Here is a 57,671-nt window from a genome sequence, read left to right on the forward strand (position 1 = left end):
CCTCAAATTTTTATTTGCCTTCCTCAAATTTTTCTTTCCCTTCCTCAAATTTTTCTTTCCCTTCCCCTAATTTTTCTTTCCCTTCCCCTAATTTTTCTTTCCCTTCCCCTAATTTCACTTACTCTTCTCCTAAGTAAAACTGCACGCCGAGTTGACGAAGCCTAAGGAAGTGACGAAAAACATAGGAAAGGGTGAATTCTGTGTCTGTTTCCTCAACGACACCGGACTTCCGATGAGCCAAAAAGTACGATGAAAACGGCGTTTTTTGCATTTTCCGCCCCCGACGAGCCAAAAAGTACGATGAATACGGCGTTTTTTGCATTTTCCGCCCAATCCTACATTTATGTTTATCCTCTATCCAAACCTTACACAGCCCGCCGCACAACCCTACACTGCTTGCCGCACAACCCTACACAATGTAGGCTTTTGTGTAGGATTTAACGACCAAACCCTACACAACTAACCCCTCTGATATTCAAACATTAAGCGGGTTTTGTGTAGGGTTTGCCGGGAATGTATGTAGCCCTTGAAAAACGTATAGGTTTGAAAGCCGAATACGCGCGAACGCGCACGAATCCTGTTTCATTGGGCTGCCCTTATCGCATCATATATAGTCCCCTTATTTTTTCCCTCTCACAAAAACTCGGGGAGTTGGAAAAGGCGGGTACCGTTGGAACCCTTGACGAGGATGAGAGCATCGGAGGGGCAGTCGCTCTGAAGCGTTTGTTTCACAGCCTCCACGTCGGCAAACCAGCGAGCGTTTTTCGGAACGAACGGACGGAAGTTCTCGCCCACCAGCCACAGTTCCGTGTCGGGAATGGCGGAGGCTTGCTCCACCACACGCCGATGTTCTTCTGCCGAGACTTCTCCCAACTCACGCATCTCGCCGAGAATGGCAAGTTTGCGGGGCGACGCAATCAGCGCAAAATTGTCCAGAGCGGCTTTCATGCTGGTCGGATTGGCGTTGTAGGCATCCACGATGAGACGATTGCGGGCGGTCTTCACAAGTTCGCTGCGGCGGTTGGAGGGAGCGTAACGGGCAATGGCATCAGCAGCCTGTTTCGCACTGATTCCGTGGCGACTGCCGACCGCAATGGCTGCCAGCGCGTTGGGCAAATTGTAGGAACCAATGAGTTGTGTTTGCACTTCGTGCCATTCCTCTCCCCTCACTCGGAAGCGGAAACGAAGGAAGGGCGTACAATCGATGACCTCGCCTTCGACGTCAAAACCGTTTCCGACACTTCCGTAGGTCACGGTTGGAAGTGTTCCCACGTGCCGGGCGAGAATTTCGTTGTCTGCGTGGAGGAAGATGGACGTGTTGGGCTTGGACTGAAGATAACGATAGAGTTCGGTCTTGGTTTGCACCACACCTTCGAACGAGCCGAAGCCTTCGAGGTGAGCCCGTCCGACATTGGTGATGAGTCCTTCGTTGGCATCGACGATGCGGGAAAGGAAGTCAATCTCTCCGGGATGGTTTGCACCGGTTTCGATGACACCCATGTCGTGTTCGGAAGTGAGACGGAGGAGCGTGAGCGGCACGCCGATGTGGTTGTTGAGGTTCCCCTGCGTATAGACGATGTGGTGGTTTTCAGCCAGCACTGCCGCGGTGAGTTCCTTCGTGGTGGTCTTTCCGTTTGTGCCTGTGATTTGAAGTATGGGAATGCCAAGATGTTTACGATGAAAAGCGGCGAGTTGCTGAAGCGTGGTCAGCGCATTTTCGACGCGAATGAAACGCGGGTCGGCGGGCAGATTTTCATCATCGACGACGGCGTAGGCGCATCCGCCTTCGAGTGCCTTTGCGGCAAAAGCGTTTCCATCGAATCGCTCGCCACGCAAGGCGAAAAAGATGGAGCCGCTCGGCAAACAACGGCTGTCGGTCGTCACCTCGCCGCACTGAAGAAAGAGTTGATGGAGTTGGGAAATTTCCATTTTAAGTAATATGAAAATAATAAGTTGCGTCAGATTTGAATGACATTTTCGAGGTCAGATTTTCACCCGAAGAAGGAGCATAGCCGTAACTATGTGACTGATGAGGGAGGAAATATGGACCGAAAAGATTTTCAAAGATGATGCAGGTTATTTTTTGAGGATTACTAAAAGCGTATTAGACGCAGCAAAAGTAAGGCTTACGCCCCGAAAAGGGAAAAAATCGCGTTTATTTTTGCTGCGAGACAACGTTTCCCGCACTTTTGTGTGCCAAAAGGGCAATTTGTGTTTACATTTGCAGTGGTTAAAGTGCCTGCGCCGCCGCAGATCGGGCGGTAAGGTCCTCACACGATGCAATCCTCACGCCAATGCACACACTCAACATCAAAGGAAAGTTGTTTGACCTCTCGGAGCCACGAATCATGGGCATCCTCAACGTGACCCCTGATTCTTTTTTTGCCGGAAGCCGAACCGAACACGAAGAAGAAATCGAGAAACGCCTGCACCAAATAGTGGAAGAAGGTGCTGAGATGATTGACGTGGGTGCCTATTCTTCCCGACCCGGCGCGGATGACGTCACGCCCGAAGAAGAAATGGCGCGCCTGCGCCGCGGACTGAAAGTGGTGGAGAAAATCTGTCCCGAACTTCCCGTCTCCGTCGATACGTTCCGCGCGGACGTGGCACGCATGGCGGTCGAGGAAGGCGGAGCAGACATCGTGAACGACATTGCAGGTGGAGAAATGGACAAAGCCATGTTCCGAACCGTCGCCAAACTCCGCTGCCCCTACATTCTCATGCACATGCAGGGAACACCCGACACGATGCAACTGGCACCTCACTATGAAAACGTCAGCCGCGAGGTGACCGTCTGGCTCGCCGAAAGAATCGACCGACTGCATCAGATGGGGTGCTGCGACATCATTGCAGACCCGGGCTTCGGCTTCGGTAAGACGCTGGAACACAACTATGAACTCCTGAACCACCTCGAAGACCTCAAAGAACTGAACGTGCCGCTGCTGGTTGGCGTCTCCCGAAAATCCATGGTTTACAAACTCTTGGGAGGAAGCCCTGCCGAGGCTCTGAACGGCACCACCGTGCTCCACACCATCAGCCTCTTGAAAGGCGCCCACATCCTCCGCGTCCACGACGTCAAAGCCGCCGTCGAAGCCAAGCGAATCGTCATGGCGTGCCAAAAGAACTCCTAAAGCAAACACTATTCTAAGGACTCCTGTTTCCTTATACGGGGCATCCTAAATAAAATATTTTTCACCCGACTCTCGCCGTCCCACTCATGCTCTCCTTCGGAATTAAAGACTTTCTCGACATTCTCTGCGTGGCACTCCTTCTCTACTATATCTTCCGACTGATGAAGGAGTCCAGTTCCGCCAACATCTTCGGTGGCATCATCGTCTTTGTGGCGGTGTGGATCATCGTTTCACAAGTGTTTGAAATGCGACTGCTCGGCGGCATCCTCGATAAACTCGTGAACGTCGGTTCGCTCGCCATCATCATTCTCTTTCAAGAAGAAATCCGCCACTTCTTCTCCACCATCGGCTCCCGACCGCAGGGACACTTCTGGGCAAAACTCTTCAAACGAGGAAACAACGAAGACCGACCACACAGAGAAGAAATCATGCCGATTGTCATGGCGTGCATCAGCATGGGTAAACAGAAAGTCGGAGCACTCATCGTCATCGAACGACAAGTCGGACTGAGCGAATTCATCAACTCGGGAGACGTCATCGACGCCCGCATCACGCAACGACTCATTGAAAACATCTTCTTCAAAAACAGTCCGCTCCACGATGGTGCCATGATTATCTCCCACAACTGCATCCGAGCCGCAGGCTGCATCCTCCCCATCTCCCACGACACAGACATCCCCAAATCACTCGGACTCCGACACCGCGCAGCCCTCGGCATCTCACAAAAAACCGACAGCATTGCCATCATCGTCTCGGAAGAAACGGGTGCCATCTCCATCGCCGAAAACGGCGTCTTCCACCTGAGACTCAGCGGAGAAGAACTGGAAAGCATGCTGACAAAAAAATGGCTCTAAGACTGTTCTAAAATTATAGTTGAGCCGGATTTCTTAAAGATGTACTTTTGTCAGTGGTGAAAGGAGCATGGCGGGCTATGTGACTGACAAAACTTACAAAAGGGCGCGCTAAGAAACGAATGACTCATAAAGACGCTGCAACCAAAACGTAAGCACTTTCTTGAATGCTCCTTATTCTGTAATTTATAGAACACGTCTTGAACGCTCCTTATCCCGTCATTTATAGAACACCCCCTATAGAACACATCTCTGATGAATCTCACCGCCTCCTCCGACGCTCCAAACGCCTCCGCTGCCGTGTCCAACGCACCGAGCGCGCCACACCATCGCTGCCTCAACTGCGGCACGGAGTTTGAAGGCAATTTCTGCCCGCTCTGCGGACAAAGCGCAGAGGTGAAACGCTTCACCGTGAAGAACGTGCTGACCGCCACACTTGAAGTCTGGGGCATGGGGAACCGAAGCATGCCGCGAACCATCTTCCGACTCTTCTTTCATCCCGGGAAAATGATTGGAGACTACTTGGACGGAAAACGAATGCCCTATTTTCCACCGGTGAAAATGCTTTTCGTCCTCTGCATCTTCTTCGCGCTCGCCACTCTCGGAGAACACACGCTCTCCACGGTCGCAGACCTGCCGACAGTCATCTTCAAAGGGGAAGAAGTTGAAGAGTATGAAAACATCAAAGACAAAACGATTGTTGACATCGGATTGGGAAGCATCACTTTTGAAAACTCACTGAAAGCGTTCAAAAATGCGGCTGAATGGCTGGACTCCCACAAAGCGGTCTCGCTGCTGCTGCTCCATTTCTTCTTCACACTCTTCACGTGGCTCGTTTTCCGAAAAGCGCCGGCACGACCTCGAACCACACTGGCGGAAAACTTCTTCATCCAGGTCTTCATCAGCGGACAGATGGTGACACTCTCCCTGCTCCGAACCCTCATCTTTGGCGCAAATGGTGGAAGTGTTTTCTATCCGCTTCCGGGCTGGCTACTCTTCCTCCTCTTCACCTGGGACTTCAAAGAAATCTTTGGCTACGGGTGGCGAAAAACAATCTGGAAAACCTTCCTCGTACACTTTCTCCTTCTCCTCTTTTTCATACTCACCATCGTTCTCGTTCTGGCGGGCATTTCCTACAGCCTCTACGGAGTCGAGGGGTTCAAATACGTTGAATGAGCAATTTTTAGCGCGTAGCATACAAGGGAAAGCAAAAAAATAGTTATTTTTGCATTGTGTAAGTGGCAATTTACATCAAAACGAACGCAGAAGCCGATGCTTCGTTCGCCCAAGCCACCTTGCAAAACACAAGTATTCACCCCTTTCATCGGTCTCCACAAGGCCGAAGTAACCACATCGCCAATGGCATTCCACCGCAGACTCAAACAGATTCGCCTACACAGTGAAGGAAACAATATCCTCGTTCAGAGCGCCTTAGTTCTGATCCTGCTCAACGGTGTCCTCTTCTACTTCCTCAAGGACTCAAACCTCATCCCCTTCTATGGTGTCTTCGCCGTCTCTGCCATCCTCTATGGCATCGCCCTGAACTTCTTCCGTTGTCCCATTCGACAATTTGGAGGAGACCCGGAAGGAACCGTGGTCGCAGCGGCAGACGGAAGAATCGTGGTGATTGAAGAAGTGGAAGAAAACGAGTACTTCCACGACCGCCGACTGATGGTCTCCATCTTTATGTCCATCACCAACGTGCATGCCAACTGGTTTCCCGTTGAAGGAATCGTGAAAAAAGTCGTACACCACAAAGGAAACTTCCACAAAGCATGGCTCCCAAAAGCCAGCACGGAAAACGAACGCTCCACCGTGGTCATTGAAACACCGGACGGAATCGACATCCTCGTCAGACAAATCGCCGGGGCAGTCGCCAGACGAATCGTCACCTACGCCAGAGAAGACGAAGACTGCTACATTGACGAGCACATGGGTTTCATCAAATTTGGCTCACGAGTCGATGTCTATCTCCCCATCGGCACGGAAGTCCTCGTCAAAATGGGACAAAAAACCGTCGGAAATCAAACCGTCATCGCGAAACTGAAACGCTGAAAAAACACGTTTCATGAAAGTGCCTCGACCCGTCGAGGTACTTCTGTTTTTCCCCGCCAACGCCGCCAACGAATACGCTGTCACACTTCCTCCCCCGAGACTCTCACGGCGGACACCTCAACTGACTTTCCTTTTCTTCCAGAAAATGAAACACCTTCCCAACACCATCACGCTTTGCAATCTCATCTCCGGATGCGTTGCCACGTTCTTCGCCTTGAACGCACACTTTGAACTGGCACTCACCTTCATCATCATCGGAGCAGTCTTCGACTTCTTTGACGGCTTCGCCGCACGGCTGCTTCACGTCTCCTCTCCCTTGGGCAAAGAACTCGACTCACTGGCGGACGACATCACCTTCGGCTTCGCACCGGCTGCCATCGTTTTCTCCCTGCTGCGTCTCACCCTGCCCGCGCAACTTGAATCCTTGGGCGTGCCCGCCGAATGCGTGACCTATGTCTCCTTCGCTGCCTTCCTGATTGCAGCCTTCTCCGCGCTGCGACTCGCAAAGTTTAATCTCGACGAACGACAAACGACTTCCTTCATCGGACTACCCACCCCCGCCAACGCACTCTTCTGGGCAGCACTCGCTGTGGGACTGCAAGAAAAAGGACTGCTTGATGCCGCCCCCCTGCCCTATCTCCTCTTGCTCGGCATCCTCCTTTCTTCCTATCTTCTCGTGGCAGAAATACCCATGTTCGCTCTGAAATTCAAAACTTTCAAGTGGAAAAGCAACGAACTGCGCTATTCCTTCATCCTGCTCTCTCTCGCCTTACTCCTCATTCTGGGATTCGCAGGCTTTTCTGCCGTAATCGTGCTCTACGTCCTCACCTCCATCGCGTCAAACTTTCTCAACAAATGACGTAGAAGCGGTTTTTGGCACGATTGTTGCAAAGAACACCGTAGCGGACACTGGCTCCGCCACACTGAAAACGGAACTTATTCATCTCATTTGACCTTTTATGAACGGATTCCTTGGATGTCTCTTCATCCTCATATTCGCTGCTTTTTTCTTTGTTTTGGGCATCGTTCGCATGTTACACAGCCTGCTCACGGGAGGAAAAAGCAACACCTTCAACCCTTTCTATACGCATCGTTCCCGCCGACAAACTTTTGGAGGAACACACTTTGGGCAAAACGGAACGAATGAAACGTTCCGCGATGCCGGCTTTGAACAGGATGAAACGAGCAACACGCACCACGATTCCCACTCACAGAACAGAAAACGGCGCGGCGAAAAAATCTTTGAAAAAAACGAAGGAACCTACGTGGACTTTGAAGAGGTAAAATGAAGAAACAACTGAAACACCCGTGACACCTCCGTGACACCGTCACCGGACTGTCACCAGACCTTCTCACTACTCACTCCTCACTTCTCACTTCTCACTTCTCACTTCTCACCATTCCACCTCCACCGCGGCGGGGAAGAGTCGGAGCGGGTCGCCAAAAAGTGCTACTGCCCGTTCCATGACCCGTTTCTCCACCTTTGCCTTACCGCGAAAGAGGGTTTTCCCGTTCACCGATAAGCGTAAGGGGCGCGAAAGGTCAGCCAACTCCGGTGAAAGAAAAACACGAAGACGACCGTGGGGAGCAGGCGACAAGTGGCGATGAAAAACGAGCGGAATGCCCCAGCGGGAATCAGATTGCGCAGTTTCGTAGGTGACATTCCACACCTTCAACTCCAGTTCGTTCGTTTCAGCGTGGGCAGTGAACTCGTAGGCAGTTCGTCCCTCCGCAGTTTCCTCCAGCACTTCAAGGTTGAAAAAGGCGTTACGTTTCACTCCATCCATTTCAAAATTTTCCCAAAGAAAATGACGCGGCTGAGGCGTGCGACGATGACGGGAAAGCCAAGGGGTGGTCGGCGAGTAGTCAATGCCATGTCCGCAATGAGGAATGAGTTCCACACGGTGCACATACTCTCCCGGATATTTCCGAGCAAGACTGTCAAGCGTTTGCCCGGTGCGCTCGGTCAGCAGGTTGCGACAAAACGTCGCGTCGTTCGCACCCGTCAAAAAACTGAATGCTGTGTGCGAAAGATTCTCTGCCGGCGCATTGATCAACGGCTCTCCCCCCGCCATGGGACCCGCTGCTGCAAGATAGTCTGCAAAAAACGATGAAAGACGCTGACTGCCATAGCCTCCCTCCGATATTCCCAAGAGATAAAGGCGCGCGGCGTCCACATCGGGGCTGGCAAGCACGTGGCGCAGGAGTTGTTGTAAAGCCCATTGCTTTCCGCGCTGCCACCAGCGATACCATCCCGCCTCGTTGGGGATTCGCGGCACAAACCAAAGTGACGGAGCGTCGTCAAAGCGGTTTGCAAGGACAAGTCCGGTGTGCCACTCCGATTCGCTCGGTCCCGAGCCGTGAAGATAGAGATAGCAGGGAAATCCCGCAGCAGGGCGTTCGCCCTTTGTTCCGTGGAACATGCGCCACTCGGCGTGTGGTTCGAGGCTGTCAGGAACGTGCCACGTCAGTGTTGCCTCCAAAGGCTTGTCGGCGGCGGGACGAGGAAGCGGAAGAAACGGGGCGGGCGAAGCCGTGGCTGATTCAACCTGCCAACGTTGCGTCCACTCCTGCCAAACCTCCTTTTGCATCGCAAGGATGCGACGGGAAATTTTGTCGGAGGCAAAGAGCGGAAGCACCGGAAGAAAAGAAAGAAAGAGGAACGTGCGTAGTGTTTTCATGAACAAAAGAAAGCGCGAAGAGTTGAAAATCAAGGCAATCGGCTCAGGCTTTTTCAACCGGCTCTTTCACCACGGGAACGAGCCAGGCGGGTGCATGGAAAAACGGAGTGTCAAGAAAGGTGTGAGGTTGGAAGAAACGAACCGGACGAATCTTCAGCGGGACTTGACAGACGGGAGGCAGGCGGAAAGACTCGTCGCGCTTGAAGGCGAAGAGTTGAAAGGTGACATGCTCCCACGTCTCAAGACGCGCGGAGGGGAATTCTTCCAACAGGATTTTCGTGTGAGGTTCCAGTTCGCCCTCAAAGCGCAAGCGCACACCGCCTGCATCAGGAGAGAGCAACGCATAGCGCACAAAGAAATTGCAATCATTCACCAGCCACGCCTCAAACTCTGTTCTGCCCGGCTCATCGGGGTCGTGCGGCACAAATGCCAGAGAGACGTTCAGCGCGTCGGCACCGCGGCGCGAAAGGGGCTTCGGACGATAGGTCATGGGCAAATCAGCCAAATCCGGCTCTTCCGCATCGGTCGCACCGATGGCAGACTTCTTCGGTTTCGGAGCAGCGGCGTGACGCCCTTCATCCACCAAAACCACTTCTTTCACCAGAGTCGGAATCTCAAAGCCGTCTTCGTCCTTCACAAGACAAACCTGTGAACTTTGGAAGCCGCTGATGATGCCTCCGCCAATTTGGTTGAGGAAGCGCACCTTGTCGCCAATCTTCAGTGTAGTCATCTTTGTTCTCTCACTTTTTCATTTCGACAATTGAGGTGGCGGGCAACTCGCGATTCCGCTTTTCAGTCTCTTCCACGACCCGGCGGGCGAGGTCAAGGAAATGAACCGCCATGATGTGGTTCTCTGCCACCGCAGCCGGCTCTCCTTCGTCACCGCTTTCGCAAACGGACTGCACGAGCGGCAACTGTGCCAAAAGCGGTGTGTGCATTTCCTCTGCCAATTTTTTGACGCCCTCACGTCCGAAGATATAATACTTGTTCTCAGGAAGTTCTGCCGGAGTGAACCACGCCATGTTCTCGACGAGTCCGAGAATCGGAACATTGACTTTGTCATTTCGATACATATCAATTCCTTTCCTTGCGTCTGCCAGCGCTACGGCTTGAGGTGTGGAAACAATGACAGCCCCCGTGATGGCGAGGTTCTGCAACAGTGTCAGGTGAATGTCCGATGTGCCGGGAGGAGTATCCAGAACGAGGTAGTCAAGTTCTCCCCAGTCAGCGTCAGCAATGAGTTGCTTGAGCGCATTGGAAGCCATGCCGCCGCGCCAAAGTGTGGCGGTGTCGGGGTTCACAAAGAAGCCGATGGAGAGAATCTTCACACCATACTTAAAAGCCGGGATGAGAAGCTGCCTTCCTCCGCGCTGTTCGGCAAAAATGCGCTCTGCCTCAAGGTGAAACATCTTGGGAACCGAAGGACCGAAGATGTCGGCGTCCAAGAGCCCCACACGGAATCCAAGGCGGGCGAGCGAAACGGCGAGGTTGGCTGCCACTGTGCTTTTTCCAACTCCGCCCTTTCCTGAACTGACAGCAATGACGTTTTTCACCTGCGGCAACATTTTGCCGGGTTCGGGACGTGGTGCCTGGGCAGATTTCACGGCGATTTCTACTTTCACTTCGGGCGACACGAAGGTGTGAATCGCCGTCTCAGCCGCCTTGACGACCGACTTCATGAAAGGGTCGGGATTCTTTTCAAAAAGGAGAGAGAAACTGACGTGCATGCCGTCAATGCGAAGGTCATCTTCGACCATTCCGCCCTCCACAAGATTCTTGCCCGTGCCGGGATAGCGGACAGTGGCAAGAGCGTCGGTGATAAGTTTCGGATATATATTCATAATGATTTTCTACGATTTAATTATTCATTTGCTCTTCTCAAGCCCGGAGCGTTTTGAGCGGTTGTAACTTCGGTAGTCGTCAAGTTCAATTTCCACATCGGGCTCCACAAGTTCTCCTTCAGTGGGAAGGTTGAACTTGAGATATTTGATGGTCAAGCCGCGTGCAATCCACTGTTGCTCATAGTAGGTCTGAATGCCTAAGATGGTTTTCACTTCCTCGTCAGTCGTGGCGGCAAGCGTGTGATAGAGGTCATCGGTTTGGAAGACCAACGGCAAGCGGTTTTTCTCTATCATCAGCGAAGTGTAGGTGAAGAGGAAACGGCTGTCGGTTTTGAGATGAATGAGTCCGCCGGGACGAAGAAAGTTTCGGTAGCGGTTGAGGAAAAAGGTGGAAGTCAGACGTTTTGTCACCTTCTTCATTTGCGGGTCTGAGAAGGTGAGCCAGATTTCCGCCACCTCCCCCGGCGCAAAAAAGCGGGAAATAAATTCAATGTGGGTGCGCAGAAACGCCACGTTCTTCATTCCTGCCTGCAAAGACTCCGTTGCACCTGTCCACATCCGCGCTCCCTTGATGTCCACGCCAATGAAATTCTTGTCGGGAAAAAGGCGTGCGAGTCCGACGGTGTATTCGCCGCGACCGCATCCCAGTTCCAAAACGATGGGATTGTCGTTGTGAAAGAAATCTTTTCCCCAGCGTCCGCTCAGAGGGAAGGGTGTGGGATCAGTGGGGGAACCCGCGGGTTGGAAAACGTGCGGGTAGGTCTCCATGTCGGCGAACTTGGAAAGTTTATTCTTGCTCATCCTTCAAAATGGTCTGAATGTCTTGTTCAACTTGTTGAATGCGTTTTTGACAGAAGGAAATCAGTTTCTGCGCTTCCGCCAGCCGAGAAGAGATTTGGTCCAGTTCGAGCGTGTTTTGCTCAAAACTCTCGGTGATTTCCTCCAAACGCTGCATGGCTTGTTCGTAGGTCAGTTCTTGTTTGGACATATATAATATGGAGTAAACTTAAGAATACTTTGGTTCGTTCAGACTTCGGCTCGGTCAGTCTTCGGTTCATTGGGTTTCGATTGCGTTGTCGTCACCCTGCTCTCCGCCGTGCCTTGTGCAAAATGGGTGACGAGGATGTCGCCGGGCATCAGTTCGGATGCCTCACGCACGACCTTTCCTCGGCAAGTTGTGATGGAGAAGCCCAGTTTGAGCATCCTTTCCGGACTTGCCAGCGCCACTTGCCGCTCGGCGAGGCGAAGGCGTTCTTGCTCATGTTCCAAGCGGCGGCGAACAGCCGGGAGAAGGCGCTGCTCCAAACGCTGCAGACGCGACGCCTCTCTCTGACAACAGGAGCGGGCGGAGAAACGGAGTTCCGAAACACAGTCCCGCAGGGTTGAAACACGATGCTGAAGGTTCTCTCGCGCAACGGTGCGAGTGAGGTTCTTTGCACGCCACAAAGCGTTGTGGTGAGCCACCATGAGCGGCATGACGCTTTTGGAAAGACGCAGGCGCAAAGCCCCCAACTGACCTTTCGCCTGTTCCAACGGGAAACGAGCACGATTCAACAAGCGCTGACACAGGTCTTCCAACGCATCTGCCTCGCGGCGACGACTGTCAATGAGGAACACTGCCACAGCGGTCGGTGTCTTCAGACGCGTGTGTGCCACCAAATCAATGACCGTGTCGTCCCTTTCGTGACCGATGCCAGTCAAAACAGGAAGCGGAAACTGCGCCACGTTCGAGGCAAGTTCGTAACTATCAAAACCGGACAAATCACTGGTTGCGCCGCCGCCTCGGATGATGACCACCACGTCCCATGCGTCTGCCTCAGCGGCAATCGCATCGAGCGCACCGACAATGCTTTCCTCCACCCGCTCACCTTGCATAATGGCGGGAAAAAGTTTGGTTTGGAAACCGAAGGGAGAATGGGAAAGTTGGTTGAGGAAGTCTTCGTAGCCCGCAGCGGTCGGACTCGATATGATGGCGATGCGGCTGAGAAGACGGGGCAGGAACAGGCTTTTGTTCAGTTCCATCACACCATCCGCTTCCAAGGCAGCAATGATTTCGCGGCGGCGCCGCGCGACATCCCCCAGCGTGTAAGAGGGGTCAATGTCCACGATTTGCAACTGATAGCCAAAACTCACGTGGAACTCAACCTTGACCTGTGCCAACAGTTTCATTCCCGGTGCGAGGTCTGTGCCGGTCTGACTGATGAAACGGGAACGCAAGAGCGGATAGGTGAAAGGCATGATGAGCGCAGAGGCACGAGCGCACGGCGTCTGACTGCGTTCCTTCTTCTGCACCAAAGTCAAATAGCAAAAACCGTTTGTGTGGGCACGCACCTCGCTCACTTCCGCCAACACCCAGAGGGGAGTGCTGAAGGCGTCACGAAGGACGTTGCTCACCATTCGGTTCAAGTCTTCAAGCGTCAAAAACTCCAACGCCTCGGGACTTTCTGTGAGGTCCGGTGCAAAAGGGTCTGTCATGAGAATAAGGAATTCTATTTTTGAAGCATCTCAAGGGCACGCGGCAAAGAGGGAATGCCATAGCCAAAGATGTTGTCCGGATGTGCTGCGTTGTTACCGCTCATCTTGACGGCATTGACAATCTGCTCCGGCGTCGCTTTGGGGCACGCTTGCATCAAGCAAGCCACGCCGCCACAAAGAATGGGACAGGAGAAGGAGGTCCCATTGGCTGTGCGCAGCCTTCCACGCGCAGACAGCACGAACGACTTCTGCCCCATCGCCATGACGTCCGGTTTCACGCGTCCGTCTGCAGCGTGTCCCACGGAACTGAAGTTCGTGTTCACGCCCAGACTGTCCACGGCGCCGACGGCAAGAATGTGGTCTGCATCGGCAGGGAAACCAATCTTTTTCCAAGGTTCGTCGCCGCTGTTGCCGGCACTGTTGAGCAGCACGATGCCACGAGAAGCAGCAAGCGAAGCACTGCGGCTGTTGGGATGAGACTTTCCGTCAAGAGAAGCGTAGGGCGTGTTCATGAAATCATGCTGAAACTGCGTGTAGCCTAAAGAACTGGTCACAATGTCGCAACCCAGGCTGTCGGCATATTCCACTGCAGCACACCAGTTGTCCTCCTCCACTGCCTGTTCGCTCAATCCGTCTTCGCTGACAAAAAGATAGAACGATGCATCGGGTGCCGTTCCCGTCAGATGGGATGACTCACGCGCTGCAATGCAGGAAAGGACGTTCGTGCCGTGAGATTCTTCGGTCGCATATACACTCAAATCGGGATGCACAAAATTGCGCGTTCCCAAAATCTTGGCGCGCTGCAGACCGGGGATGACATCCACGTTGAGGAAACCGCCATCGATGACGGCAATCGTCACGCCCTTTCCTGTGAATCCGCGGGCGTGGAGCGTGTCTGCCCCAATCATGCTGCTTTGTCGTGCGCCAAAGTCGCGTGCCGGCATGGTCGCCAGCACGGAATCCAGAAGCGTGTCCTCGGCAGTAGGCTTCAGCAAGTCAAGCCGGTTGGGACCTACCACCGGAGCCAAGATGCTGTCCGGTGAAATCCAAACTAAGTTTGCGTCCTTCACGAACGGGAGATTCCGAATGCGGGACAAGAGCGACGTGTCAGAGACCTCCACGACGAGAGAGTTGTTCCATTTGCTGCGATTCACCTCCCGCACCCCTTCTCGGCAAATCTCGGAAACGTAGGTCTGCGTCAGAGGTAAGTCGTGGGAATCCACTTTCAACCCAAAACGCTTTCGACGGGCGAGAGAGGCAGGTGAGAGAAACTTTTCGGGATGTTTCACGCTGTAGCCGCAATTTTTCTTGTCCGTGAGAGAAATGCGAAAACGATAGGTCTTGGGAAGTTTGATGTAGGTCCGCTTTTCGTTTTCACCACCTCGGACGCTGCTCGCGGCGGAGGCAGCAGAGGCGGAGACTATGCTGAGAAGAAGAAAAGCGAGGAAAGAATAAAAACGTAGTGTCATATCTATAAGAGACCAAGGTACAGATTAGAAAAACGGGGCGGAAACATGGGGCGAGGAGGACTATTCAAAGATTTCAGAGCGTATATATAATAATGTGTATGTATTACGCCCTTTGACCAGCCTTTCCTCAGGTTCCCTACCCTCTTCAGAGATAGAGACCGATGCCGCGCGGGTCGTCAATGACGGCTCCGCCGAGAAGACGTTCGTTTTCATAGAACACGGCGCTCTGTCCCGGAGTGACTGCACTGACGGCAGTTTTCGGGCGAACGAGCCAACGACCGTCAGGAAGCGTTTCCACGCTGCAGGCTATGGGTTCGCTGTGGTAGCGGATGCGAACCGTGAGGTTGGGGTTGGAGAGAATGAGTGAGGGGTCCGCGCAGACGGAGTCTTTGACGAAGAAGGCGGGTGCCAAAAGGTCATCGGCATCTCCCAAAACCACCGTGTTTTTTTCTGCGTTCAGTCGCACGACGTAAGCAGGTTTTCCGAGTGCTATGCCGAGTCCTTTTCGCTGTCCGACGGTGAAGAACGGCACTCCGCGATGTGTCCCCAACTTCTTTCCCTCACGACTGACGAATTGTCCGCCGGCGCGTTGTGCGGCTTCGGGACAATGGTGCAGGAGAAAGTCGCGATAGTCTCCTTCGACGAAACAGGTTTCCATGGAATCCTTCCGCGAAGCCTCCGTCGTCATGTCACGTTCGCGAAGCCAGGCTCTGACCTCCGTTTTCTTCATCCCGCCAAGCGGGAAGAGGCAGCGCGAGAGCAGGGAGGAAGGAAGTCGCCAGAGAAAATAACTTTGATCCTTCGTCGGGTCAATGCCACGAAGCAGGAAAGTGCGCCCCGCTGCGTCGGTTTCTGTTCGGACATAGTGTCCCGTCGCCATCAGTTCACATCCCTCTCGGTTTGCCCACTCCTCCAATAGGCGAAATTTGAAGCGTCGGTTGCAGTGTACGCAGGGATTCGGCGTTCTGCCCGCCAGATATTCTTGCAGAAAATATGTCACCACATCGCGGCGGAACTCCTCTCTGACATCCACCGTGATGTGGCGGATTTGGAGTCGCTCAGCCAAGCGGCGTGCTGCGAGGAGAAAATCCGGTTCGCCCGGAAGAGAACCGGACTGCAACACGGTTTCGTCCAATCCCGCAAGAGTCGCCGCGGGGAACTGTCGGGGCAAATCAAAGACACGCATGGTCAAGCCCACGACCTCATGACCTTGTTCTTGTAGCATGCGACACACGGCGGAACTGTCCGTTCCACCCGACATGGCGACCATGACCTTTGATTTCTGCATGATTCCTTGGGGTTGAGGGAGTAAAGAAAGAAGAGAGGAACGCGTCGGCAGTGGCTTATTTCGTGAGTGCCGTTTCTATTTCGTTTTGCAAGCGTTCACTGCCGGGATAGCCTCCTTCGCTCAGGTTGTCCCAAGCGCGCTTTCCGTCTTTTCCGAGAATAAGGTAGGAAGGAATGCCGGGGATGTTCAACTCCTGGCCAAGTGCTTCCCACTGGGCATCAGTGAGACGATAGTGGTCTCCGGAAATTTCTTGAATCATCGGTGTCCAGTCCTCCATGGGAGAGGTTTCGCCGGTGACATAGACAAAGACGCAACCTTTTTCCTGAAGTTGAGGTTTGATTTCGTCAATGGTCTTCATCGCCATTCGGCAGGGACCGCACCATGTCGCCCAGAAATCAATCAGGACGACTTTGCCTGGATAGTTTTTTGCCAAGGCGGGGAGGATTTCCTTGCCGGTCAGGCTTGTCGGGAGTGACTTGACGACCGACGGAACGGTGGACGCTTGCTGTGCGGCAGCAGTGGTGGATTCCGAGACAGTCGCTTGGCGGTCACGGGAAGAAACTTTCTTTGTGCAGGCGGTGCTCGTGGTCAGCATTACTGCGGCGACGAGGAGAATGAACTTTTTCATGATGGGAAAGAATGAAAATGAAAGGGTTCGTGAATGACGTCTCTCAAAGAGGGAACGGGAGGAAACCGCGAGAGACGGGAGCAAAATTACAATTAAAGAAAGCATTGCCCAAGGAGAAAGCGATGTGTTTTTCAGAAATGCGTACATTTGCAGGCACAACGGCGAGGTTTCGCCGTCTTTTCGTCACTTCTTTCCCAACAACGGGAGAAAGCCGAAGCGCAAACAAAACATAAACTTAGCACCATCCAAACATGAAAACTTTCCTTCACGCCTCCGACCTCGGACAACTTGACTTGGCTTTGCAGGAAGCAGCGGAAATCAAAAAAGACCGCTATGCTTTTGAACATCTGGGAAAACACAAAACGGCTTTGCTCATCTTCTTCAACAATTCTCTCCGCACCCGTCTCTCCACGCAAAAAGCCGCGCGCAACTTGGGCTTGGACGTCGTGGTCTTGGACGTCAATCAGGGAGCCTGGAAGTTGGAGACCGAACGCGGAGTCATCATGGACGGTGACAAGAGTGAGCATCTTCTTGAAGCCATCCCGGTCATGGCGCAATATTGTGACCTCATCGGTGTTCGTTCCTTTGCAGGTCTGACCGACAGAGCGGCGGACTACAGCGAGAATGTGCTGACGCAGTTCATCCTCCACAGCGGTCGCCCCGTTTTCTCCATGGAAAGCGCGACCGCCCATCCTCTTCAGGCGTTCGCAGACCTCATCACGATTGAAGAGCACAAACGCCAAGCACGCCCGAAGGTCGTGCTGACGTGGGCACCCCACCCTCGCGCGCTGCCGCAAGCAGTCCCCAACAGTTTTGCCGAGTGGATGAGAGCGGCAGACGTGGATTTGGTCGTCACGCATCCCGAGGGCTACGAACTTGACCCGCTCTTCGTGGGCGACGCTCGCGTGGAATATGACCAAAGAAAAGCATTTGAGAATGCTGACTTCATCTATGCGAAAAACTGGAGCTGCCCCGGCGTGACACGACCGGAGGACTACGGAAAGGTCATTTCCAAAGACGCCGACTGGACGGTTGATTCTGAAAAAATGAGTTTGACAAACGATGCCGCTTTCATGCACTGCCTGCCCGTGCGCCGAAACGTCATCGTCACGGACGATGTGATTGAGTCACCGCGCTCTTTGGTCATTCCCGAGGCTGCCAACCGAGAAATCTCTGCCACGGTTGTGATGAAACGACTGCTGGAAAGTTTGTGAGCACGAAGCCTGTATCAGTAAGTACGCACACCATATATATAAAATAGGCGTCTGCTACTTGTGGAAAAAGACCGAGCCCTTTGTGGCGTTGGCGTAGGGAGTGGCGGTGAAGACCTTACTGCCACTCTCTTCGTTTCCGCCGCCCGTCTCGCCGGGAAAAAGTTTCACCGAAAGCACCGGCAGTCCTGCTTCATCGATTGAAACGATGCTCGTTTCTGACGCAGAGGTGAAACAGAATCCTTTTGCTTCCTCGGGCAGCACATAAACCAGCGGACCGCGCTGCAGAAAACTCCGCCCCGTTTCCTCCGGGCGGAACGAAGTGACTTGAAGCATGGGCAGGGAGATTTGAAAATATACCTCGTCCATGTTGAACCATGTTTTTTCAATGATGACGTATCCTTTCTCGTCCACCCGAAACATTTTCGGCAAGAGTTCATGTCCGTTCACAAAAATGGCGGGAAGCGTTGCGTGCTCGTTGCCCTCGTAGTGATAGACGGAATTTGCACCGCTGCAGCCTGTCCAATCAGGCAAACGAAGGTGAAGCGCGAGGAAACGACCTTCCGCGGGAAGTTGCGAAAAACGGAATTTGACGACGCCGGAAATCGGCATCTGCGTGATGAGGTCAAGCGTGAAAGCACTGCCCTCGCCAACAGGGATGCGAGAAGTCGCGTTGGTATAGTAGTTCACAAACAGGGAATCTCCGCAAACGCCATACATCGTCGCGGGCATGGCGAGCAGCGTCTCGGCTGCGGCGCGACGGTCGGAGGCATCCGCTGAGAGGAGTGTGTCAGTGGCTGCGTGCCACGCCGCATTGAAAATCGCACGTTCCATGAAGTCCACATACTCGCTCCGCCCCGTCATCAGCCACATCATGGCGCAGGCTCCGGTCTGCATCATTGCCGGAACGCCTTGCGAAGCGGAAAACAAATCATCGCCGCCGCCCACACAGTTGCCATGACTGATGAGCTTTGCTGCCCATTGGGCAATGTCCTCGCGCTGTTCCCAAAACTTGGCGTCCGCGCTCAAAAGGCTACCTTTTGCTTCGGGAAAGGCGCGCAGCGCCAACTGCCGAATGTCCGGTGCAGAATAGTTCCAAACGTGCACACTGTCTGCCGGCACAAAACGCCGAGCCTCGGGAAGCCAGGGCACGCCGGCACGCACCTCAACGCATGCGCCGAAAAGCAGAGAGCAAATGGTAAGTATTACTATAAAATATTTCATAAGATTCTAAGCAATCAAAGAAGATTTTCAGCAATCAGAGAAGATTCTAAAAACACAAACTAAAGATGAAGTTAGTCTATTTTCACGGCTTCGCCTCCAGCGGAGCGAGTGGCACAGCGCAGTTGCTGGCAAAACTTTTTCCTTCGGGCGAGGTCATTGCGCCCGACATTCCGTTGGACCCTGACGAAGCCTTGCCTTTTCTGACCGAATTGGTGAAGAAAGAACAACCGGACATCATCATCGGCACGAGCATGGGAGGAATGTATGCCCAGCAAATGAGAGGTGTGTTGCGCATCTGCGTAAATCCTGCCTTTCAAATGAGTTCGCTGAGCAAGGTGCTTCACACCGGCACGTTCAAATGGTTGAACGGGAGAAAGAATCATGAGAAAGAATTCAAGGTGACGCACGAAATTTTGCAACACTTCCGCGCCATGGAACGCCGTCAGTTCGATGGCATCACCGAAGCCGACAAAGAACTCTGCTTTGGACTCTTCGGCATGGACGACACGACCGTCAATCCCATGAATGCCTGCCAAACCTTTCTCAAGCACTATCCCCACGCGACACGTTTTGAGGGCGGGCATCAACTGAACGAGAAAGTCGTGCGCAAGGTCTTGCTCCCGTTGATGCAGCAGTTGCTCGGCGAGGTCTTTGAGGAAGCCCGCAAGGAACCGCTTCCGGACTACATGCGCTGGGGCTGACGCTCGTAGGTGCAGAAACTGAATCGCTGTTTGTTTTTTTCGTCCGGTTCAAAACTTGTTTCCGCAGTCTTTTTCCAATCGGCTGCCTCAAACGCCGGGAACCAAGTGTCGGCTTCGGGGGCGGCGGCATGGATGTGTGTGAGTTGGAGTTCCGTGGCGAGTGGCAGAGCGATGGCATAGAGACTCTCCCCGCCGATGACGAACACCTTTTCGTCCGTCTCGCAAGCCTTCAACGCCTCTTCGAAGGAGTGGAAGACTTCGATGTTCGGCGCGGCATAGTCCTCTTGTCGCGTGACGACCACGTTCCTGCGGTTCGGCAGTGCGCCTTTGGGAAGTGACTCAAAAGTTTTTCTTCCCATGAGAACCGTGTGTCCGGTCGTCAGTTCCTTGAAATGTTTCAAGTCGGCGGGAAGATAGAACAGAAGTTTGCCTTGAAAACCTATCGCGCGGTTCTCGTCAAGAGCACAAATCAGAGAGAGGGTCATAAAGAAAAAATGAGGGGGACGAAAGAACGTCCGAATGAATGAAGGGCTGTTCTATAAATTACGGAATAAGGAACGTTCAAAAGAAAGTACTTACGTCTTGGTCGCTTTTTAAGTAATCCTCAAAAAATAACCTGCATCATCTTTGAAAATCTTTTCGGTCCATATTTCCTCCCTCATCAGTCACATAGCTACGGCTATGCTCCTTCTTCGGGTGAAAATCTGACCTCGAAAATGTCATTCAAATCTGACGCAACTTATTATTTTCATATTACTAAAATCAACTCAACCTAATTTTTAGAACACCCTTGAAAAGGAAAGTGAGACGAAACGAGGACAAAGCAGACACAAATGGCGAGAAAGCGGACAAAAGTCACCGAACAAAGCCGCCTTCTCGTCGTGGCTTTTTTGAAACCTCGCGACAAAGTTAAGTTTTTATAGAGGAAAAGTTGTAACTTCGCAGCCGTAAACCTCTCATTCCTCCGCTTTTTTTATGCGCCGACTCCCCACATGTCCGGTGCAATGGAGGATTTCTTCGAATAAGGGGAGTTTTGAAAACGATTTTATCCCCACAAAAACACATGCGATGAAACAATACCAGAATCTTCTCCGCCGCATTTTGGAAGAGGGCGCCGTGAAGGCGGACCGCACCGGCACAGGCACGAAAAGCGTGTTCGGTCATCAAATGCGTTTCAATTTGGAAGAAGGTTTTCCTCTGCTCACGACGAAGAAACTGCATTTGAAATCCATCATCTACGAACTTCTTTGGTTCTTGAAAGGTGACACGAACGTGCGCTATCTTCAAGAGCACGGTGTCAGCATCTGGAACGAATGGGCAGACGAGGACGGCAGCCTTGGTCACATCTACGGCTACCAGTGGCGCTCTTGGCCTGACTATGATGGCGGTCACATTGACCAAATCAGCCGCGTGGTGGAAGAAATCAAACACAATCCCGACTCGCGTCGCATGATTGTCTCCGCTTGGAACGTTGCCGATTTGGACAAGATGAATCTTCCCCCTTGTCATCTTCTCTTTCAGTTCTATGTCGCTGACGATCGTTTGTCTTTGCAACTCTATCAGCGTTCCGCCGACACTTTCCTCGGCGTTCCTTTCAACATTGCCAGCTATGCGCTCCTGCTCATGATGGTTGCGCAGGTCTGCGGCTTGAAACCCGGAGAGTTCATTCACACCACGGGCGACACTCATCTCTATCTGAATCACCTTGAGCAGGCTCGCTTGCAATTGGAGCGCACTCCGCGTCCGCTCCCGAAAATGTGGCTCAACCCTGAAATAAAGGAACTGACCGACTTTGACTTTTCAGACTTCCGTTTGGAAGGCTACGATCCTCACCCGCACATTCCTGCCAAAGTTTCCGTATGATGGTTCTTCCCGAAGTTTTCCTCAGTGAGACCCGCCGCCTGCTGGGCGATGAGACCGCCGACGCTCTCTTTCGCGCACTGGAAACCGACGCCCCCTCGGTCTCGGTTCGTCTCAATCCGCTGAAGCCCTCTCGGGCATGGACGAAGGAAACGACGCGACAAGTGCCTTGGTGCGAAACGGGACGACAGCTGTCTGAACGTCCGCGTTTCACCTTTGACCCTCTGCTCCACGCCGGTTGCTACTATGTCCAAGAAGCCGCCTCCATGTTTGTGGAGCAGGCATATCGGACGTTGAGTCGTTTCGTCACTCCCCGCCGCGTGCTTGATTTATGCGCTGCTCCCGGCGGCAAGTCCACACTTTGGCGCAGCCTGCTTCCCGCCAACTGTCTCTTGGTTGCCAATGACCCCGTGCTTCCGCGCGCTCGGATTCTCTCTGAGAACCTTCTGAAATGGGGAAGTTCCGCCACGGTGTGCACTTCGGCGTTTGCTTCTGCCTTTCAACCTCTTACGGGATTCTTTGACGTCATTGCCGCCGACGTGCCCTGCTCCGGCGAGGGCATGTTCCGAAAAGACGAAGGCGCGATTCAAGACTGGTCGCCCGCGGCGGTTGAGAAGTGTGCCGCACGCCAATGGGAGATTGTTCGCGATGTTTGGCCCGCGCTGCGAGAAGGCGGCTTCATGGTCTATAGCACCTGCACCTTCAATCGCACCGAAAACGAAGACCAAGTCGAAAGAATTTGCCGGGAACTCGGCGCCAAGCCCGTCGAGATTCCTTTGGAAGAAGAATGGGGCATTGTCGGCAACGTAACAGACAGCGCAACTCCCGTCTGTCGTTTCCTTCCGGGGCGGACGCCGGGCGAGGGTTTCTTCCTTGCTTTGCTGCGAAAGACCTCAGCTACTCCCTCCGCGCGTTGTCCGAAGACAAAACCTTTGCGCCAGCCCGACAACGCCAGCCGGAAAATCCTGGCGGAGTGGCTTGACGCCCCTTCCAACTTCCGGCTCGTCCAAGCAGATGAGAACAACGTGCTCGCCCTCCCCGAAGCGGTGGCAGACGATGCTTCGCTCTTGTTCTCCCTGCTGCGCCCGCTTCATTGCGGCGTGCCCCTCGCCGAGAAGAAAGGGCGGAAATATGTCCCCGCCCACGCACTCGCCCTCAGCGTTCATCTTTGCCGCACTGTCTTCCCCGAGGCAGAACTTGACTTGAATCAAGCGTTGGCTTATCTTCGTCGCGAACCGTTGGTGCTGCCCGTCTCCGTTCCCCGAGGAATTGTGCTCGCTGTTTGGGAAGGTCATCCGCTGGGCTTTCTCAACAATCTCGGCTCACGCGCCAACAACCTCTACCCTTCCGCCTGGCGAATCCGTCACGAAGAACGAACCCGCGAGGTGGATGATGAGTGAAACAAACTTTGCGGCAACCTTTGCGTACCTCCCGATTCATTTAGTAATATGAAAATAATAAGTTGCGTCAAATTTGAATTAGATTTTCGAGGTCAGATTTTCACCCGAAGAAGGAGCATAGCCGTAGCTATGTGACTGATGAGGGAGGAAATATGGACCGAAAGATTTTCAAAGATGATGCAGGTTATTATTTGAGGATTACTTAGCCAAACAGCCCCACTGACTCCAACCTCTCAAGATGTCTTGCATGAATAAATATCTACGCATTCTCTTTTTCGGACTTTTGCTCCTTTTCTTGCTTCCCGCCCACGCGGATTCCTCCGCCAAGCAATTTGTCCTGGTCATTGATGCCGGACACGGCGGACATGACTCCGGCGCCTTGGGGGCACGCTCCAAAGAAAAAGACATCAACCTCACCGTCGCCCTCGCCTTTGGCAGACTCGTGGAGGAGAACTGTCCGGACGTGACGGTTGTCTATACGCGGCGAACGGACGTATTCATTCCTCTTCAACGCCGCGCCGACATTGCCAACAACAAAAAGGCGGACCTTTTCATCTCCATCCACACCAATGCCCTTCCGGGCGGCAGAATTGCCTACGGTTCTGAGACTTATTCTTTGGGTATGGCGCGCGCTAATGCCAACCTTGAGGTGGCAAAACGAGAGAACTCGGTCATCACGTTGGAGAATGATTATCGGCACACCTATCAAGGCTTTGACCCCAACAAGGCGGAGAGTTATGTCATTTTTGAAATCATGCAGGACAGACACATGAAACAGAGCGTTGACCTCGCCGGCTGCATCCAACGAAACTACAAAAGCGTCGGCAGACCCGACAAAGGGGTTCACCAAGCGGGGTTCCTGGTTCTCAGAAACACGTCAATGCCTTCCGTACTCACCGAACTTGGATTCATCACGACGCCGGCGGAGGAGGCTTATCTCAACTCTGCACGGGGAGTGGAAGAACTGAGCCGTAGCATCTACAACGGCTTCATTACCTACCGCCGTCTCCACGACAAAAGCGTGAGCGACCTCCCGGCACCACTGCCTGCCGCCCCGGCTCCGGAAAAGCCCACAGCCGACACCGTCGCTGCTGCCACCGTCACACCCGCAGTCGAGATGACTCCTGCCGTCAAGCCGGAAACCCACACCACCCCGACAACACCGAAGAGAGAAAACGCGCCTAAACCCAAACCGGCGCCAAGCAAGACGCAAACCGCTAATCCCAAAAACAACGACGCAAAGCCTAAAACGCCCAACGTGGAATATCGAATCCAACTCGGAGCCGGCAAACGTCAAATTTCCACCACTGACCCTCAATTCAAAGGACTCAAAGTCACACGAACGAAAGAGGGAGACCTATTTAAATACTATCACGGCAGTTTCACACGACACGCTGACGCTAAGAAAGCGCTCCAAGAGGTGAAGAAAAAAATTCCCGCCGCCTACGTCGTGGCGTTCCATCTGGGAAAACCTGTCTCCGTCACCCAGGCGAAAAAGTTTGAGTAGGAAACTGCCAACCTCACAGAAAAGTTCCATTCAATCCAAGGCGGACAAAAAGTTCGCAACACAGTCATGAAAAAAGAAGTCAAAATTTCACTTGCTGCCATCGCCGCTATCATCTTGCTCTTCATTGGCATCAACTTCTTGAAAGGCATCAATGTCTTTCAATCCTCAAACACCTATTACGTCAAATTTGCCGACATCGGCGGCTTGTCCGTCTCAAACCCCGTCTTTGCCAATGGCTACCCCGTCGGCATCGTCAGAACGATTGACTATGACTACCAACAGGGACGCCACGTGGTTGTCGGAATTGAACTGGACAAAGAAATGCGTGTGCCAGAGGGGACACGCGCAGAACTGGAAACGGAACTCATGGGCGGAGTCAAAATGTTGCTCGCCCTCGGTCCCAATCCGTTGAAACACGTCGCTCCCGGCGACACCATCCAGGGCGGAATGAAAATCGGAGCCATGGACAAGGTCGGAGCCATGATTCCAGTCATTGAAAAGATGCTGCCAAAACTGGATTCCATTCTGACCAACGTGAATCACCTGACGGGAGACGGAGCGCTGGAACAAACGCTTCACAACACAGCCGCACTGACTGCCGAACTCCACGAAACGTCTGTGCGTCTCAACGGCATGATGAAGAACGACCTTCCGCAGACGCTCTCCAACTTGAAGGCGGCTTCCGCCAACGCCAACGTTTTTGCTGCGAAACTGGCGGCACTGGACCTCGCCTCGACGCTGCAATCGGTTGACGAAACACTTGCCAGTGCACGAAAAATGTCGGACAATCTCAACGACATCACTGACAACCTCGACACCAAACTCAAAAGCAAGGACAACACGCTCGGACTCTTCCTCAACGACAGGGGGGTCTATGACAACCTCAATTCGACGCTGCAACACGCCGATTCTCTCATGATTGACCTGAAGGCGCACCCGAAGCGCTACGTTCACTTCTCCATCTTCGGAAAGAAGGACAAATGAGAAAGGACTTAGAAAGGCGAGCCAAGGGGTTGAGCTTGCCACACGAAAAACGTACAAGTCATTTTTTTGAAAGAATATAGTTCAAAAGGAGGTGGCGCATCGCGTCACCTCTTTTTGTGTTACGCGCAATCAAAACATCGAGGCGGCTCTTCCGACACATTGGAACTGAAACTCGGAACGGAGCATCGACGAGAAAAACAGTCGGAAAGAATCGTGACGAAAGCATACACTATACGTAAATAAAAGGGCAAGAAAAAACTATGCAAACTATACACAAACCCTACATTTTACTCCTTACCCCTTTGATTATCCGCACGTTACGAAATGCATAGTTTGTGCTCCAAACCCTACACAAACCATACATTGAAGCGTTCAAAACCCTACACAAAACGAGGCGCAAACCCTACACGAACGCGAGCACAAACCCTACACGAAACGGCGCGCAAACCCTACACAAAACGAGGCGAAAACCCTACATTGCAACGGCACGCAGTTTTACTTAGGAGCGCACCTGGGAAAAACTAGGAGCGCACCTGGGAAAAACTAGGAGCGCACCTAAGTAAAACTAGGAGCGCACCTGGGAAAAACTAGGAGCGCACCCGGTTAAAATTTGCCTTCCTCAAATTTTAATTTGCCTTCTTCTAATTTTTCTTTGCCTTCCCCTAAGTAAAACTGTGTGCCGAATAGGCAAGATTTTTCTCAGCAACACAGATTCCCTCGAAGAGCAAAAAATGTAGGATGGAAACCACGTTTTTGCATATTTCCGCCCAATCCTACATTTATATTTTTTGCTTCACCACGACCCTACACACACCGCCGCGAAACCCTACACAATGAAGGGTTTTGTGTAGCATTTACAGACCAAACCCTACACACCTAATATCTCTGATTATCAATATTTAACCCCGAACTGTGTAGGATTTGCAGGAAATGCATGTACCCTTGAAAAACGTATAGGTTTGAAAGGTGAATACGCGCGCCTCGCGCGCGAAGCCTATTTCATTTTTTCCTGCGTTCCCTTTTTGCATGCAAAGTGGCACAAGTTTTGCTGTAAGCCCCAACACAATGAGGGCGGTTTGTCAAAATTTATGTTCTGATACACCGCCATTTCGTGACAAGCGTAAAATCAGCGAAATGAAGGACTAAATGTAGGGCTTGTGTATAGTTTGTATAGTTTTTTCTTACCCCCTTTATTTACGTATAGTGTAGCGTTGAAGCGTAGCTAAATGGTTTAGCGGACAGCCATCATCTGCTATTCTTTGAGCGGCGAAGACGCAGCCTCGGCGTGTAGGGTATGACGAATCGGGGCCGCGTCCAATGTGTGGAACGCGACCCCGATTAAAACACTCACCTCACTTTCAGGGAGGGGAAGACTCCAGTTGGACCGTGTCCGACCGGGCGAGGGAATCTCAATTGTCAATGTCAATCAGCCGCCCATCCTTGTTGAATGTCAGTTCCAGACCGTTGGAGAGCTTCACCTCCGTCTTTGCACGTTCGCGCTCAATGCGACAGATGGTTTGTCCGGCATACTTCCGGCTGACGAAAGTGCGGATGATTTCCGGCACAAGGTCCTGCGGCACCGCACCGGTCATTGTGCTGACCTCGGTCCACAAGCCTTTGCCGTTGAACTCGACCTCTGTTCCGTCTGCAAAAACAACGTCATAGGTTTTACGAGCCACATCGGTGTCCTGTTTCACCAAGGTGATGGCTTTGTCCGAGAAATAGGTTTGAATGAAAGTTTGTGCTGCCTGCGGCAATTCCTTTTTTGAGATGGGCTTGTCGGCGGAAGCGCAAGCCGAGATGTGCAAGACGATGAAGCACATCAAGAAAAACAAAGTCTTTTTCATCGTGAGTGGTTATTTTGAAGGTTAAACATAGGGAAGAATCAGCAAGCACTTTGAACAAAATTCACCAAGCTCCCAAAGGAGCGAAACAAATGAGGCGTAGGCTGTTTCAAACCTCCGTACGCTGCAAAAGTACCAAGAACGACGAATAACTTTTGCCCAACAATTGCAAACAATAACTTAAAAAACAAAATCTTACGTCTCTCGCACCCTACCCGTTTCTTTTGTGGGCGCACTGCCTCACGGAGGCTTTTCGCGAAAAGGACAGAAACGAAGAACCTTGGAACAGCGACTCACTCACCGTTCCCTTTCACCAACCACAAAACGAAAAGAATCCAAACAGACCGTTGGTCTTTCTCAAACACCACAAGTTCACAAACGTTTCTATCCCTTGCGCACTTTCCTCTGGGACTTCACACATGCAACGAGAAGAGGAACTCAAGCCCACCTTCCTTGCGATTTCTGACCGAAATCGTGCCACGATGGAAAGACACGGCGTTGCGGACAATGCTCAAGCCCAGACCGGTGCCTCCATCGGCGCGCGTGCGTCCCCGGTCCACACGATAGAACCTCTCGAAAAGTCGCGGAAGGTGCGACTCCTCAACACCGCAGCCTGTGTCGTAGAAACTGAAATAGGCAAATTCCGAAGTGACACTGTAGCAGACCACATGAACCTCCACGCCGTGACCGGCATAGCGGACTGCGTTTTCAAGAAGATTTCGGAAGATGGCGTGGACAAGCGTGTAGTTTCCACGAATCGTCAACTCGGGCAGTTCACTGCAAAAGCGGATGCCGGCTTCTTCCAAAGGATTTGAGAACTCCTCGGCAGCCTCATCCACCACCTGACGGATGTCAATTTCTTCGACGGGCATCAATTCTGGCGCCTCTTCCGTTTTTGAAATCAGCGCAACGTCGCGAATGAGGTCCGTCAAACGCAACGTCTGCGCATGTGCCTTTTGAAGGAAACGGGTTCGCTGCTCCTCGCTCAGATTGGGACACGAGAGGAGCGTTTCCAAATAGCCGGAAATGCTGCTGACGGGGGTGCGAAGTTCGTGCGTTATGTTGTGGCTCATTTGTTGCTTGAGCAGTCGGTTTTTCTCAGCCTGGGTCACATCGGTCAAAGTGATTTCAAAACTGCCGTCGGCATAGACGAGCGTTTGGACGTTGAACGTGACCGACCCCGCCTGAAGCGGGAAACTGAAGACAGGAGCCTCTTCCGTGGAACTGCGCTGCGGCTTCGACAAAGCAAGGAAATCAACAACAGGCTTGAAATGCGGACTGTCCCAAAGAGCATCCACACAAGGCGTGGGACGATCCAGAATGACGTTCACATATTGCACAAAATGCTGATTGGCGTAGAGCGACTTCTTCTCCACACTGAAGATGGCAATGCCTTGGGCAAAATAGTGGAAGTGGCGGAGCAGCTGTTTGCGTTGGGCACGGATGATGCGCCCGGATTCTTCCAGTTTCCGATACTGTGCCGTCACGCTTCGCGCCACGTCGCCCAGGTCGCCGGAAGGAAAATGCAGGTGGTCATAGTCAACCAGCCCACGGTCGGCGGAGCGGACAAAACTGCGCAAAGCCGTCACCGACTTGCTGAACCTGCCTGAGACGAACAAGAGGAGAAGAAGCGCGATGGTGAAAACAAGCATCACGAACCACAGGAAAACATTGTCGGCTTGAAGAAAATGACGAATGCGTGCATCATAAGCCGTCGCCATGCGAACGGTGAAAGGACCGCTGCGACGCGCGAGGTAGAAAAATTCCTTGCCCTCCGTCTCAGAAAAACGAATGTCACTCCCACTGCCACTCTTCTGCGCACTTGCCACTTCGGGGCGGTGAAGATGGTTCCCCATCTCTTCCACAGCGTGACCACTTGACTCAAAAAGAACCCTGCCCGAGGAATCGATGACCGTCAAACGAACCTCCGACGGCAACAAACGAACGAGCGAAGAGAGACGAACGGAATCCACACCGGCGGAATCAGGAGAAAGCCCCGCGCCGGAAACGATGTCAGCGTAACTTCCTAAACGCTCTTCCAACAACTCGCGACGGAATTGCCGCTCGCGGTGATACTGAAACCCGAGAAGCAAAAGAGCGAAAGCTGCAAAAAGGGCTGCGAAATTGAGAAGCAAACGATTGCGGAAAGACATGGGCTGAAGGATATGAAGAACGGAACAGGAGGCACCTATTCCACACCTATATTAATTATATAAGTACTTAACGCTGGGATTGAACAAAGCGCACGAACGCCGGCGCATGAGCCTCACGCTTCAAAACAGTAGCCGTAGCCTTGACGGTTGCTGATTCGGTTGCCCTCCTCGCCAAGTTTGCGGCGCACGCGGGCAATGTGGACATCCACCGTGCGGTCCAAAACATAGCAGTCGTCAGGCCACACTTCAGCAAGAATCTCTTCGCGTGAAAAGACGCGCCCGGGCTGCTTCGCCAAACAACTGAGGATGCCAAACTCCTTGGGAGAAAGGCGCACGTCCTCAGTGCCGACGGTGACCACCTTGCGACCGAAATCAACAACCATGCCTCCCACGGTGAACGAAGCAGGATGCGAGTTGCGCACGCTCCGACGAAGCATCGCTCCAATGCGGGCAAGCACGACCTGAAGGGAGAAGGGCTTCGCAATGTAGTCGTCGCCGCCGGCGGAGAAACCGGTGAGAAGGTCGCGTTCGGCATCGCGCGCGGTCAGAAAAATGATGGGAATCAAGTTGTGTTGCTCCTTGCGCAATTTTTCAGCCAACTGGAAGCCCGACATGCCTCCCAGCATGACGTCAAGCAAAATCAACTCGTGGTCCGGGCGCAGTTTTTCCAAAGCTTCTTCCGCGCTCTCTGCCGTGTCAGCCACATAGCCGGCATTTTCCAAATTGCACTGAAGAATCTCTCTCAAATCGGGTTCATCATCTACCACCAAGATTCGATGTCTGTTCATGAGAAACAAAATTAGGATTAAGAAAAGACGGGAAAACTGACGTTTCACCGTCGGGAACGGAAGCACAAAGTTCCATTCTCGGGTGCAAGTTTAAACTTTTTCAAAGACTGCCGCGACACGCGCTCGGTTAATTTTTTATGAAGAAACAGAAGTTTTTCGCCTTAACACTTTCTTCACAGGTTTGTAACAAGAACGATACACTCCTCCCCTACTTTTGCATCGCCTCTTGAAGTCCGCTCTCGCGAAATCAAAGAAACGTGGAACGGCGTTTGAGAACAATAAAAAACTCAAAATATAAACTAATCTCATTTTCATTATGGAATGGATTTACCCTTCAATGGTTGTCTTTTTGTTTGTGCTCGCCGCTTTTGACCTTTGGGTCGGCGTGAGCAACGACGCGGTGAATTTTCTCAACTCCGCAATCGGCTCGCGGGCAGCAAAGTTCAAAACGCTTCTCTTCATTGCAGGCATCGGCGTCTTTGCAGGCTGTGCCCTCAGCAACGGAATGATGGACATCGCCCGACACGGCATCTTTTCACCACAATATTTCACTTTCCGAGAAGTGATGCTCATCTTCCTCGCCGTCATGGCTACGGACATCGTTCTCCTGGACGTGTTCAACACCTTTGGCATGCCGACGTCCACAACGGTCAGCATGGTCTTCGAACTTCTCGGCGCTTCCTTCGCCTTTGTCATCGTGAAAATGGCAACTGACGGCGCAGCGCTCGGCATGGGCGACTATCTCAACACCTCAAAAGCGTTGGAGGTCATCATCGGTATCTTCATGAGCGTACCAATCGCCTTCTTCACCGGAATGGTGGTGCAATATCTCGCACGCGTCCTCTTCACCTTCCAACTCCAAAAGGCGGGCGCACTGAAAACTGCCCTCTACGGAGGATTCGCTCTGACCGCCATCCTCTATTTCATGCTCTTCAAAGGACTCAAAGACCTTTCCTTCATGAATGCCGAGGTGAAAGATTTCATTCACATTCACACCGCAACCATCCTTGCAGTCGTCTTTGTCGCAGCGACACTGCTGATGTGGGGACTGAAACTACTTCGCGTCAACGTTTTGAGAGTCGTTGTGCTCTCAGGAACGTTCGCGCTTGCCACCGCCTTCGCCGGAAACGACCTGGTGAACTTCATCGGTGTGCCGCTTGCCGGACTCTCTTCTTGGATGGACTTCTCCAACAACGGACTGGAAGCGGGGCCGGAACTCTATCGCATGGCTTCACTCACGGAATCAGCCAAGACTCCGCTCATCTTCCTCATCGGTGCCGGCGCACTGATGGTTTTCTCCCTGGTAACTTCCAAGAAGGCACGCCGAGTCGTTGAAACGGAAGTCGGACTCTCCCGCAGCGATGAAGGAGACGAAATGTTTGGTACGTCAAAAGTGGCAAGAAGTCTTGTCAGATGGGGAAACTCCGTGGGACAAAGCTTGTCCAAAATGATTCCTGAAAGAACAGGACGCTGGCTGGACGGGCGTTTCCGCCGCCCCTCTGTTGCCGCCCCCAACGCTGCAGCCTACGACCTCTGTCGCGCCTCCGTCAATCTTTGCGTGGCTTCCCTCTTGATTGCACTCGGCACAACGCTCAAGTTGCCGCTCTCAACCACCTTCGTCACTTTCATGGTTGCCATGGGTTCTTCGCTCTCTGACCGAGCTTGGAGCAGAGAAAGTGCAGTGTTCCGCATCACCGGCGTGCTGACCGTCATCGGCGGTTGGTTCATCACAGCGGGCGTCGCTTTCACCCTCGCCTTCTTCGTAGCGACCGCCATGAACTTCGGAGGCATCATCGTCATTGTCCTCATCGTCGCAGCAGGCATCTTTGCCATCATTCGCAGCCAGAAAAAATTCGCACAAAAGCAAAAAGAACTCGTGCAGCAAGGCGACATGCTCTTCACTCAAATGTGGCACGTCACGGATCGCACACTCATCATCCCCATGCTTGAGCGCCACATCCACATGAGCGTGGCAGGAGTTCTTGAAGACTATGCCAAACTCTGGACCGAAACTGCCGACGCGCTGAAAGAAGAGAACCTCAAAACGCTGCGCCACACGCAAAGAGAACTGACTCAGTCCAAACGAACGCTGAAAAACCTGCGACGCAGAGAAGCCCTCTGCCTCCGACGCGCCGAGCCCGCGCTGACGGCTGTGAAACTGAGCACACCCTTCCATCTGATTCACAACTCGCTCCTGCAGATTCGCTACGGTCTCGTCCGCATGGCGGAGCCTTGCTTGGAACATGTGGACAATCACTTCACGCCGCCCGAGGAAAAACTCTCCGAAAAATATGAGAAACTCATTGAAAAAGCGGCTTCCATCATGGTGCTCACCGCGCAAGACTTGCGAGACGCACGCCAAGATGAGAATGCGCAACGATGGGCAATGATGACCGAAACGAAGAAAGAACTGGAAGAACTCTACGTGGAAGTCAGCGTCAGCACCCGCGTCCCGGGCACGAACCTGACCGCAGCGACCCTGCTCTTGCACCTCATCCAAGAAGCGCAACAGATTCTCAGCGAAATGAAACGACTCCAAAAACACATCGAAAAATTCCACCAAGCCCAAATCTCATAGTTCAACTCACTGATTCAAGGCAAAAAACTCTGACCATACATTATATAATTATGCACCTGAAACAACTTTCGCGCGGTTTCCTTCTCGCCGCCCTGACCCTGCTCGCGCCCACCGCTCTTCACGCGGAAACGAAAGACAGCACTGCCACCGCCCACCGAGGACTGCCCGACTGGTTCCCCAATCTCAGCGGAACGATTCGAGCAAAGGTTGAATGCCAAACCGAACAAGGCGAAAGTCGCTTTGAGGTGCGCACCGCAAGACTGGCTTTGGACGGAAAGGTGACGGACAACGTCATCTACAAAGCGGAGATTGACCTCTCTGACGAAGGCAGAATCCGAATGCTTGACGCCTACGGCGGCATGAAATGGGAAGAAACGAAACTCCTTCTCGGACAAATGCGCGTGCCTTTCAGCATTGACGCCCACCGCTCCCCGCACCTGCAATATTTTGCAAACCGCTCGTTCATCGCAAAGCAAGTCGGCAACGTGCGAGACGTGGGGCTCTGCGGCGCCTATGAACCCCGAAACACAGGACTTAAACTCGAAGCCGGACTTTTTAACGGCTCGGGGCTCACAGACCAAAAGGACTATTGGACACGCTCCCTGAATTTCTCCGCAAAGGCACAGTACAAACCCTTCAAGGGGCTGACGCTTCAAGCCTCCATGCAGAAAATCTCACCCAAGGCGGGCAAGGTCTGGCTCTATGATGGCGGCGCGACGCTGAAACTTAAACGTTGGACACTGGAGGCAGAATATTTGCGGAAAGTCTATGCTCACAACGCCTTTCCTGCTGTGAACGCCGTGGACGCTTTTATCTGCTACGATTTGCCGCTGAAAAAAACTTTCCGCAAGATGAGTTTTCTTTGCCGCTTTGACGCGATGGGAGACCACGCCGACGGTGAACCAGATGAAAACGGCAATTTCAAACTGACCGACGGCGAAAGAAAACGCCTCACCGGAGGCATCACGCTCAGCATGGGAAAGAAAATGAATGCGGACATCCGCATCAACTACGAGAAGTATTTCTACAAAAACGACGCGCTGGCGAAACGCTCCGAGAGAGACAAAGCCGTCATTGAACTTGTGCTGCATTTCCCGAACAAATGAAAAAGCGCGAAGCGCCGCCAGAAGAACTTTCCACAGAATTGGAAACTCTGCTGCTCAGAACTGCCCACTCTTTCAGAAAAAAGTATGGGCAGTTTTTCTTTATCGGCTCCTAAAACCGTGAGAAATAGAAAAAACTGTAATTTTGCAGGGAAATATACTCATCCACTAAAAATCTAAGCACAAACAACATGGCGGAACAAAAACGCATCCAAAGAGCTCTCGTCTCAGTTTTCCACAAAGACGGACTTGAAGCACTGCTCAAAAAATTGCACGAAGAAGGAGTTTCTCTCATCTCCACAGGCGGTACGCACAAGTTCATTGAATCCATCGGACTTCCTTGCGAAAGAGTGGAAGACCTCACCTCCTACCCCTCCATCCTCGGTGGTCGCGTCAAAACGCTGCACCCGAAAGTTTCCGGAGGCATCCTTGCACGTCGCGAAAACGCCGAAGACCGCGAAGAAATGAAACGCTATGACATCCCCGAAATAGACCTCGTCATCGTGGACCTTTACCCCTTCACGCAAACTGTCAAAGAAGGAGCCGGCGAAGCAGACATCATCGAGAAGATTGACATCGGCGGCATCACGCTCATCCGAGCAGCAGCCAAAAACTTCAAGGACGTCGTCATCGTTCCTTCAAAGGCGGAATACGCTACGCTCATGGACATCCTCGCCCGCCGCGGCGCCGTCACCGAACTCAGCGAGCGCAAACAGTTTGCAGAGAGAGCCTTCGCCGTCAGCAGCGCCTACGACACCGCCATTCACGAGTGGTTTGCAGAACAAACTAAGGCGTGAAACAAAAACCAGAGAACATAACCCGAAACTGAATCACAGCAAACCTTCTTTAAATCTATGGGATTCTTTTCTAAACTCTTCTCCTTCACCCAAGAACTCGCCATTGACTTGGGCACGGCAAACACCATCATCATTGCCGACGGAGAAATCGCAGTGAACGAGCCCTCCGTCGTGGCTTTGGACCAGCACACGGAGAAAATGATAGCCGTCGGCGACACCGCCAAACTGATGCTCGAAAAAACCGGCAGCAAAATCCGAGTGATTCGTCCGCTCAGAGACGGAGTGATTGCAGACTTCAACGCCTGCGAGCAAATGATGCGCGGTCTCATCAGGAAAGTGCGTTCCGGCAAACGACTTTTCTCACCTTCTTTGCGAATGGTCATCGGCGTTCCCTCCGGTTCGACCGAAGTTGAACTACGTGCCGTCAGAGACTCCGCCGAGCATGCCGGAGGACGAGACGTCTTCCTCCTCTATGAACCCATGGCTGCCGCCATCGGCATTGGCATCGACGTGAATGCTCCGGAAGGAAACATGATTGTGGACATCGGCGGCGGCACCACCGAAATCGCCGTCATCTCCCTGGGAGGCATCGTTTCCAACAACTCCATCAAAATCGCAGGCGACGACTTCACCTCAGACATCAGAGAATACATGAGCCGTCAGCACAACGTGCTCGTCAGCGAGCGAATGGCTGAACGCATCAAAATCAACGTCGGCGCCGCCCTGACTGACCTCCCAGAGCCTCCTCAAGACTACGTGGTCATCGGACCGAACCGAATCACTACGATGCCCATGGAAGTGCCCGTTTGCTACCAGGAAATTGCACACTGCTTGGAGACTTCCATCGCCAAGATAGAACAAGCGGTCATCAACGCCTTGGCAAACACGCCTCCCGAACTCTACGCCGACATCGTCAAAAACGGAATTTTCCTCACCGGCGGCGGCGCGTTGCTCAGAGGCTTAGACAAGCGACTCAGCGACAAGATAAACATTCCTTTCCACGTGGCAGAAGACCCGCTCCTTTGCGTGGCGAAAGGCACCGGCGAGGCGCTGAAACACGTGGAAGACTACACGTTCTTGATGAGATAAAGCGGGAGATTCTCTCCCCACGTCATTTCTGCATAGTCCATGCACAATCTGCTTGACTTTTTAAGGAAATATTGTCACGTCCTGCTCTTCGTGGCACTGGAATGTATTGGCTTAACGCTGCTCTGCCGTTTCAACGGATTTCAGGGCAGCGTGTGGCTTACTGCAGCCAACGACGCGGCGGCAGGGGTTCAAGCCCTGAACACAGAAGTGACTTCCTTCTTTGAACTGCGGAACGTCAACCGCGCCCTCACGCACCAGAACGTTCATCTCTTCCGAGAGAACGCCAAACTGCGTGAGGAACTGGCATCGCTGAAGAAAGACACGACACTCACAGAGAAACTCATGGCAGAGAAACTCAAAGACTTCCGGCTCATTGAAGCAATGGTTGTTTCCAACACAACGGGCGGCGGTGAGAACTATCTTGTCATCAATCGTGGCGAGGCTGACGGTGTGAAACCGGAAATGGGCGTTGTGGGAGGCGGAGGCGCAGTGGGCATCGTCTATCTCACTGACAAACACCACAGCCTCATCATCCCGCTGACGAACCGCAAGTCCAGCATTAGCTGCCGAGTTCGCGGACAAAACTATTTTGGCTATCTTCAATGGAGCGGTGGAAGCACGCGCCACGCCGTCCTGGACGATGTGCCGCGCTATGCAAAGGTGAAGTCCGGCGACGTGGTGGAGACGAGCGGCTACTCAGCCGTCTTTCCCCCCGGAATCTTTGTCGGTCGCGTCAAGTCGGTGGGCAATTCCTCCGACGGGCAGTCCTACAAACTTGACGTAGCGCTCGGTACGAACTTCTCAAACATCCGCGACGTGCAAGTCATTTCCACACCCTACAAAGCCGAGTTGGACAGTCTTTTCTCCAAAGCGGCGAAAGAAACTTTGTGACCTTCAGCGCCCACGCTGCAAAACCTCATCTTCATGTTTCAAACCATCGTTTCCCGCATCGCCTGGTTTTTCGCGCTTTGGCTGCTCCAAGTTTTGGTTTTTAACCACGTCCACATTTTTGGATATGCCACACCGATGCCCTACGTCTATTTTCTGCTCATCCTTCCGGTCTCCACACCGCGCTGGGCATACGTTCTGTCGGGCTTCGTTCTGGGTTTGTTGATTGACATCTTTGCCAACACGCCCGGGATGGCGGCTTGCGCGCTGACACTGACCGGTCTTTTCACGCCTTGGCTGGTCAATGTGTTCCGCCCTTCCGATGACGATGAGAACTTTGCTCCCTCGCGAAAGACGATGGAATGGAGTGGTTTCACCAAGCTCATCGTCGCTGCCGTCAGTCTTCACTGCATCGCCTTTTTCCTTCTGGAAACTTTCTCTTTCGTTGATTTCCACGAGATTCTCATTCAAATCATCAGCAGCAGTCTTCTCACCTCGCTTTTCTGCGTAGCGCTGGAACTGATTCGCGTGAAATGAAAGAAAAACCATCCTTTTGCATCTTCTGCTACCTCTTTTCACACCTTATATATAACTAAGGTGTCGTCTCCGTTCCCTCCCTTTTTTCACAAGTCCTTTTCTCTTCACCACAGCGCAGAAAAAAACGGCATTGAACAAGCACTTTGAAATCCGCAAATTTGTCATTGGTGGCGTCGCGGTCGGCATCATTTTCATCTATCTGATCCGACTTTTCACGCTGCAACTCTGGAGTGACGACTACAAAAAGAACGCCGACTCCAATGCCTTTCGGAAAGAGATTCAATATCCTTCCCGAGGGCTGATTTTTGACCGAAACGGAAAGATTTTGGTCTATAACGAGCCGTCCTATAACATCATGGTGGTCATGAACGAACAGCGCGGAATTGACACGCTGGACTTCTGTCAGACCGTTGGAATCACGAAGGAGGACTACATCAAACGCATGGCAGACATCAAAGACCCTTTGAAAAACGCAGGCTACTCGCGCTACACACCACAGCTTTTCATGTCGCAAATTCCCGCCAAAGAGTTCTCCCTCTTCCGAGAGAAACTCTTCCGCTTCAAAGGGTTCAGCGTGCAGAAAAGAAGCATCAGACAATATTCTGACCGAATCGGAGCACACATCCTGGGAGACGTGGGGGAAATAAACGCCAGAGAACTGGAACAGGACTCAGACAAATACTATCAAAGTGGCGACTACGTCGGCAAACTCGGCGTCGAGCGTTCCTTTGAAAAGCAACTCCGCGGAGAGAAAGGCATGAGAATCATGCTACGAGACGTGCACGGAAGAACCTTCGGACACTATCAGAACGGGAAATACGACAAAACGGCACGCGCCGGCAAGAACCTCACACTCGGACTTGACCGCGACCTTCAACAACTGGCGGAGACCCTGCTCGAAGGAAAGCTCGGTGCCATCGTGGCGATTGAGCCGAAAACCGGCGAAGTGCTCTGTCTCGCCTCCTCGCCGACCTACGACCCACGAATGATGGTCGGGCGTGACAGAGGAAAGAACCACCAGCTCCTCGACAAAGACCCGATGAAGCCGCTCCTCAACCGAGCCATCATGGGAACCTATCCGCCAGGCTCTACCTTCAAAATCTCGCAAGCACTCGTCGGGCTGCAAGAAGGAAGCATCACTCCTGCCATCTCGTTTCCTTGCAGCCACGGCTTCAACTACAAAGGACTTCACGTCGGATGCCACGGACACGCCTCGCCCATACCGCTCGTGCCCGCCATCGGAACGTCCTGCAACTCCTACTTTTGCTGGAATCTCTACCGCATGCTCAACAACCGAGCCAAATACGGCTCCGTGCAAAACGCCATGACTAAGTGGAAGGACTACATGGTGGCAATGGGTTTTGGCTACAAGCTCGGAATCGACCTCCCGGGAGAAAGAAGAGGAATGATTCCAAACGCGGACTACTATGACAAGGCTTACAAAAAGTCCTGGAACGGGCTCACCGTCATCTCCATCGCAATCGGACAGGGCGAGGTGACAGCCACGCCACTCCAAATTGCAAATCTCGCCGCCACCGTCGCAAACCGAGGCTATTTCATCACGCCACACGTCGTCAAAGCCGTCCAAGACGGAAGAATCGACCCGGAATACAAGCGGAAACGCTACACCGGCGTGGACAAAAAATGGTACGAATACGCCGTGGCGGGCATGCGCCGTGCGGTTCTCGGCGGAACTTGTCGTGGCGCCGACCTGCCCGGAATTGAAGTGTGCGGAAAGACCGGAACCGCTCAGAACAGAGGTCACGACCACTCCGCCTTCATGGGATTTGCCCCGATGAACGACCCCAAGATTGCCGTGGCTGTTTATGTCGAGAACGGAGGCTTTGGAAATGTCTATGGTGTGCCGCTCGGCGCGCTCATCATAGAGCAATATCTGAACGGCAAACTTTCCGAAGCCTCGCAGAAAAAAGTGGAGCACTTCCGACAAATGCACATCAAATATCCCGACTACGCCCGTTAATCCTCCCACCCCCTTCTTTCCACCTTTCAAACATGTCAGAAATCAAAACAAAATCTCCGTTGTTGCGCGTGGACTATCTCGTGGTCCTGCTCTATGTGGTTCTGCTCGTCTGCGGCTGGTTCAGCATCTGCGGCGCCACCCACGAAACCGGCGACACGGACTTCTTTGCCTGGGAGGTTCGCACGGGAAAACAAATCGTTTGGATTGGTTGCGCCTTCGTTTTGGGCTTTCTCGTGCTCATGACGGACGACAAATATTTTGACATGACGGCGGACCTGTTCTACTGGCTGATGATGCTCTTGCTTCTCGTCACACCCTTCATCGCCAAGGACATCAAAGGTTCCCGCTCATGGGTCAATCTCGGGTTTTGCAACATTCAACCCGCGGAGTTTGCCAAGTGTGTCACGGCGCTCGCAGTAGCCAAGCTTCTGAACCGCTACGGTTTCACGATGACCGACATGCGATGCTTTTTGAGGGCAGCCGCTCTGATTCTCTTGCCGATGGTGCTCATCATCCTTCAGAAGGAAACGGGTTCCGCGCTGGTCTATCTTGCCTTCTTCCTCATGTTCTATCGTGAGGGAATGCCCGGCTGCTTCCTTTTCACTGCCGTCGCGGCGGTGGTCTATTTTGTCGTCGGCATCCGCTTTGGCGAGACGGAACTGCCGGGCACCCTGTCCTCCGTCGGCGAGTTCACAGTCTTGCTGCTCATTTGGGCTTTCACACTCGGAATGCTTCAGGTCTATCATCCCCGCAGCCGAACTGCCCCACTCTTTTTGCGCATCGGACTGGCTGCCACGGTCGTCTCGCTGTTGGTTTCAACGCTCATCATTCCCTTTGACGTTTCGTGGGTCTTGCTGGCTCTGCTGCTCGCCATGACGGGACAGATGCTTTGGCAGTGGCTCGGCGAGCGCGTGAACACAGGACTTTTCATCGCTCTCTTCACCCTCGGGAGCACCGCCTTCCTCTACACTTCCAACTTCGCGCTCAACGAGGTGCTCGAACCGCACCAGCGAACACGCATCCAAGTTTTGCTCGGCATGAACGAAGATGACCGCGCCGCAGGCTACAACGTCAACCAAAGCAAAATCGCCATCGGCTCGGGAGGACTTGAGGGAAAGGGATTCATGAACGGCACACAGACAAAACTCAAATATGTTCCCGAGCAAGACACCGACTTCATCTTCTGCACCGTGGGCGAGGAACAGGGTTTTGTGGGCTCGGCAGGCGTTCTCCTGCTTTTCTTGACCCTCATCCTGCGTCTCATCTACTTGGCGGAACGCCAGACTTCGACCTTCGGAAGAGTCTATGGCTACTGCGTCCTGAGCATCCTCCTCTTCCACGTCTTCATCAACGTCGGCATGGTGATGGGATTGACGCCCGTCATCGGCATCCCGCTCCCTTTCTTCAGCTACGGCGGCTCCTCGCTTTGGGGATTCACGCTCATGCTCTTCATTTTCCTTCGCATCGATGCGGGACGAAAACGAACCTGACGCCCCATGAAAAAATGGCGTCGCTCACCACAAACACCCCTTCAAAACAAACCATCTCACATGACCTCTTCCAATCCACAGAACAAAGGACACTATTTCATCTGGTTGATTCTCATCGCCGTCCTGGCAGTCGGCATCGTCTTCCTGAAAAAGACGGGTGCCGACGACCGAAACCTGCGACGCGAAAAGAAAAGCGTGGACACAGCCTCCGTGGCACGTCCGGACACCACGCTGGACTCCGGAGTGGTGCTTCCGCCCGTGAACGACACCGTCATGTCGCCGCTCCCGGACACGCTCCTCGGTCGTGACCGACGCAACCCCTACGAGGCGGGCTACGAGGACGGCTATGCCGCAGGATGCGATGACGGAGCGAACGACACGCCCAAAGCCACCTACGACGAAACGAACAACTTCGTCGGACGAAAGGAAAGACAGGACTACGTCCGCGGCTATCGCGAGGGCTATGCCGTCGGACTTGAAGACGGCGTCAGCGAACAGCAGTTCGGCATCTGAGCGAAGGGGAACACAGCACAAAGAAAAGAAAAAACGAACCTGCGCGCCAATTGGTTACTTACGCCCGAGAGACGGTAAGTAACGAGTCCTAAGGAAAGTGTGACAAAGTCTAAGGAAAGTGTGACAAAGTTTTGTTTTTTGTTTTACGTTCAAAGCGGCGCAGTCGCTTGCGTCATGCATAAGTGACCAACGGGCGGGCGATGGAGACGGCGAGACGGGCAGAGAATGCCGTCCGCCCCGAACACCTCTCCCCTTGACTGACCAATGTCAGCCTTGCGCCTCTGCGCACCGCCCGTTCAAAAGATTGGAAGGCTGCATGCCCTCGAAGTAAAACTCCTTCGGGCACACAGCCTTCCTGACGGCTTGTTCTCTGAAATTCAGCTACTCGGGGATGCACCTCGGAAGCCACACACAATGTTTTTCCAGTTCCCTTGTCGCCGTTCGGCGCAAGAGTGGCGTCACATTCGGTTGATGACGCTTTCGACCTCGCTCTTACTCTTGGAGCGGTCGCGCATGGCGTTGAAATTATAGTTCAAATTGACAAAGAATTTTCTTGTGTCACCCTGCCCGTGCTGCTCAAAGAAACCCTTTTCCATGAAGAGACGCATGTTCATCTGCCTGTAGAGGAGGTCGCGGACGCCCATTCTGACGGTGAGAGACTTTTTGAAGAAGGAACGCGAAAGCGAAGCCTCCAAATAGTGCAACGGTTCGATGATTTGTGTGTTTTCTGCATTTCCACAACCGATGAACGTGTATTTCACACCGAACGTGAAGTCCTTCGGCAACACAAAGTCGTTGTTGAGCACCGCAAAGAACTGCGGATTGTTGAAGTCACGCGTGGCGGAGGCGGCTTCCATCTTGAGGAAATGTTGGGTGAAGCCGAGCGTCCACGTGGGGCGGAAGAAATTGAACTTGGGCGAGAGCGTCACCATGAGTTTGACGAGGTCAAACGTCTTATTCACATAACTCACTTTTGTGACCTCCTCGTTCCCTGGGACGGAGGTACCCCACCAGAGATGACCGTCCTTGTCGTGGTTGTAGGTTGCCATGACTTGCAGCCATTTCCAGACGGAGGTGAAAGTCAAATCGTGGTGCACACAGGGTCTAAGGTTGGGGTTACCGCCTTGAAGGAGGAAACGGTTTCCGTAGGTCACGTTGTTGGAGAGTTGAGCGTAGCTCGGTCTCACGGTTTTGACCGTGTATGCCGCCATGAGTTGCACGGCGTTTTTTCCTTTTCCGAAGGCAGTGGAGAGAGAGAGCGAGGGGAAGAAATTATTGTAGGTCGGTGACTGGCTCGCCACTTTCTTTTGGTCTTGGAAGTATTCGTAGGCAGCGTGTTCAAAGCGGACGCCCGCGGTGAGGCTGTAGCGTTTTGCGATGAAGGTGGAGTATTGCACAAAACCTGCTGCCATTCTTTCCACCTGCTTTGAACTGGCAGACGTGACGCCGGGGAGGGTGATGTCCACATAATAGTCGTCGTGACGGTTGGTTTGAGAGAATTGTGAGCCAAGTGCCACCTTTCCCCCGAGCCAGGGCCACTCATACTGCGCCTTTGCCGCGAAGAGACGGTTGGAGATATCGCCCCTCGTGGTGAACGGCGGTCTCTCCTCTCCCGTCTGACTGGTTTCGTTCTGAGCGCTGGTTGTGGAGACGCCGGAGGCGAAGAAGTCTGCGTCGAGAGACAATTCGCCTTTGCCGAGTTTTCCGACGTAGTAGGCATTGAGCGTGTGGGTCAAATCGTTGTCCTTGTCCTGGGAAAGTACGTTTGTGAGGTGGTCTTCGACGACGCCGTTGTGAACCACGTCAGAGTTGAGTTCGCCTCCTCCCTTCTCAGTGGGTGAGACGTGGCAGTCATATTTGAAACCAATCGTGTGACCCTCTGCCAACTCATAGTTCAATCCGAATCCGAAAGGAATGTCACGGTCTCTGGAGGTCACGTTCTGCGTCAACGGGAAGCGCCACGACTCGGAAGGAGAGAGAATGGTGTTCTGAGCGGAAAAACTCTTCCAAAACCAGCGCCCTGCGCTAAAACCCGCAGAGGCAAAGACGTCAAGCGCGTCCTTACGATAGTTGACGCGAACGTGGGTCGAACTTTGGGTGTACTTTCCTTGTGAGAAATACTCTGAAGCACTGACACCGAATCCCTCGCCCTTTCTTCTGATGGTACGGATTCTGACGACAGCATTGACGCTTGCATCGTAGCGCGCGCCGGGTGTGGTGACCACTTCAACCTGCTTGATGTCGCTGCTTTGGAGCTGCTTGAGTTCCTTCAAGTCTCTGACCTGTCGCCCGTTGATATAGTAAACCGGTTTCCCTTTACCAATCACTTCGAGCGACCCGTCTTCATTTCCCTTGTCGATGATGCCCGGCACCTCTCGCAGAACGTCGTGTGCAGTGCCCGCTTCGGTGAGGGTGGTGTTCTCAACGGTTGTGACAATGGCATCGCCTTCCAGTCTGGCGACGGGGCGGCGTGCGGTGACGGTGGCTTCGCGCAGTTGCTGAGAATGAAGCGGCTTGAGGATGATGGTGAGCATCGCGGGAGTCGCTCCTGCCGAGGCAGTGGCGGGATTGTAGAAGAGGGTCTCATAGCCCAGCGCATTGACGCGGAGCAGTTTCACGGCAGTGCCGGCGGGAAATTCAAAACTGCCGTCTTCACGGCTGAGGGAGGCTGCCAGCGCAACCGAATCCTTCGGCTGGAGGCTGACGACGTTGGCGAAAGCAACAGGGTTGCCTTTCGGATCAACGACTTTTCCTTTTGTCTGAGCCAACGCGGGCAAACAGATGATGATGAGCAAAAGGAAAACGAAGAGAGGAAGATAACGTTTCATTATTCTCTGTGTTTTTAAAGGCTAACCCTTCTTTTCAGTGGCTTCGCGATAGGCGTTTTCCACTTCTGAGAAAGGAATCTGAAGTTGTTGAAGTTGCTGAATGAAGTCCGGAAGTGTGTTTGAAATGAAGCGGGAACGACGCGCATCAAGGATGAGCTTCAGCGCGTCGGCAGCCACGAAATATCCCATGCCGCGCTTCTGATAGATGACACCTCGCTGAGAGAGCAAATCGTAGGATTTGACTGTCGTGTTGGCGTTCACTTCAAGCAGCGCACTGTATTCTCTCACGCCCGGAACGCGGGTGTCGGGCGCATAACTTCCGGAAAGAATCTCGTCGCAAAGGCGTTCGGCGATTTGAACATAGATGGGTTGTCCGTCTTTGAAAATCATAAGCTGAAAATTTTGAGGTGAGAACGCGGAATGACCTGCAGGCGTCCGAACCAACGCCAACAGCCCCACAGACAAGCCACGGTCGCCAGGAGTTCAAGGAAAATGAAAAACGAAGAAAAAGCAACCACGACGTCGTCAGTGACAAGGCGCGTCTGGGGATGCAAACCGACATAGACGCCCATCAGGAAGACAAAACCCGTGAAAAGCAAAAAGAGAATGCACTGCGTCTGGACAAAAGAGTGCTTGCGAAAACAAACGCTGCCCAAAAGATTGGCGGAACAAACAAAAAGAAAATTGGTGACGGTGCCAACCTGGGAAATCACGCCCAAAGCATTGATGTGACCCTCGACATGAGGAAGCCGGAAAAAGGACTCGAAACTCTCAACGAGAGCGCCCCAAGGACTCACCACCTCAAAGTCAAAGAAGGTGAGCAAAAGAACAAGAAGACGCTCTGCCACAGTGAAACTCAACAAGATGGCGAGACCGGCGCCCAGCGTGTGCAACAAAATGCGCACCCCAAACTTGGCACGAAGAGAAGCCGGCAACATGAAGAAGGAAATGCGCCCCTGCTTCGTGCGAAGACAAGAGAATGTCTGAGAAATTGAATAGACAAAGAAAAGCCCGGACAAAAGAATGGTGAGGAAAGCGCCCAGCAAACCGTCGCGCCCGTCGGACACCATCCAGGCGAAGAGAAGAGCCACGCTGAAAGCAACCATCATGCCGCCGCAGATGAGAAGCCCTTTGCGCCATTGGCTCAGAAGTTCGTGGAGGAAAAGATGACGTGTCATGAGGAAAAGAATGTGAGATTTTTGCAAAAATGAAAACGCAAAAAGAGAAGATTCCGAAAAGGGAGAAAAGGGAAAACGGTTCTTCACTGAACTTGCTTGTGACAGAAAAGCCAGGGAATCAAGCTCAAAAGGAACAGGGTGAGAAGTCCAAGAAAGACGGTCGCAAACAATTCAAAGGCGTCCGCGTGACAGTTCAGCCACACAGTGACGAAGTCCACCGAGGAAGCCACCCAAGACAGCGTGAAGAGGATAAAGAAAAGAAGAACGTTGGTGAAAACAAAGGCGCGACGACGGAAAATCAAACCGCCCGCCACCTGACACAGCCAAACGATGAGCAAACCAAACACAATGTCCAAACCACTGTAAAGGGAGGAAAGATTGCCTTGGAAACCGTCTGAAAAATAGGTTGCAAAAACTTGCCAACCCTGGCGACACATCTCGCCAACGGCTGAGAAGGAAAAACCACTGCTCACGCCCAACACGGCAAGCACTCCCACGCGAAGCAGATCTGCCAAGAAGTAGGCGACAAGAGGCCAAGCCACACCAAATAATAAGACCACAACAAAACGAGAAGCCATCTTCTCCAAATTGGAGGCGGGCAACATGAAAAACTTCAGTCGGGAGTCTTTCGTGGAAAGGTTGGTGAACATCATGCTGCTTGCAACCAACACATAGAGCACCGTCAGAACCAAACAGTAGCGCGAAGCGGAAAAAGCGAGCACGTCTTCCAACACTTCCAACGAAATGTCAGGGGGATTGACCAGCTTCCAATAGATGCCGACAAAACCAAAGAAATAGCCCAGGAAAATGCCAAGCATGGCGGGAAGGTAGCGATTCAATCGGATGTCAAGGCGCAGGAGTTGTGCGAACCTTTGAAAACTGAATTGTTTCATTTTGAGGAAAATTGAATGAGACAAATGAAAACAGCATCACTTCAAACTCTCCGGCAGACTGCCTGACTCGGCACAACAGAAGAGCAGTTCGAGATTCACGGGCGTTTCATCGTCGGGGTTCGTGTTGGGAACGAGCACGGCGTTACCGGCTAAACTGGGCTGCACATAAAGCGCATCTTCCAACGACTCGCTCATGGAACGCTGCTCACAACGCACGGCAGCACTGATTTCGCTCATACTGCGATTCAAAAGAACCAACGACCCTTCAATCATAACGACGTGGTCCAACAACATCTCGACGTCACGAACCTGGTGGGTGGAAATGATGACGGCTTGCTCATCGGAGATGTGCTGCGCAACAATCTTGCGGAAAATGCTCTTGGAAGGAATGTCCAAACCGTTGGTCGGTTCGTCCATGATGAGAAGGCGGGTGCGGGTGGCAAGTGCAAAACTCATGAAAGCCTTCTTCTTCTGACCCATGGAAAGAGAACCGAGATTCAACGTGGCAGGCAGTTCAAACGCTTCAAGACAACGCTGAAGAATCGCGGCGTCAAAGCGAGGATAGAAAGGAGCATTGAGTTTCACATAGGTCTCCATGGTCACATTCGGAAGTTCAAACTCTTCGGGAACAAGAAAAATGTCTTGCAAAACTTCGGGAAGGCGCAGCTTGACATCCTTGCCGTCAAACGTGACGCTGCCCGACGTCGGACGAAGCAAGCCGCAGATGAGATAGAGCAAAGTGCTCTTGCCGGTTCCGTTCTTTCCGAGAAGACCGTAGATGTGACCGGGTTCGAACGAAAGGCTGAAATCGTGAAACACTTCGGCGCGGCGTTTGCCGTAACTGAAGGAGATGTTTTCTATCTGTAACATCGTGTCTTTTTGGTTTATTGGTTGATGAATCTTGATAAAAAGCCCGCCGTCGCGCGATAGGCGAACCACTGTACTACTTAAATAGTACACTGCAAAAGTAGAGGCTTCCAAATTACCAACCAAGAAAAACGCGAAGAAATTTCATTTTTCCCTCATTTTTTCTCAGACCAAGGGTCGAAGCCTGAAATTTGCACCCTCAAGAACGGGCTGAAGCGTACTAAAAAAAGGAGGCGCAGCGAAACACTGCACCTCCCAAAACAAAAACACGTTTCAGTGATTTCAACAGACCAAACGCTCGGCACGACCCACGCGCCGCAGCGCGGTGCGAAGCGTGCTTCACAGAAATCTCAGAAAGACGATTCGGACAGCAAAACGGCAAGGTCGGAGGCGGCGAGCTGGGCATCGCGCTCCGCTTCCAATTGTGCGGTGACGGCGGAATCGTAGAACGTGACTTCCAACAGGCAGTCCGTCAGCGAGAGCTGCCCCTCTTCGTAGGCGCGGCGCACCTTCGCCACACCTTCCGAGCGGAATTGCTCCGCCGTGAGTTCCTCCGCCGTTTCCCAAAGCGAGCGCGCTTCTTCCCACGAACGCGTCACGTCCCGGCGAAGGCGAATCTCGGTCGCCTCCATGTCCGTCCGAACAGCCTCGGCTGCCAGCCGGCGCGAACGACTCTCGGCGCGTCCCCTGCCCCAAAGCGGAATGGTGACGCCGAGGCTGACGCCACTGTAGCGCACCTCGCGAGTGTATTCTCCGGCAAAGCCGACGGAAAACGTCGGGCGATTCAGCACCTTTGAAAGACGATGCTCGCTTTCCGCCAAAGCCACCTCCCGCTTCGCCTTCAGCACGGCGGGATGCACGGCGGCAGCCTGCTCCACGACGGGAAGAGTTGGAAGGGCGGCGAGCGCATAGGTCGTGTCACGGAAGCACACCTCCGCGCCGTCTGCCAGTTGCGAAAGTTGCGCCATGACGTCACGGCGTTGCGCTTCCTGCCGTTTCAGTTCTGTCTGTGCCATGAGCAATTGTAAGCGTGCCTTTGACACTTCCTGCGAGGTGGCTTCGCCGAGTGCTTTTCTGCGCATCGCGTGTTGGAGAATGCCATCCGCGGTTTTCACACGGTTCTGCAGTTCGGAGCAGAAACGATTCAGAAAAACTGCTTCGACCATGAGGCGACGCGCTTGGCAGTGAAGGTCGTAGCGGGTCAGCACATAGTCTCCCCAAGCCACGCTGTCGGCTGCCTGAGCCACCTTCCGGCGCCGCCCGGTCAGCATACCCCAATCCAAACTCTGGGACACGTTCACGTTCGTCCGCGCCGGAGTTCCCTTGGGAGAGCCGGCAAAATGAGCCACCTCTGCCTCGGGGTCATCCCATCGCACCTCGGCATCACTGGCGGCGCGACCTGCCTGAAGTTTGGAGCGCGCGGCACGAAGAGTGGGACTCTCGCGCTCAATCGTGTGCCACAAATCGGTGCTCTGGGCGGGAGAAGACAAAGGAATGAAAAACAAAAGGAAAAAGAGAGAAGTCTGTTTCATGAACGGAAGTCTGAGAGAGTGACGAGGTTTCCGCCGAGGCTGCGGACAGAACAAGGCGGGAATGAGAATGAGATTAAGCAGCGTGCCGGTCAGTAAGCCACCGAGAATCACACACGCCATGGGGCTTTGAATCTCGTTGCCCGGCAGGTCTCCACCGAGAGCCAGCGGGATGAGCGCCAAAGCGGAAGTCAGCGCGGTCATGAGAATCGGTTGCAGGCGGTCGGCAGAGGCTTCCACCACCATGCGACGCGTCAAAGCGCGCCCGGCGGAGAGAGAACGATAGCGCTCCACGAGCAACATGCCGCCGCGGGTGGCGATGCCGAAGAGGGAGACAAATCCGATGAGGGCAGGGATGCTGAGGACCTGTCCGGTCACCAGCAACGTCACGACGCCGCCCAGCAACGCCAGCGGAAGACCCAGCATCACGATGGAGGCGTGGCGCCAAGAACGGAACTGACCGAAGAGCAAGAGAAATATGATTCCGACACTTGCCGCGGACAGCCAGGACAACAGAGCGGAGGCACGTGCCTCGCTCTCAAATTGTCCGCCGAACTCAATCTGATAGCCTTCGGGAAGTTTGACCTTCTCTGCCACCGCGGCTTTCATTGCGTCCACCGTCTGACGGACATCGTCGGCGGTGACATTGGCAGAAACAACCACTTTGCGCCGGGCATTCTCGCGGGAAATACTGTGAGGACCGGAGGTCAAAACCACGTCAGCCACATCCGAAAGCGGGACGGTCGTTCCGTCGGGACAGCTGACGGGCAAACGGCGGATGTCCTCCACGCTCCTTTCACCGCTGCCGGCGAAACGAAGCGTGAGGTCACTCGGGAAACCGTCTTCTTGGACGGAACCGACGCGCAGACCACCGAGGGAAGCCTCCACATGCTCCGAGAAAGCTGGGAGTGTGATGCCACGGGCGGCGAGGAGCGTGCGACGAGGACGAATGTCAATCTGCGGGCGCTCCACTTGTTGCTCGACGTTCAAGTCGGCAATACCTTCAATACCCGAGAGGGCATTTTTCACCTGCAGTCCGAGCGAATGAAGACGTGGGAGTTCCGGACCAAAAATCTTTATCGCCACACCGGCTTTCGTGCCGGACAGCATGGCATCAATGCGATGGGAAACGGGCTGCCCGATTTCCACATTGACGCCGGAGAAGACTTCAAGGCGGTGACGAATGTCCGCCACGAGTTCTTCTTTGCTGCGGTCTGAAAGTTCGAAAGGCACTTCCAGTTCAGAAACGTTCACGCCAAGCGCATGCTCGTCGAGTTCGGCACGCCCGGTTTTTCGTGCCGTGTGTTTCACCTCAGGAATCTGAAGCAAAATTTCTTCGGCACGCCGACCGATGCAGTCGGTCTCTTCAAGCGTCGTGCCGGGCAAAGCACTGAGATTGATGGTGAAAGAACCTTCGTTGAAAGGAGGAAGGAAGGAGCGACCGAGACTAAACCCGAGGACAATGGTCAGCAAAGACAACACAACGGTCATTGCCCAAATTCCTTCCTTGGGGAGGCGAAGCACACGCCAAAGCACACGACGATAGGTTTGCTGCAAAGCCACCACCCAGCGCGGCTCGCAAGTCTCGCGGTCGGGATTCAACAAGTAGGAACTCAAAACGGGCGTCAGTGTCAGCGCAATGAGCGTCGAGGCAAAAAGGCTGACGATGAAACTGATGCCCAAAGGCTCGAGCATCCTTCCCTCCATGCCGCCCAGGAAAAAGAGAGGAATAAAACTGACGATGATGATGAGCGTGGAGTTGAAAACGGGCATACGAACCTCTTTCGAAGCCTCAAAAACCACTTCCAACCGAGAGCGACGCGACGCCTCCGGCAAACGCGCATTTTGACGAAGCCGCTTGAAAACATTTTCTACGTCCACAATCGCGTCATCCACCAAAGACCCGATGGCAATCGCCATGCCACCGACGGACATCGTGTTCACTGTCAGCCCCATGAGTTTCAGTACGAGCAAGGTGACCAGCAAAGAGAGCGGGATGGTCACGAGCGAGATGAAGGTCGTGCGCGGATTCATCAAAAAGACGAAAAGCACGAGCACGACAAAGATGCCGCCTTCGAGCAGTGACTTTTGAATGTTACCGATGGAGGCATCAATGAAATCCTGCTGGCGATAGAGCCGGGTGTGGAAAGTGACGGAGGCGGGAACACTGCGCTTCATGTCTTCCACGGCAGCATCAAGTTTTGCGGTCAATTCGCGGGTGTCGATGCCGGGCTGTTTGGTGACGGTGAGAATGACCGCAGGCTTACCCTCGACCGAGGCGCAGCCCATGGCGGGTTCGCGCGCACCGACTTTCACCTCTGCCACATCGCCAAGCGTGACGCCGGGAGCGGCACCGCTGAGGGCTGCCTGCTTCAGTTCTTCGGGATTACGCGTCGAGAGAACACCGCGAACGACATATTCATTCCCAAATTCTTCCATCGTTCCGCCGGGAGCGTTGAGCGTCATCTCGCGAACGGAAGAAATCACATCGGAGAGCGTCACACGATGCTGCGACAAAAGTTCGGGGTGCACAAGAATTTGATATTCCCGCACGCCACCGCCGATGACAGCGACCTGTGCCACGCCGCCCAAAGAGAGGAGGTGGGGGCGAAGGGTTCTATCTGCAAGGTTCCGAAGTTCAAAGGCAGAGAGGGAGTCGGAAGTGAGACCAACGAACAGCACTTCGCCCATGATGCTGGACTGCGGACCTATCACGGGAGAAGAAACACCGGAAGGCAGTTCTCCGGCGACGGTTGTCAATTTCTCCGAAACAATCTGTCGAGCACGGAAAATGTCAAAGCCCCAATCGAACTCGACCCAGACGACGGAGAAGCCGGACGTCGAGGAGGAACGAACGCGCCGTACTCCTGTCGCACCGTTCACGGACGTCTCGACGGGAAACGTGACAAGACGCTCCACTTCCTCTGCCGCCATGCCTCGTGCCTCGGTCATCACAACGACGGTGGGGGCGGTCAAATCCGGGAAAACATCCACTTCCATCTCCCTTGCCGTCCAAGTGCCCGCCACAATCAGCAGAACGGAAAAGAAAAGAATCAACGGGCGATTGCGAAGAGAAAAAGATATGATTTTGTTCAGCATGAGTTTCTGGATTTACGTTATACCACATATTCTTTTTCTCCGACGTCAATGACTGTGTCCCGCGGGAACGGCGCCCGCATTTTCAGCCATGCGGAGTCGTGAGGCACCCGCCGTGACCACCTTCTCGCCACTTTTCAGTCCGTCGGTGATTTCGGTGCGCAGTCCGTCGGTCGCACCCACCTTCACTTCGCGACGGGAAAACGCGCCGGCATGAAGTTGGACATACACAAAGAACAGACCTTGCGCCTCAACCAACGCAGCGTTCGGAACGGTGAGGACATTGCCGCGCTCGTTGCCTTTCAGATAGACCTGCGCCGCGGTGCCCGACACAATGTCGCCGCTGTTGTCAAAACTGAAAGTGACGGGGACGCAGTTTGCGGCGGAAGCATCGGCAGAACTGCCGCGCGCCACCAATTTTCCGTTGAGCGCGTCGAGCGAACGAGCCTCACGGTCGGACGAAAGGCGGAACGAGGCGGTGCGCACGGAGGAAAGAAAAGCGGAATGACGAAGCGGCACGTCGGCACGCAAAAGGAGGCGGCGGTCCTGACTGATAACTGCCAACGGCTGACCGAGTTCGACGTAGGCGCCGGGCTGCACGAGCAACGATTTGACGAAGCCTGCCATCGGAGCACCGACACTGCGCGAGCGAGTGGCACCGCCGAATCCGGCAACAGTGGACGCTGCCTGGCTGTGACGTCGGCGGGCTTCTTCCACTGCGCTGCGCGAGATGAGATCCTCGCGGAAGAGTTTCTCAGCACGCTCCAACGCCTGCTCCGCCGCCAACAGTTCGGCACGGGCAACACCGACCGGGTTACCATCACCGAGCCGCGAGGCGTCGATGTGGAACAGCGGCTGACCCACCTTGACAGTGCTGCCCTCGGTCAGCGAAGAAGTCAGCGAAACGATGCCGGCGAGGGTGGCACAGACTGTTTGTTCGCCGCCTGTGGTCGGCATCACTTTACCGGCGACTTCAATCACTTCGGCAAAGGAGCCGGGGCACACGGTTTCAGTTTGAATGCCAGCCTCAGCGAGTTGGGCGGAGGAAAGAAGAATCTCATCGTCGGCGTGAGTTTCTGCTTTTGGGGCATGGTCATGGCTGCCATGCTCGTCATGCGAAGAGGCATGGCAAGACCACAAGAGCGGAGCGGTCATCAGAACCGCCGCCCAAAGGAAAGGAAATTTCATGGGAAGGGAAATTAGGGTTGAAAAATGTGGGTTCTTTCAGGACAAACACATTCCAACCGGCGGACCGCGACGCGACGACGGAGCGCCAAGGGGAGTTGACAAGGAAGAAGGAGTCTGCCACTCCCGAGGAGCAGACACATATAATAATATAGGAAGCGGCACGTGCACGCTCTCTCCGACCAGACAAAAAGGAGGCAAAGGTGTCGGCGCGGGAGTGAACGACTGGCGCTGAGCCGTGGGCTGCATCTTCCAAACCGCTTGGTGATGACAGGGAACGGTTTCCCCGCCATGGGAAGTGTGCTCATCGAGAAAACTTCCGTCCTCTTCGCACCATTCAAGGGCGAAACACGTGCCTCCTTCCGCATGATGGTGATGCGGAAACACAACGACCAGCAATAAGAGCAGGGCGGCGAAAAAGGGAAGGAAGTGAAAGCGATGCGGTTTCATTGACGGCGAAGATAGGACTTTTTGCTGCGAAAAAGCGGAACCGCGCGAAGAAACAGCGCTTTTTTGCGGTGTTTTAACGTTGAGGCACAGTTGAACGGGATTTTGTGCCCGCTGTTCAGGACAAAAGCCGTAACTTCGCGCCCGAAAAATAATTCTACGAAGACACTGCAGATTCTTCGACACTACACATTATTATTTATATATACGCAAAATGAAAAAAATCCTTCTCTCCCTCCTCGTGGTGCTCGGCTTTGCGACACAAGTACGTGCCGACGAGGGAATGTGGTTCCTCAAAATGATGGAGGAGCAACATCTTGAAGACTCCCTCCGCAAGGCGGGACTCCAACTGCCGGCTTCGGCGCTCTACAACGAAAACGGACCCTCGCTGCGCGACTGCATCGGCATCTTCGGCGGCGGCTGCACCGGAGAAATCGTCAGCCCCGATGGACTGGTCTTCACCAACCACCATTGCGGATTCTCCTACGTCCACGAGATGTCCGACCTGAATCACAACTACATCAAGGACGGCTTCTTCGCACAAAGCCGAAGCGAAGAACTTCGCTCCCCCGAGAGCCTCACCTTCACCTTCATCATCGGCATTGAAGATGTCACGGAGCAAATCCGGAAAGAAGGCGCCAAGCAGAAGAAGGACATCTACACCATGCAGAGCCAACGCTTCCTTGAACCCATCGCCAAAAAAATGCTGAAAAAAGGAAAGTACAAGAAGACCAAAGGCGTCACCGCTGAAATCTATCCCTTCTACGCCGCCAACCGCTTCTATCTTTTCTACGAACAAACCTATCTTGACGTGCGTCTCGTTGCCACGCCGCCCAACAACGTCGGACAGTTCGGCGGAAACACCGACAACTGGATGTGGCCGCGCCAAAACGCGGACTTCGCCGTCTTCCGCATCTACGCAGACAAAGACGGACAGCCTGCCCCCTACTCTGCCGACAACGTCCCTCTTCACCGAGAAAAATTCCTGCCCATCTCCCTCAAAGGAGTCAAGGAAAACGACTACACCATGATTATGGGATTCCCCGGCAGAACAAGCCGCTATCTCACCGCCTCTCAAGTCAAACTGCGCACACAAGACTCCAACGCGCCCATTGTCGCTGCCGGAAACCCGCTGCTTGACTACTACAAGAAACTCATGGACCAAAGCGATGCCATGCGCCTCAAGATTGAAGACCAGCACTTTGGCTACGGCAACATGATTAAGAACTACGGCGGCATGAACGAAAGCGTCGAAAAGGTGCGCCTCCTCGACGACAAAGCCAAAGAAGAGACTGCTTTCCGTGCCTTCGCCAAAAAGAGCGGCGTGAAAGAATATGAAAACATCATCGACCGCATCGACTCTCTCTGCGAAGCCACAAAAGATGCCATCCACGACTTCAATCTCGCCTTCATGGCACTCAACGCCGGATTCACACACCTCGACACGGAGTGCGTGGATGCCTACGTCAAAGCAGTCAAAAGCGGCGACAAGGATGCGATTGAAGAGGCTGCCACAAAACTCCGCAATGGCTGCGCCGAAAACTGCTCCGCCCTCAACGCCGAAATCGACCGCGGAGCCGCAGAAATCCTGCTCCCCATCTTCTTCAAAGAGAAAAGAATCAAGGACTGCCCCGACGTGCTCTCTGCCGACATGGACTTCAAAGCCTTTGCCCGGAAAATGTATGTGGAAAGCGTCTTCACCGACAGCGCGCGCCTCGCAAAAGCCATTGAAACAGCCGACACCACCGCACTCAAAAACGACCTCCTCTATCGCGCCACCTTCTCCTTTGGAAAATACGCCAACCGTCTCCGTCAGGCACAAGGCGACCGCAGTGCCGCAGCGGAACTGAACCACATCTACGTCCGCGGACTTTGTGAGATGTATGGTTGGACGAAAGCACCCGACGCGAACTTCACCATGCGCATGACCTACGGTCACATCTGCGACCTCAAACCCCGCGATGCCGTGCGCTATGACTGGCGCACTGTGCTCGACGGCATGTTTGAGAAGGAGAGCAAAACGGAGAGCGACTATTTCATCAATGAAAAACTCCGAAAACTCTACCTCGCCAAAGACTTCGGACCCTACGCCCGCGAAGACGGAAAACTGCCCACCTGCTTCCTCTCCAACAACGACATCACGGGCGGAAACTCCGGCTCGGCAGTACTGAACAACAAGGGCGAACTCATCGGTCTTGCCTTTGACGGAAACATCGAAAGCCTCAGCAGTGACCTCAAGTTCAACCCGCAACTCCAACGTTGCATCAACGTCGATGTGCGTTTCATCCTCTTCATCCTCGACAAATTCGGCGGCAGCAAATACCTGCTCGACGAACTGGAACTGAGAAAGTGAAGAATCCACCAGACAAGTTCCCAAAAACCAAACCCCGATGACGAGAAATCATCGGGGTTTGTTTTTTGTATCGAAATAATAGCGTCCGGAAAATAATTGGAAAATGCGTCAGAACAGCTGGGGAGCGAGGCTCCGGGGGAGCGTTCTAAGCCCAAAGCCTCTTATTTCTTTCCGTACATTTGTTCGTAGTACTGCTGATAGTTCTCACCGCTGACGGCTTCCACCCAAGAGTGGTTGTCCAAATACCAGCGAATGGTCTTGACGATGCCCTCTTCGAACGGTGTTTCGGGGAACCATCCGAGATCCTCCTTGATGCGCGTCGGGTCAATGCCGTAGCGTTGGTCGTGACCGAGTCGGTCTTTGACGAAGGTGATGAGGTCCTCGTTAATCCAATCGATGTCAATGTTTCCCTCTGCGTCGCACACGGGTTTCTTGATGAGACTGCGATAGGCAGGTTCCTCCTGCATGATTTGGCGGATGGTCTGAATGACGGTGCGCACAATCTGAATGTTCTGACGCTCGTTGTGACCGCCGACATTATAGATTTTTCCCTCTTCGCCGGAGTTTATGACCATGTCAATGGCTTTGCAATGGTCTTCGACATAGAGCCAGTCGCGAATGTTCTCTCCTTTTCCATAAACGGGGAGTTTCTTACCCTGAAGAATGTTGTGAATCAGCAGGGGAATGAGTTTTTCCGGGAACTGATAAGGTCCGTAGTTGTTGGAGCAGCGAGTGATGCTGACGGGCATGTGATAGGTGTCGTGATATGCGCAGACGAAGTGGTCGGCAGAGGTTTTGGAAGCACTGTAGGGGGAATGCGGGCAGAGCGGCGTCTGTTCCGTGAAATATCCCTCTGCGCCCAGTGAGCCATAGACTTCATCTGTGGAAACCTGGTGGAAACGCACACCGCTTCGCCAAGTAGGATAGCCGGCTGCATCGCGTCCCATGACCCATGCGGCGCGAGCGGCGTCGAGCAGACACTGCGTACCGAGGATGTTGGTCTGAAGGAAGAGTTGCGGGTTTTCGATGCTGCGATCCACGTGGCTTTCTGCTGCAAAGTTCACCACCACGTCAAAGCGGTGGTCGGCGAAGAGACGGTCGATGAGCGCGCGGTCGCAGATGTCGCCTTTGACAAAGAAGCAGCGCGTGTTGTCAATGTCGTTGGCAATGGTGCCGAGATAGCCGGCATAGGTGAGGAGGTCAAGCACCACGACCTTAATGTCGGAGTGTTTCTTGAGAATGTACTTCACGTAGTTGGCTCCGATGAAACCGGCGCCTCCGGTGACGAGATAAGTTTTCATGAATCTACCTTTTTGAAGGGTGAGAGGCGGAAAAGTGGAGACCAATCCGCCATGAATGTTTCAATTTCACTGCGAAGATAGTGCAAAACGCGTGACTGTCCTAAACTTTTTCCTTTTTTCTCGCAAACACGCTGCGAGAACGCATCTGATTGGAGGAATTTCCATGAGGCAAATGTGAGGTGAGGGAATGTCAAACTGGGGCTAATGCTGACTTACCCTTCGGTCCTCGAGCTAAACCTTCCTAACAAGGCTCAGCTCGCCTAATAGTTACTTCACCACAAATAGGGCAATACATGTTGCGTGCCAACCAATCTTCAGTCAGTACTCTTGCTATTTGGCTAGCACTTTTGTAACCTTCTGCTAATGATGTGTTGAGTCTCAAATCCATCTCTTACTTCAAATATTTACGGTTTTCAGATTCTTCAAGCACCTTCATCTGCTGAATTGCCACTTGATTTAGTTTGACAAGTCTCTCTGTCTGCGGCATGCCATCGTTGATAAACACAGCATTCAAGTTCTCCATGTTTGAGAGACAAATGAGTTCGTTGATGGTTGCATAGTCGCGTATGTTGCCTTTCTTGTCGGGATTTGCATCGCGCCACTCTTTTGCTGTCATACCGAACATAGCAACATTCAAGACATCAGCTTCCTCTGCATAGATGAGCGATTTGTGATAAGCATCAATTTCTTCTGGCACGATATTCTGTTTGATGGCATCAGTGTGAATGCGATAGTTAAGTTTTGAGAGTTCACGCTTAACTGACCATCCGATTAGCTTTTGTTCCTCTTCCTTGAGACGCTGGAATTCTTTGACTAGATAAAGTTTGAATTCCACAGAAATCCAAGAAGCAAATTCAAAGGCAATATCAGTGCGAGCGTAAGTACCTCCGTAACGTCCAGCCATAGCTACAAGTCCTTTTGCATTGG

Annotated in this window: 48 protein-coding genes and 2 pseudogenes (1 of these 50 running past the window's edge); 23 read left to right on the forward strand and 27 right to left on the reverse strand. The window is 53.2% G+C overall.

The window, feature by feature from the left end:
• Positions 1-633 precede the first annotated feature (633 nt).
• The gene (locus tag I6E40_RS02820; RefSeq protein ID WP_235385356.1) at positions 634-1,929 is read right to left on the reverse strand and encodes a UDP-N-acetylmuramoyl-tripeptide--D-alanyl-D-alanine ligase; all 1,296 of its coding nucleotides are present in this window, start codon (positions 1,927-1,929) and stop codon (positions 634-636) included.
• 365 nt (positions 1,930-2,294) lie between these two features.
• On the opposite strand from I6E40_RS02820, the gene folP reads away from it, so the two are divergent.
• The 6 genes from folP (at position 2,295) to I6E40_RS02850 (ending at position 7,326) form a co-directional block, all read left to right on the forward strand.
• Positions 2,295-3,131, forward strand: a complete 837-nt coding sequence (folP, locus tag I6E40_RS02825; RefSeq protein ID WP_235385357.1) for a dihydropteroate synthase — start codon at positions 2,295-2,297, stop codon at positions 3,129-3,131.
• 86 nt (positions 3,132-3,217) lie between these two features.
• Positions 3,218-3,985, forward strand: a complete 768-nt coding sequence (cdaA, locus tag I6E40_RS02830; protein ID WP_235385358.1) for a diadenylate cyclase CdaA — start codon at positions 3,218-3,220, stop codon at positions 3,983-3,985.
• Between the two features lie 252 nt (positions 3,986-4,237).
• Positions 4,238-5,158, forward strand: coding sequence for a DUF3667 domain-containing protein (locus tag I6E40_RS02835; RefSeq protein WP_235385359.1), 921 nt, complete (start codon positions 4,238-4,240; stop codon positions 5,156-5,158).
• Positions 5,159-5,341: 183 nt separating this feature from the next.
• The gene (locus I6E40_RS02840) at positions 5,342-6,037 is read left to right on the forward strand and encodes a phosphatidylserine decarboxylase family protein (protein WP_235385360.1); all 696 of its coding nucleotides are present in this window, start codon (positions 5,342-5,344) and stop codon (positions 6,035-6,037) included.
• Positions 6,038-6,182: 145 nt separating this feature from the next.
• Positions 6,183-6,896 carry a CDP-alcohol phosphatidyltransferase family protein gene (locus I6E40_RS02845; protein WP_235385443.1) on the forward strand — a complete coding sequence of 238 codons (714 nt, stop codon included), beginning with the start codon at positions 6,183-6,185 and terminating at the stop codon, positions 6,894-6,896.
• A gap of 100 nt (positions 6,897-6,996) precedes the next feature.
• Positions 6,997-7,326 carry a DUF4834 family protein gene (locus tag I6E40_RS02850; protein WP_235385361.1) on the forward strand — a complete coding sequence of 110 codons (330 nt, stop codon included), beginning with the start codon at positions 6,997-6,999 and terminating at the stop codon, positions 7,324-7,326.
• Between the two features lie 105 nt (positions 7,327-7,431).
• Here I6E40_RS02850 and I6E40_RS02855 read toward each other — a convergent pair whose 3' ends face one another.
• From I6E40_RS02855 to I6E40_RS02895, 9 genes are all read right to left on the reverse strand, one after another.
• Positions 7,432-8,718 (reverse strand): hypothetical protein, encoded by a 1,287-nt coding sequence (locus tag I6E40_RS02855; RefSeq protein ID WP_235385362.1) that lies wholly within the window; start codon positions 8,716-8,718, stop codon positions 7,432-7,434.
• A gap of 43 nt (positions 8,719-8,761) precedes the next feature.
• Entirely contained in the window at positions 8,762-9,448 is a 687-nt protein-coding gene (locus tag I6E40_RS02860; RefSeq protein WP_235385363.1) for a DUF2027 domain-containing protein, read from the reverse strand.
• Positions 9,449-9,458: 10 nt separating this feature from the next.
• Entirely contained in the window at positions 9,459-10,559 is a 1,101-nt protein-coding gene (locus tag I6E40_RS02865) for an Mrp/NBP35 family ATP-binding protein (RefSeq protein ID WP_235385365.1), read from the reverse strand.
• A gap of 24 nt (positions 10,560-10,583) precedes the next feature.
• Entirely contained in the window at positions 10,584-11,360 is a 777-nt protein-coding gene (gene trmB, locus I6E40_RS02870) for a tRNA (guanosine(46)-N7)-methyltransferase TrmB (protein ID WP_235385367.1), read from the reverse strand.
• Positions 11,347-11,547: an exodeoxyribonuclease VII small subunit gene (xseB, locus tag I6E40_RS02875; protein WP_235385369.1), complete on the reverse strand. Its 201-nt coding sequence runs from the start codon at positions 11,545-11,547 to the stop codon at positions 11,347-11,349. The genes trmB and xseB overlap by 14 nt, the downstream gene beginning before the upstream one ends.
• A 38-nt stretch (positions 11,548-11,585) precedes the next feature.
• Complete coding sequence (gene xseA, locus I6E40_RS02880) at positions 11,586-13,034, reverse strand: exodeoxyribonuclease VII large subunit (protein WP_235385371.1); 1,449 nt, start codon at positions 13,032-13,034, stop codon at positions 11,586-11,588.
• Positions 13,035-13,048: 14 nt separating this feature from the next.
• Positions 13,049-14,503, reverse strand: a complete 1,455-nt coding sequence (locus I6E40_RS02885) for a S8 family peptidase (RefSeq protein ID WP_235385372.1) — start codon at positions 14,501-14,503, stop codon at positions 13,049-13,051.
• Positions 14,504-14,648: 145 nt separating this feature from the next.
• A complete protein-coding gene (gene mnmA / locus I6E40_RS02890) occupies positions 14,649-15,791 on the reverse strand; it encodes a tRNA 2-thiouridine(34) synthase MnmA (protein WP_235385375.1) in 1,143 nt (380 codons plus the stop codon).
• A 55-nt stretch (positions 15,792-15,846) separates the two neighbouring features.
• Positions 15,847-16,419 carry a TlpA family protein disulfide reductase gene (locus I6E40_RS02895; protein ID WP_235385376.1) on the reverse strand — a complete coding sequence of 191 codons (573 nt, stop codon included), beginning with the start codon at positions 16,417-16,419 and terminating at the stop codon, positions 15,847-15,849.
• Positions 16,420-16,670: 251 nt separating this feature from the next.
• Between I6E40_RS02895 and I6E40_RS02900 the strand changes: the two genes are divergently transcribed.
• The gene (locus I6E40_RS02900) at positions 16,671-17,633 is read left to right on the forward strand and encodes an N-acetylornithine carbamoyltransferase (protein ID WP_235385378.1); all 963 of its coding nucleotides are present in this window, start codon (positions 16,671-16,673) and stop codon (positions 17,631-17,633) included.
• Between the two features lie 54 nt (positions 17,634-17,687).
• Here the strand turns inward: I6E40_RS02900 and I6E40_RS02905 are convergent, their stop codons facing one another.
• Positions 17,688-18,854 (reverse strand): beta-L-arabinofuranosidase domain-containing protein, encoded by a 1,167-nt coding sequence (locus I6E40_RS02905; protein ID WP_235385380.1) that lies wholly within the window; start codon positions 18,852-18,854, stop codon positions 17,688-17,690.
• Between the two features lie 65 nt (positions 18,855-18,919).
• Between I6E40_RS02905 and I6E40_RS02910 the strand changes: the two genes are divergently transcribed.
• Complete coding sequence (locus tag I6E40_RS02910; protein ID WP_235385382.1) at positions 18,920-19,555, forward strand: YqiA/YcfP family alpha/beta fold hydrolase; 636 nt, start codon at positions 18,920-18,922, stop codon at positions 19,553-19,555.
• On the opposite strand, the gene I6E40_RS02915 is transcribed toward I6E40_RS02910, so the two are convergent.
• Positions 19,537-20,040 (reverse strand): dihydrofolate reductase, encoded by a 504-nt coding sequence (locus tag I6E40_RS02915; RefSeq protein ID WP_235385384.1) that lies wholly within the window; start codon positions 20,038-20,040, stop codon positions 19,537-19,539. The two genes, I6E40_RS02910 and I6E40_RS02915, sit on opposite strands and share 19 nt — an antisense overlap.
• Before the next feature lie 583 nt (positions 20,041-20,623).
• Here I6E40_RS02915 and I6E40_RS02920 point away from each other — a divergent pair.
• From I6E40_RS02920 to I6E40_RS02935, 4 genes are all read left to right on the forward strand, one after another.
• Positions 20,624-21,418: a thymidylate synthase gene (locus I6E40_RS02920; protein WP_235385385.1), complete on the forward strand. Its 795-nt coding sequence runs from the start codon at positions 20,624-20,626 to the stop codon at positions 21,416-21,418.
• Positions 21,415-22,815 carry a methyltransferase RsmF C-terminal domain-like protein gene (locus tag I6E40_RS02925; RefSeq protein WP_317207395.1) on the forward strand — a complete coding sequence of 467 codons (1,401 nt, stop codon included), beginning with the start codon at positions 21,415-21,417 and terminating at the stop codon, positions 22,813-22,815. Before I6E40_RS02920 ends, I6E40_RS02925 begins: the two co-directional genes overlap by 4 nt.
• A gap of 247 nt (positions 22,816-23,062) precedes the next feature.
• Entirely contained in the window at positions 23,063-24,322 is a 1,260-nt protein-coding gene (locus I6E40_RS02930; protein ID WP_235385388.1) for an N-acetylmuramoyl-L-alanine amidase, read from the forward strand.
• 66 nt (positions 24,323-24,388) lie between these two features.
• Positions 24,389-25,306, forward strand: a complete 918-nt coding sequence (locus I6E40_RS02935) for an MlaD family protein (protein WP_235385390.1) — start codon at positions 24,389-24,391, stop codon at positions 25,304-25,306.
• A 1,409-nt stretch (positions 25,307-26,715) separates the two neighbouring features.
• Here the strand turns inward: I6E40_RS02935 and I6E40_RS02940 are convergent.
• The 3 genes from I6E40_RS02940 to I6E40_RS02950 form a co-directional block, all read right to left on the reverse strand.
• Positions 26,716-27,153, reverse strand: coding sequence for a PepSY-like domain-containing protein (locus I6E40_RS02940; protein WP_235385392.1), 438 nt, complete (start codon positions 27,151-27,153; stop codon positions 26,716-26,718).
• Between the two features lie 410 nt (positions 27,154-27,563).
• Positions 27,564-29,303 (reverse strand): ATP-binding protein, encoded by a 1,740-nt coding sequence (locus tag I6E40_RS02945; RefSeq protein ID WP_235385394.1) that lies wholly within the window; start codon positions 29,301-29,303, stop codon positions 27,564-27,566.
• Positions 29,304-29,416: 113 nt separating this feature from the next.
• On the reverse strand, positions 29,417-30,091 hold the full coding sequence (locus I6E40_RS02950; protein ID WP_235385395.1) for a response regulator transcription factor: 675 nt from the start codon (positions 30,089-30,091) through the stop codon (positions 29,417-29,419).
• Between the two features lie 316 nt (positions 30,092-30,407).
• Here I6E40_RS02950 and I6E40_RS02955 point away from each other — a divergent pair, with 316 nt between their 5' ends.
• From I6E40_RS02955 to I6E40_RS02995, 9 genes are all read left to right on the forward strand, one after another.
• Positions 30,408-32,669: an inorganic phosphate transporter gene (locus tag I6E40_RS02955; RefSeq protein ID WP_235385397.1), complete on the forward strand. Its 2,262-nt coding sequence runs from the start codon at positions 30,408-30,410 to the stop codon at positions 32,667-32,669.
• Between the two features lie 50 nt (positions 32,670-32,719).
• On the forward strand, positions 32,720-33,775 hold the full coding sequence (locus I6E40_RS02960; protein WP_235385399.1) for a porin: 1,056 nt from the start codon (positions 32,720-32,722) through the stop codon (positions 33,773-33,775).
• A 188-nt stretch (positions 33,776-33,963) separates the two neighbouring features.
• Entirely contained in the window at positions 33,964-34,569 is a 606-nt protein-coding gene (locus I6E40_RS02965) for an IMP cyclohydrolase (protein ID WP_235385401.1), read from the forward strand.
• A gap of 57 nt (positions 34,570-34,626) precedes the next feature.
• Entirely contained in the window at positions 34,627-35,658 is a 1,032-nt protein-coding gene (locus I6E40_RS02970; RefSeq protein ID WP_235385403.1) for a rod shape-determining protein, read from the forward strand.
• A 39-nt stretch (positions 35,659-35,697) separates the two neighbouring features.
• Positions 35,698-36,549, forward strand: coding sequence for a rod shape-determining protein MreC (gene mreC, locus I6E40_RS02975; RefSeq protein ID WP_235385405.1), 852 nt, complete (start codon positions 35,698-35,700; stop codon positions 36,547-36,549).
• Between the two features lie 33 nt (positions 36,550-36,582).
• Complete coding sequence (mreD, locus tag I6E40_RS02980; protein WP_235385407.1) at positions 36,583-37,083, forward strand: rod shape-determining protein MreD; 501 nt, start codon at positions 36,583-36,585, stop codon at positions 37,081-37,083.
• 130 nt (positions 37,084-37,213) lie between these two features.
• The gene (gene mrdA / locus I6E40_RS02985; protein ID WP_235385409.1) at positions 37,214-39,064 is read left to right on the forward strand and encodes a penicillin-binding protein 2; all 1,851 of its coding nucleotides are present in this window, start codon (positions 37,214-37,216) and stop codon (positions 39,062-39,064) included.
• Between the two features lie 32 nt (positions 39,065-39,096).
• A complete protein-coding gene (gene rodA / locus I6E40_RS02990; RefSeq protein WP_235385411.1) occupies positions 39,097-40,554 on the forward strand; it encodes a rod shape-determining protein RodA in 1,458 nt (485 codons plus the stop codon).
• Positions 40,555-40,614: 60 nt separating this feature from the next.
• On the forward strand, positions 40,615-41,067 hold the full coding sequence (locus I6E40_RS02995) for a hypothetical protein (protein ID WP_235385413.1): 453 nt from the start codon (positions 40,615-40,617) through the stop codon (positions 41,065-41,067).
• Positions 41,068-41,525: 458 nt separating this feature from the next.
• On the opposite strand, the gene I6E40_RS03000 is transcribed toward I6E40_RS02995, so the two are convergent.
• The 8 genes and pseudogenes from I6E40_RS03000 to I6E40_RS03035 form a co-directional block, all read right to left on the reverse strand.
• A complete protein-coding gene (locus I6E40_RS03000; RefSeq protein ID WP_235385415.1) occupies positions 41,526-43,895 on the reverse strand; it encodes a TonB-dependent receptor domain-containing protein in 2,370 nt (789 codons plus the stop codon).
• 21 nt (positions 43,896-43,916) lie between these two features.
• Positions 43,917-44,285: a GntR family transcriptional regulator gene (locus tag I6E40_RS03005; protein ID WP_235385417.1), complete on the reverse strand. Its 369-nt coding sequence runs from the start codon at positions 44,283-44,285 to the stop codon at positions 43,917-43,919.
• Positions 44,282-45,073, reverse strand: coding sequence for a hypothetical protein (locus I6E40_RS03010; RefSeq protein WP_235385419.1), 792 nt, complete (start codon positions 45,071-45,073; stop codon positions 44,282-44,284). Before I6E40_RS03010 ends, I6E40_RS03005 begins: the two co-directional genes overlap by 4 nt.
• Positions 45,074-45,156: 83 nt before the next feature.
• Entirely contained in the window at positions 45,157-45,966 is an 810-nt protein-coding gene (locus tag I6E40_RS03015) for a hypothetical protein (protein ID WP_235385421.1), read from the reverse strand.
• Between the two features lie 36 nt (positions 45,967-46,002).
• The gene (locus I6E40_RS03020; protein ID WP_235385423.1) at positions 46,003-46,836 is read right to left on the reverse strand and encodes an ATP-binding cassette domain-containing protein; all 834 of its coding nucleotides are present in this window, start codon (positions 46,834-46,836) and stop codon (positions 46,003-46,005) included.
• 347 nt (positions 46,837-47,183) lie between these two features.
• On the reverse strand, positions 47,184-48,365 hold the full coding sequence (locus I6E40_RS03025; RefSeq protein ID WP_235385445.1) for a TolC family protein: 1,182 nt from the start codon (positions 48,363-48,365) through the stop codon (positions 47,184-47,186).
• A gap of 27 nt (positions 48,366-48,392) precedes the next feature.
• Positions 48,393-51,461: pseudogene (locus I6E40_RS03030) on the reverse strand (efflux RND transporter permease subunit); the annotation flags it as partial.
• 45 nt (positions 51,462-51,506) lie between these two features.
• The gene (locus I6E40_RS03035; RefSeq protein WP_235385425.1) at positions 51,507-52,646 is read right to left on the reverse strand and encodes an efflux RND transporter periplasmic adaptor subunit; all 1,140 of its coding nucleotides are present in this window, start codon (positions 52,644-52,646) and stop codon (positions 51,507-51,509) included.
• Here I6E40_RS03035 and I6E40_RS03040 point away from each other — a divergent pair.
• Complete coding sequence (locus tag I6E40_RS03040; protein WP_235385427.1) at positions 52,645-52,878, forward strand: hypothetical protein; 234 nt, start codon at positions 52,645-52,647, stop codon at positions 52,876-52,878. The genes I6E40_RS03035 and I6E40_RS03040 overlap by 2 nt on opposite strands.
• 68 nt (positions 52,879-52,946) lie before the next feature.
• Here I6E40_RS03040 and I6E40_RS11060 read toward each other — a convergent pair.
• Positions 52,947-53,093: pseudogene (locus I6E40_RS11060) on the reverse strand (hypothetical protein); the annotation flags it as partial.
• Positions 53,094-53,304: 211 nt separating this feature from the next.
• On the opposite strand from I6E40_RS11060, the gene I6E40_RS03045 reads away from it, so the two are divergent.
• Positions 53,305-55,443, forward strand: a complete 2,139-nt coding sequence (locus tag I6E40_RS03045; protein WP_235385429.1) for a S46 family peptidase — start codon at positions 53,305-53,307, stop codon at positions 55,441-55,443.
• Between the two features lie 161 nt (positions 55,444-55,604).
• Here I6E40_RS03045 and rfbB read toward each other — a convergent pair whose 3' ends face one another.
• From rfbB to I6E40_RS03060, 3 genes are all read right to left on the reverse strand, one after another.
• On the reverse strand, positions 55,605-56,744 hold the full coding sequence (rfbB, locus tag I6E40_RS03050) for a dTDP-glucose 4,6-dehydratase (RefSeq protein WP_235385431.1): 1,140 nt from the start codon (positions 56,742-56,744) through the stop codon (positions 55,605-55,607).
• A 241-nt stretch (positions 56,745-56,985) separates the two neighbouring features.
• On the reverse strand, positions 56,986-57,132 hold the full coding sequence (locus I6E40_RS03055) for a DpnI domain-containing protein (protein WP_235385433.1): 147 nt from the start codon (positions 57,130-57,132) through the stop codon (positions 56,986-56,988).
• Between the two features lie 3 nt (positions 57,133-57,135).
• A protein-coding gene (locus I6E40_RS03060) for a KilA-N domain-containing protein (RefSeq protein WP_235385435.1) crosses the window boundary here: on the reverse strand, positions 57,136-57,671 show its 3' portion. 286 nt of this gene lie beyond the right edge of the window; only the last 536 of its 822 coding nucleotides appear in the window; its start codon lies off the right edge, out of view; the stop codon is at positions 57,136-57,138.

Origin of the sequence: Prevotellamassilia timonensis, from assembly GCF_021531665.1 — a bacterium.
Classification (GTDB): Bacteria; Bacteroidota; Bacteroidia; order Bacteroidales; family Bacteroidaceae; genus Alloprevotella.

Excerpts from the sequence above, each read along its gene's own strand:
- I6E40_RS02820 (WP_235385356.1), bottom strand. The coding sequence starts at position 1,929 with ATGGAAATTTCCCAACTCCATCAACTCTTTCTTCAGTGCGGCGAGGTG.
- folP (WP_235385357.1), top strand. The coding sequence starts at position 2,295 with ATGCACACACTCAACATCAAAGGAAAGTTGTTTGACCTCTCGGAGCCA.
- cdaA (WP_235385358.1), top strand. The coding sequence starts at position 3,218 with ATGCTCTCCTTCGGAATTAAAGACTTTCTCGACATTCTCTGCGTGGCA.
- I6E40_RS02835 (WP_235385359.1), top strand. The coding sequence starts at position 4,238 with ATGAATCTCACCGCCTCCTCCGACGCTCCAAACGCCTCCGCTGCCGTG.
- I6E40_RS02840 (WP_235385360.1), top strand. The coding sequence starts at position 5,342 with ATGGCATTCCACCGCAGACTCAAACAGATTCGCCTACACAGTGAAGGA.
- I6E40_RS02845 (WP_235385443.1), top strand. The coding sequence starts at position 6,183 with ATGAAACACCTTCCCAACACCATCACGCTTTGCAATCTCATCTCCGGA.
- I6E40_RS02850 (WP_235385361.1), top strand. The coding sequence starts at position 6,997 with ATGAACGGATTCCTTGGATGTCTCTTCATCCTCATATTCGCTGCTTTT.
- I6E40_RS02855 (WP_235385362.1), bottom strand. The coding sequence starts at position 8,718 with ATGAAAACACTACGCACGTTCCTCTTTCTTTCTTTTCTTCCGGTGCTT.
- I6E40_RS02860 (WP_235385363.1), bottom strand. The coding sequence starts at position 9,448 with ATGACTACACTGAAGATTGGCGACAAGGTGCGCTTCCTCAACCAAATT.
- I6E40_RS02865 (WP_235385365.1), bottom strand. The coding sequence starts at position 10,559 with ATGAATATATATCCGAAACTTATCACCGACGCTCTTGCCACTGTCCGC.
- trmB (WP_235385367.1), bottom strand. The coding sequence starts at position 11,360 with ATGAGCAAGAATAAACTTTCCAAGTTCGCCGACATGGAGACCTACCCG.
- xseB (WP_235385369.1), bottom strand. The coding sequence starts at position 11,547 with ATGTCCAAACAAGAACTGACCTACGAACAAGCCATGCAGCGTTTGGAG.
- xseA (WP_235385371.1), bottom strand. The coding sequence starts at position 13,034 with ATGACAGACCCTTTTGCACCGGACCTCACAGAAAGTCCCGAGGCGTTG.
- I6E40_RS02885 (WP_235385372.1), bottom strand. The coding sequence starts at position 14,503 with ATGACACTACGTTTTTATTCTTTCCTCGCTTTTCTTCTTCTCAGCATA.
- mnmA (WP_235385375.1), bottom strand. The coding sequence starts at position 15,791 with ATGCAGAAATCAAAGGTCATGGTCGCCATGTCGGGTGGAACGGACAGT.
- I6E40_RS02895 (WP_235385376.1), bottom strand. The coding sequence starts at position 16,419 with ATGAAAAAGTTCATTCTCCTCGTCGCCGCAGTAATGCTGACCACGAGC.
- I6E40_RS02900 (WP_235385378.1), top strand. The coding sequence starts at position 16,671 with ATGAAAACTTTCCTTCACGCCTCCGACCTCGGACAACTTGACTTGGCT.
- I6E40_RS02905 (WP_235385380.1), bottom strand. The coding sequence starts at position 18,854 with ATGAAATATTTTATAGTAATACTTACCATTTGCTCTCTGCTTTTCGGC.
- I6E40_RS02910 (WP_235385382.1), top strand. The coding sequence starts at position 18,920 with ATGAAGTTAGTCTATTTTCACGGCTTCGCCTCCAGCGGAGCGAGTGGC.
- I6E40_RS02915 (WP_235385384.1), bottom strand. The coding sequence starts at position 20,040 with ATGACCCTCTCTCTGATTTGTGCTCTTGACGAGAACCGCGCGATAGGT.
- I6E40_RS02920 (WP_235385385.1), top strand. The coding sequence starts at position 20,624 with ATGAAACAATACCAGAATCTTCTCCGCCGCATTTTGGAAGAGGGCGCC.
- I6E40_RS02925 (WP_317207395.1), top strand. The coding sequence starts at position 21,415 with ATGATGGTTCTTCCCGAAGTTTTCCTCAGTGAGACCCGCCGCCTGCTG.
- I6E40_RS02930 (WP_235385388.1), top strand. The coding sequence starts at position 23,063 with ATGAATAAATATCTACGCATTCTCTTTTTCGGACTTTTGCTCCTTTTC.
- I6E40_RS02935 (WP_235385390.1), top strand. The coding sequence starts at position 24,389 with ATGAAAAAAGAAGTCAAAATTTCACTTGCTGCCATCGCCGCTATCATC.
- I6E40_RS02940 (WP_235385392.1), bottom strand. The coding sequence starts at position 27,153 with ATGAAAAAGACTTTGTTTTTCTTGATGTGCTTCATCGTCTTGCACATC.
- I6E40_RS02945 (WP_235385394.1), bottom strand. The coding sequence starts at position 29,303 with ATGTCTTTCCGCAATCGTTTGCTTCTCAATTTCGCAGCCCTTTTTGCA.
- I6E40_RS02950 (WP_235385395.1), bottom strand. The coding sequence starts at position 30,091 with ATGAACAGACATCGAATCTTGGTGGTAGATGATGAACCCGATTTGAGA.
- I6E40_RS02955 (WP_235385397.1), top strand. The coding sequence starts at position 30,408 with ATGGAATGGATTTACCCTTCAATGGTTGTCTTTTTGTTTGTGCTCGCC.
- I6E40_RS02960 (WP_235385399.1), top strand. The coding sequence starts at position 32,720 with ATGCACCTGAAACAACTTTCGCGCGGTTTCCTTCTCGCCGCCCTGACC.
- I6E40_RS02965 (WP_235385401.1), top strand. The coding sequence starts at position 33,964 with ATGGCGGAACAAAAACGCATCCAAAGAGCTCTCGTCTCAGTTTTCCAC.
- I6E40_RS02970 (WP_235385403.1), top strand. The coding sequence starts at position 34,627 with ATGGGATTCTTTTCTAAACTCTTCTCCTTCACCCAAGAACTCGCCATT.
- mreC (WP_235385405.1), top strand. The coding sequence starts at position 35,698 with ATGCACAATCTGCTTGACTTTTTAAGGAAATATTGTCACGTCCTGCTC.
- mreD (WP_235385407.1), top strand. The coding sequence starts at position 36,583 with ATGTTTCAAACCATCGTTTCCCGCATCGCCTGGTTTTTCGCGCTTTGG.
- rodA (WP_235385411.1), top strand. The coding sequence starts at position 39,097 with ATGTCAGAAATCAAAACAAAATCTCCGTTGTTGCGCGTGGACTATCTC.
- I6E40_RS02995 (WP_235385413.1), top strand. The coding sequence starts at position 40,615 with ATGACCTCTTCCAATCCACAGAACAAAGGACACTATTTCATCTGGTTG.
- I6E40_RS03000 (WP_235385415.1), bottom strand. The coding sequence starts at position 43,895 with ATGAAACGTTATCTTCCTCTCTTCGTTTTCCTTTTGCTCATCATCATC.
- I6E40_RS03005 (WP_235385417.1), bottom strand. The coding sequence starts at position 44,285 with ATGATTTTCAAAGACGGACAACCCATCTATGTTCAAATCGCCGAACGC.
- I6E40_RS03010 (WP_235385419.1), bottom strand. The coding sequence starts at position 45,073 with ATGACACGTCATCTTTTCCTCCACGAACTTCTGAGCCAATGGCGCAAA.
- I6E40_RS03015 (WP_235385421.1), bottom strand. The coding sequence starts at position 45,966 with ATGAAACAATTCAGTTTTCAAAGGTTCGCACAACTCCTGCGCCTTGAC.
- I6E40_RS03020 (WP_235385423.1), bottom strand. The coding sequence starts at position 46,836 with ATGTTACAGATAGAAAACATCTCCTTCAGTTACGGCAAACGCCGCGCC.
- I6E40_RS03025 (WP_235385445.1), bottom strand. The coding sequence starts at position 48,365 with ATGAAACAGACTTCTCTCTTTTTCCTTTTGTTTTTCATTCCTTTGTCT.
- I6E40_RS03040 (WP_235385427.1), top strand. The coding sequence starts at position 52,645 with ATGGGAAGGGAAATTAGGGTTGAAAAATGTGGGTTCTTTCAGGACAAA.
- I6E40_RS03035 (WP_235385425.1), bottom strand. The coding sequence starts at position 52,646 with ATGAAATTTCCTTTCCTTTGGGCGGCGGTTCTGATGACCGCTCCGCTC.
- I6E40_RS03045 (WP_235385429.1), top strand. The coding sequence starts at position 53,305 with ATGAAAAAAATCCTTCTCTCCCTCCTCGTGGTGCTCGGCTTTGCGACA.
- rfbB (WP_235385431.1), bottom strand. The coding sequence starts at position 56,744 with ATGAAAACTTATCTCGTCACCGGAGGCGCCGGTTTCATCGGAGCCAAC.
- I6E40_RS03055 (WP_235385433.1), bottom strand. The coding sequence starts at position 57,132 with ATGGATTTGAGACTCAACACATCATTAGCAGAAGGTTACAAAAGTGCT.